General features: G+C 63.2%; 57 protein-coding genes (2 of these 57 running past the window's edge). 25 read left to right on the top strand and 32 right to left on the bottom strand.

Annotated elements, in window-relative coordinates:
• A protein-coding gene (locus GTW25_RS17415) for an SOS response-associated peptidase (protein ID WP_252913487.1) crosses the window boundary here: on the top strand, window positions 1–115 show its 3' end. It extends 635 nt beyond the left edge of the window; the window shows 115 of its 750 coding nt (coding positions 636–750); the start codon falls outside the window, past its left edge; the stop codon is at window positions 113–115.
• A gap of 2 nt (window positions 116–117) precedes the next feature.
• On the opposite strand, the gene GTW25_RS17410 is transcribed toward GTW25_RS17415, so the two are convergent.
• Entirely contained in the window at window positions 118–288 is a 171-nt protein-coding gene (locus tag GTW25_RS17410) for a transcriptional regulator (RefSeq protein WP_252913486.1), read from the bottom strand.
• 343 nt (window positions 289–631) lie between these two features.
• Between GTW25_RS17410 and cysS the strand changes: the two genes are divergently transcribed.
• The 5 genes from cysS to rarD all read left to right on the top strand — a co-directional run bounded on the left by cysS (window position 632) and on the right by rarD (window position 5,603).
• Complete coding sequence (cysS, locus tag GTW25_RS17405) at window positions 632–2,062, top strand: cysteine--tRNA ligase (protein WP_252913485.1); 1,431 nt, start codon at window positions 632–634, stop codon at window positions 2,060–2,062.
• Between the two features lie 19 nt (window positions 2,063–2,081).
• The gene (locus GTW25_RS17400) at window positions 2,082–2,465 is read left to right on the top strand and encodes a VOC family protein (protein ID WP_252913484.1); all 384 of its coding nucleotides are present in this window, start codon (window positions 2,082–2,084) and stop codon (window positions 2,463–2,465) included.
• 3 nt (window positions 2,466–2,468) lie between these two features.
• Window positions 2,469–2,957, top strand: coding sequence for a GFA family protein (locus tag GTW25_RS17395; RefSeq protein ID WP_252913483.1), 489 nt, complete (start codon window positions 2,469–2,471; stop codon window positions 2,955–2,957).
• Window positions 2,954–4,567, top strand: a complete 1,614-nt coding sequence (cimA, locus tag GTW25_RS17390) for a citramalate synthase (protein WP_252913482.1) — start codon at window positions 2,954–2,956, stop codon at window positions 4,565–4,567. Before GTW25_RS17395 ends, cimA begins: the two co-directional genes overlap by 4 nt.
• 109 nt (window positions 4,568–4,676) lie before the next feature.
• Window positions 4,677–5,603, top strand: a complete 927-nt coding sequence (rarD, locus tag GTW25_RS17385; protein WP_252913481.1) for an EamA family transporter RarD — start codon at window positions 4,677–4,679, stop codon at window positions 5,601–5,603.
• Here rarD and GTW25_RS17380 read toward each other — a convergent pair.
• Entirely contained in the window at window positions 5,587–6,198 is a 612-nt protein-coding gene (locus GTW25_RS17380; RefSeq protein ID WP_252913480.1) for an LOG family protein, read from the bottom strand. The two genes, rarD and GTW25_RS17380, sit on opposite strands and share 17 nt — an antisense overlap.
• Before the next feature lie 124 nt (window positions 6,199–6,322).
• On the opposite strand from GTW25_RS17380, the gene GTW25_RS17375 reads away from it, so the two are divergent.
• From GTW25_RS17375 to pssA, 5 genes are all read left to right on the top strand, one after another.
• On the top strand, window positions 6,323–7,981 hold the full coding sequence (locus GTW25_RS17375; RefSeq protein WP_252913479.1) for a LysM peptidoglycan-binding domain-containing protein: 1,659 nt from the start codon (window positions 6,323–6,325) through the stop codon (window positions 7,979–7,981).
• A gap of 61 nt (window positions 7,982–8,042) precedes the next feature.
• Window positions 8,043–8,393: an ArsR/SmtB family transcription factor gene (locus tag GTW25_RS17370; RefSeq protein ID WP_252913478.1), complete on the top strand. Its 351-nt coding sequence runs from the start codon at window positions 8,043–8,045 to the stop codon at window positions 8,391–8,393.
• On the top strand, window positions 8,383–10,293 hold the full coding sequence (locus GTW25_RS17365) for an ABCB family ABC transporter ATP-binding protein/permease (RefSeq protein WP_252913477.1): 1,911 nt from the start codon (window positions 8,383–8,385) through the stop codon (window positions 10,291–10,293). Before GTW25_RS17370 ends, GTW25_RS17365 begins: the two co-directional genes overlap by 11 nt.
• 64 nt (window positions 10,294–10,357) lie before the next feature.
• Entirely contained in the window at window positions 10,358–11,056 is a 699-nt protein-coding gene (locus tag GTW25_RS17360) for a phosphatidylserine decarboxylase (protein WP_252913476.1), read from the top strand.
• Window positions 11,056–11,883 carry a CDP-diacylglycerol--serine O-phosphatidyltransferase gene (gene pssA, locus GTW25_RS17355; RefSeq protein ID WP_252913475.1) on the top strand — a complete coding sequence of 276 codons (828 nt, stop codon included), beginning with the start codon at window positions 11,056–11,058 and terminating at the stop codon, window positions 11,881–11,883. Before GTW25_RS17360 ends, pssA begins: the two co-directional genes overlap by 1 nt.
• On the opposite strand, the gene GTW25_RS17350 is transcribed toward pssA, so the two are convergent.
• The 11 genes from GTW25_RS17350 to rpsF all read right to left on the bottom strand — a co-directional run bounded on the left by GTW25_RS17350 (window position 11,866) and on the right by rpsF (window position 24,385).
• Complete coding sequence (locus GTW25_RS17350; RefSeq protein ID WP_252913474.1) at window positions 11,866–14,073, bottom strand: AMP-binding protein; 2,208 nt, start codon at window positions 14,071–14,073, stop codon at window positions 11,866–11,868. The two genes, pssA and GTW25_RS17350, sit on opposite strands and share 18 nt — an antisense overlap.
• A 104-nt stretch (window positions 14,074–14,177) precedes the next feature.
• Complete coding sequence (locus tag GTW25_RS17345; protein WP_252913473.1) at window positions 14,178–14,918, bottom strand: SDR family NAD(P)-dependent oxidoreductase; 741 nt, start codon at window positions 14,916–14,918, stop codon at window positions 14,178–14,180.
• A gap of 12 nt (window positions 14,919–14,930) precedes the next feature.
• Window positions 14,931–16,403 carry an amidophosphoribosyltransferase gene (gene purF, locus GTW25_RS17340; protein ID WP_252913472.1) on the bottom strand — a complete coding sequence of 491 codons (1,473 nt, stop codon included), beginning with the start codon at window positions 16,401–16,403 and terminating at the stop codon, window positions 14,931–14,933.
• 55 nt (window positions 16,404–16,458) lie between these two features.
• Window positions 16,459–17,007: a CvpA family protein gene (locus tag GTW25_RS17335; RefSeq protein WP_252913471.1), complete on the bottom strand. Its 549-nt coding sequence runs from the start codon at window positions 17,005–17,007 to the stop codon at window positions 16,459–16,461.
• Window positions 17,008–17,046: 39 nt separating this feature from the next.
• Entirely contained in the window at window positions 17,047–18,447 is a 1,401-nt protein-coding gene (gene radA / locus GTW25_RS17330) for a DNA repair protein RadA (protein ID WP_252913470.1), read from the bottom strand.
• A gap of 168 nt (window positions 18,448–18,615) precedes the next feature.
• Complete coding sequence (alr, locus tag GTW25_RS17325; RefSeq protein ID WP_252913469.1) at window positions 18,616–19,782, bottom strand: alanine racemase; 1,167 nt, start codon at window positions 19,780–19,782, stop codon at window positions 18,616–18,618.
• Complete coding sequence (locus GTW25_RS17320; RefSeq protein ID WP_252913468.1) at window positions 19,783–21,273, bottom strand: replicative DNA helicase; 1,491 nt, start codon at window positions 21,271–21,273, stop codon at window positions 19,783–19,785.
• A 192-nt stretch (window positions 21,274–21,465) separates the two neighbouring features.
• Window positions 21,466–22,731 (bottom strand): cyclopropane fatty acid synthase, encoded by a 1,266-nt coding sequence (locus tag GTW25_RS17315; protein ID WP_252913467.1) that lies wholly within the window; start codon window positions 22,729–22,731, stop codon window positions 21,466–21,468.
• 139 nt (window positions 22,732–22,870) lie between these two features.
• The gene (gene rplI / locus GTW25_RS17310) at window positions 22,871–23,482 is read right to left on the bottom strand and encodes a 50S ribosomal protein L9 (protein WP_252913466.1); all 612 of its coding nucleotides are present in this window, start codon (window positions 23,480–23,482) and stop codon (window positions 22,871–22,873) included.
• Window positions 23,483–23,675: 193 nt separating this feature from the next.
• On the bottom strand, window positions 23,676–23,924 hold the full coding sequence (gene rpsR / locus GTW25_RS17305) for a 30S ribosomal protein S18 (protein ID WP_252913465.1): 249 nt from the start codon (window positions 23,922–23,924) through the stop codon (window positions 23,676–23,678).
• The gene (gene rpsF / locus GTW25_RS17300; protein WP_252913464.1) at window positions 23,924–24,385 is read right to left on the bottom strand and encodes a 30S ribosomal protein S6; all 462 of its coding nucleotides are present in this window, start codon (window positions 24,383–24,385) and stop codon (window positions 23,924–23,926) included. The genes rpsR and rpsF overlap by 1 nt, the downstream gene beginning before the upstream one ends.
• 523 nt (window positions 24,386–24,908) lie before the next feature.
• Here rpsF and fabD point away from each other — a divergent pair.
• The 7 genes from fabD (at window position 24,909) to gmk (ending at window position 31,325) form a co-directional block, all read left to right on the top strand.
• Window positions 24,909–25,850: an ACP S-malonyltransferase gene (fabD, locus tag GTW25_RS17295; protein WP_252913463.1), complete on the top strand. Its 942-nt coding sequence runs from the start codon at window positions 24,909–24,911 to the stop codon at window positions 25,848–25,850.
• Window positions 25,851–25,878: 28 nt separating this feature from the next.
• A complete protein-coding gene (gene fabG / locus GTW25_RS17290) occupies window positions 25,879–26,616 on the top strand; it encodes a 3-oxoacyl-[acyl-carrier-protein] reductase (RefSeq protein WP_252913462.1) in 738 nt (245 codons plus the stop codon).
• Window positions 26,617–26,860: 244 nt separating this feature from the next.
• Complete coding sequence (locus GTW25_RS17285) at window positions 26,861–27,097, top strand: acyl carrier protein (RefSeq protein WP_024586204.1); 237 nt, start codon at window positions 26,861–26,863, stop codon at window positions 27,095–27,097.
• 54 nt (window positions 27,098–27,151) lie between these two features.
• The gene (fabF, locus tag GTW25_RS17280) at window positions 27,152–28,414 is read left to right on the top strand and encodes a beta-ketoacyl-ACP synthase II (protein WP_252913461.1); all 1,263 of its coding nucleotides are present in this window, start codon (window positions 27,152–27,154) and stop codon (window positions 28,412–28,414) included.
• Window positions 28,415–28,512: 98 nt separating this feature from the next.
• Window positions 28,513–29,697: an endolytic transglycosylase MltG gene (gene mltG / locus GTW25_RS17275; RefSeq protein WP_252913460.1), complete on the top strand. Its 1,185-nt coding sequence runs from the start codon at window positions 28,513–28,515 to the stop codon at window positions 29,695–29,697.
• Window positions 29,698–29,775: 78 nt separating this feature from the next.
• Entirely contained in the window at window positions 29,776–30,666 is an 891-nt protein-coding gene (locus tag GTW25_RS17270; protein ID WP_252913459.1) for a YicC/YloC family endoribonuclease, read from the top strand.
• A 2-nt stretch (window positions 30,667–30,668) separates the two neighbouring features.
• Complete coding sequence (gmk, locus tag GTW25_RS17265) at window positions 30,669–31,325, top strand: guanylate kinase (RefSeq protein ID WP_252913458.1); 657 nt, start codon at window positions 30,669–30,671, stop codon at window positions 31,323–31,325.
• A 4-nt stretch (window positions 31,326–31,329) separates the two neighbouring features.
• Here gmk and rsmA read toward each other — a convergent pair whose 3' ends face one another.
• The 6 genes from rsmA to lptF form a co-directional block, all read right to left on the bottom strand.
• On the bottom strand, window positions 31,330–32,157 hold the full coding sequence (gene rsmA, locus GTW25_RS17260; protein WP_252913457.1) for a 16S rRNA (adenine(1518)-N(6)/adenine(1519)-N(6))-dimethyltransferase RsmA: 828 nt from the start codon (window positions 32,155–32,157) through the stop codon (window positions 31,330–31,332).
• Window positions 32,154–33,164, bottom strand: coding sequence for a 4-hydroxythreonine-4-phosphate dehydrogenase PdxA (gene pdxA / locus GTW25_RS17255; RefSeq protein WP_252913499.1), 1,011 nt, complete (start codon window positions 33,162–33,164; stop codon window positions 32,154–32,156). Before pdxA ends, rsmA begins: the two co-directional genes overlap by 4 nt.
• A 3-nt stretch (window positions 33,165–33,167) precedes the next feature.
• Window positions 33,168–34,091 carry a SurA N-terminal domain-containing protein gene (locus GTW25_RS17250; RefSeq protein WP_252913456.1) on the bottom strand — a complete coding sequence of 308 codons (924 nt, stop codon included), beginning with the start codon at window positions 34,089–34,091 and terminating at the stop codon, window positions 33,168–33,170.
• Between the two features lie 95 nt (window positions 34,092–34,186).
• Window positions 34,187–36,607, bottom strand: a complete 2,421-nt coding sequence (locus GTW25_RS17245; protein WP_252913455.1) for an LPS-assembly protein LptD — start codon at window positions 36,605–36,607, stop codon at window positions 34,187–34,189.
• Between the two features lie 20 nt (window positions 36,608–36,627).
• Window positions 36,628–37,716: an LPS export ABC transporter permease LptG gene (gene lptG / locus GTW25_RS17240; RefSeq protein WP_252913454.1), complete on the bottom strand. Its 1,089-nt coding sequence runs from the start codon at window positions 37,714–37,716 to the stop codon at window positions 36,628–36,630.
• A complete protein-coding gene (lptF, locus tag GTW25_RS17235) occupies window positions 37,713–38,897 on the bottom strand; it encodes an LPS export ABC transporter permease LptF (protein WP_252913453.1) in 1,185 nt (394 codons plus the stop codon). Before lptF ends, lptG begins: the two co-directional genes overlap by 4 nt.
• 262 nt (window positions 38,898–39,159) lie before the next feature.
• On the opposite strand from lptF, the gene GTW25_RS17230 reads away from it, so the two are divergent.
• Genes GTW25_RS17230 through GTW25_RS17220 form a run of 3 tightly spaced genes read left to right on the top strand, consistent with a single transcriptional unit; the run spans window position 39,160 to window position 41,549 of the window.
• Window positions 39,160–40,650 carry a leucyl aminopeptidase gene (locus GTW25_RS17230; protein WP_252913452.1) on the top strand — a complete coding sequence of 497 codons (1,491 nt, stop codon included), beginning with the start codon at window positions 39,160–39,162 and terminating at the stop codon, window positions 40,648–40,650.
• Window positions 40,651–40,658: 8 nt separating this feature from the next.
• A complete protein-coding gene (locus GTW25_RS17225; protein ID WP_252913451.1) occupies window positions 40,659–41,108 on the top strand; it encodes a DNA polymerase III subunit chi in 450 nt (149 codons plus the stop codon).
• 18 nt (window positions 41,109–41,126) lie between these two features.
• Window positions 41,127–41,549 carry a hypothetical protein gene (locus GTW25_RS17220; protein WP_252913450.1) on the top strand — a complete coding sequence of 141 codons (423 nt, stop codon included), beginning with the start codon at window positions 41,127–41,129 and terminating at the stop codon, window positions 41,547–41,549.
• 23 nt (window positions 41,550–41,572) lie between these two features.
• Here the strand turns inward: GTW25_RS17220 and GTW25_RS17215 are convergent, their stop codons facing one another.
• Window positions 41,573–43,450 (bottom strand): ABC-F family ATP-binding cassette domain-containing protein, encoded by a 1,878-nt coding sequence (locus tag GTW25_RS17215; protein WP_252913449.1) that lies wholly within the window; start codon window positions 43,448–43,450, stop codon window positions 41,573–41,575.
• A gap of 150 nt (window positions 43,451–43,600) precedes the next feature.
• On the opposite strand from GTW25_RS17215, the gene GTW25_RS17210 reads away from it, so the two are divergent.
• Window positions 43,601–44,011: a hypothetical protein gene (locus GTW25_RS17210; protein WP_252913448.1), complete on the top strand. Its 411-nt coding sequence runs from the start codon at window positions 43,601–43,603 to the stop codon at window positions 44,009–44,011.
• A gap of 9 nt (window positions 44,012–44,020) precedes the next feature.
• Here GTW25_RS17210 and GTW25_RS17205 read toward each other — a convergent pair whose 3' ends face one another.
• Entirely contained in the window at window positions 44,021–44,533 is a 513-nt protein-coding gene (locus GTW25_RS17205; RefSeq protein ID WP_252913447.1) for a DinB family protein, read from the bottom strand.
• A gap of 157 nt (window positions 44,534–44,690) precedes the next feature.
• Here GTW25_RS17205 and ndk point away from each other — a divergent pair, with 157 nt between their 5' ends.
• The gene (gene ndk, locus GTW25_RS17200; protein WP_252913446.1) at window positions 44,691–45,113 is read left to right on the top strand and encodes a nucleoside-diphosphate kinase; all 423 of its coding nucleotides are present in this window, start codon (window positions 44,691–44,693) and stop codon (window positions 45,111–45,113) included.
• Between the two features lie 172 nt (window positions 45,114–45,285).
• On the opposite strand, the gene GTW25_RS17195 is transcribed toward ndk, so the two are convergent.
• The 5 genes from GTW25_RS17195 to GTW25_RS17175 form a co-directional block, all read right to left on the bottom strand.
• Window positions 45,286–45,762 carry a molybdenum cofactor biosynthesis protein MoaE gene (locus GTW25_RS17195; RefSeq protein WP_252913445.1) on the bottom strand — a complete coding sequence of 159 codons (477 nt, stop codon included), beginning with the start codon at window positions 45,760–45,762 and terminating at the stop codon, window positions 45,286–45,288.
• 4 nt (window positions 45,763–45,766) lie between these two features.
• Window positions 45,767–46,018, bottom strand: a complete 252-nt coding sequence (gene moaD, locus GTW25_RS17190; RefSeq protein ID WP_252913444.1) for a molybdopterin converting factor subunit 1 — start codon at window positions 46,016–46,018, stop codon at window positions 45,767–45,769.
• A gap of 1 nt (window position 46,019) precedes the next feature.
• Window positions 46,020–46,601, bottom strand: coding sequence for a CDP-diacylglycerol--glycerol-3-phosphate 3-phosphatidyltransferase (pgsA, locus tag GTW25_RS17185; RefSeq protein WP_252913443.1), 582 nt, complete (start codon window positions 46,599–46,601; stop codon window positions 46,020–46,022).
• A 97-nt stretch (window positions 46,602–46,698) separates the two neighbouring features.
• The gene (uvrC, locus tag GTW25_RS17180) at window positions 46,699–48,687 is read right to left on the bottom strand and encodes an excinuclease ABC subunit UvrC (RefSeq protein ID WP_252913498.1); all 1,989 of its coding nucleotides are present in this window, start codon (window positions 48,685–48,687) and stop codon (window positions 46,699–46,701) included.
• A 74-nt stretch (window positions 48,688–48,761) separates the two neighbouring features.
• Entirely contained in the window at window positions 48,762–49,529 is a 768-nt protein-coding gene (locus GTW25_RS17175) for an SDR family oxidoreductase (RefSeq protein WP_252913442.1), read from the bottom strand.
• Window positions 49,530–49,906: 377 nt separating this feature from the next.
• Here GTW25_RS17175 and GTW25_RS17170 point away from each other — a divergent pair, with 377 nt between their 5' ends.
• Entirely contained in the window at window positions 49,907–50,581 is a 675-nt protein-coding gene (locus tag GTW25_RS17170) for an outer membrane protein (protein ID WP_252913441.1), read from the top strand.
• Between the two features lie 64 nt (window positions 50,582–50,645).
• On the opposite strand, the gene GTW25_RS17165 is transcribed toward GTW25_RS17170, so the two are convergent.
• From GTW25_RS17165 to GTW25_RS17150, 4 genes are all read right to left on the bottom strand, one after another.
• The gene (locus GTW25_RS17165) at window positions 50,646–51,242 is read right to left on the bottom strand and encodes a glutathione S-transferase (RefSeq protein ID WP_252913440.1); all 597 of its coding nucleotides are present in this window, start codon (window positions 51,240–51,242) and stop codon (window positions 50,646–50,648) included.
• Between the two features lie 69 nt (window positions 51,243–51,311).
• Complete coding sequence (locus tag GTW25_RS17160) at window positions 51,312–51,968, bottom strand: ribonuclease T2 family protein (protein ID WP_252913439.1); 657 nt, start codon at window positions 51,966–51,968, stop codon at window positions 51,312–51,314.
• Window positions 51,940–52,389: a hypothetical protein gene (locus GTW25_RS17155; RefSeq protein ID WP_252913438.1), complete on the bottom strand. Its 450-nt coding sequence runs from the start codon at window positions 52,387–52,389 to the stop codon at window positions 51,940–51,942. The genes GTW25_RS17160 and GTW25_RS17155 overlap by 29 nt, the downstream gene beginning before the upstream one ends.
• A 58-nt stretch (window positions 52,390–52,447) precedes the next feature.
• A complete protein-coding gene (locus tag GTW25_RS17150) occupies window positions 52,448–53,308 on the bottom strand; it encodes a 23S rRNA (adenine(2030)-N(6))-methyltransferase RlmJ (RefSeq protein ID WP_252913437.1) in 861 nt (286 codons plus the stop codon).
• 68 nt (window positions 53,309–53,376) lie between these two features.
• On the opposite strand from GTW25_RS17150, the gene GTW25_RS17145 reads away from it, so the two are divergent.
• Complete coding sequence (locus tag GTW25_RS17145; RefSeq protein ID WP_252913436.1) at window positions 53,377–55,482, top strand: molybdopterin-containing oxidoreductase family protein; 2,106 nt, start codon at window positions 53,377–53,379, stop codon at window positions 55,480–55,482.
• Here GTW25_RS17145 and GTW25_RS17140 read toward each other — a convergent pair.
• Window positions 55,474–55,758 carry a type II toxin-antitoxin system RelE/ParE family toxin gene (locus GTW25_RS17140; RefSeq protein ID WP_252913435.1) on the bottom strand — a complete coding sequence of 95 codons (285 nt, stop codon included), beginning with the start codon at window positions 55,756–55,758 and terminating at the stop codon, window positions 55,474–55,476. The two genes, GTW25_RS17145 and GTW25_RS17140, sit on opposite strands and share 9 nt — an antisense overlap.
• Window positions 55,755–56,022, bottom strand: partial view of a type II toxin-antitoxin system ParD family antitoxin gene (locus GTW25_RS17135; protein WP_252913434.1) — the 3' portion only. The gene runs 8 nt beyond the window's last position; only the last 268 of its 276 coding nucleotides appear in the window; its start codon lies off the right edge, out of view; the stop codon is at window positions 55,755–55,757. The genes GTW25_RS17140 and GTW25_RS17135 overlap by 4 nt, the downstream gene beginning before the upstream one ends.

Here is a 56,022-nt window from a genome sequence, read left to right as displayed (position 1 = left end):
TTCGGACCGCGTCAACAAGGTCGTCAATGACGATCCGGGTCTTCTCGATCCGGCGCCTGACGCGCCGGAGCCTGTCAGCGAGGAGCGAAAGGCGGACCAGCTCTCGCTCTTTTGAAATCAACCGGCGTTCTTGAGAACCTGCGGATTGCGGACATGCGAAACGACCTGCTTGCGCGGCGAGAAGATGAGCGCCGCGAGCACGGCCGCCGGGCCGATCCCACGATAATGGCTGGTCAGAGACTTGTATTCGACGCGTTGTCGTTCGGATTTGGTGGCGAGGATCGGCATTTCTTCTATCCTTAGAGGCAAGGTTGCTGCGAACCATTTCAAGGTGGTGGTCGATTGAGACAAAACCTTGTCGAGGAGGTAGGGAAATCATGACAATTCTAACCAATTTCGATGGTCATGCTTAACCAATTCTTTATGTGACTTTTCCGCCACGTCCGCCATCACCGCGCTTGACGCGCATCATCGGCGGCGCGATAAAGCGGGCATGAAAACGTGTATCGCCATTACCGGCATTTGCATTATCGGCTAGCAGCCCGCTGGTCCGGACGTTTTCGCCCTTCCGATCGTGAACGAGAAAACCTCCCGGCCAGCCGGGTGATATGGTTCTTTGGAAGGTTCGTTCATGACTGAAGCGCCGCACTTGCGCTTGACCAACACGCTGACGCGCACGAAGGAGCCGTTCCGGCCCATCGATCCGGCGAATGTGCGCGTCTATGTGTGCGGTCCAACGGTCTACGACTTCGCCCATATCGGCAATGCACGGCCCGTCATCGTCTTCGACGTGCTCTTCCGTCTGCTGCGCCATGTCTATGGCGCGGAACACGTCACCTATGTCCGCAACATCACCGACGTCGACGACAAGATCAACGCGCGTGCCCTGCGCGATTTTCCCGACCTGCCGCTGAATGCAGCGATCCGCAAGGTCACCGAGACGACGGCGAACCAGTTCCATGAGGACGTCGCGTCCCTCGGCTGCCTTGCACCGACGCACGAGCCGCGCGCGACCGAGTTCGTTTTGCCGCGCGACGACGGCAAGGCGGATATGGTGACGTTGATTCAAAGCCTGATCGATCGCGGCCATGCCTATGCGGTTGCAGGCGAAATCCTGTTCGATACAGCATCGATGGCCGATTACGGAGGTTTGTCTGGCCGCAATCTCGAAGACCAGCGCGCCGGTGCGCGGGTGGCAGTGGATGCGCATAAGAAGAACGCGGGCGATTTCGTCCTGTGGAAGGCATCGAGCGCGAGCGAACCGGGCTGGGACGCGACGTTCACTATCGATGGCGAGAGGCTGGGCATTCGCGGGCGACCGGGCTGGCACATCGAGTGCTCGGCCATGTCGGCCGCTTATCTCGGCGAAGTCTTCGACATTCATGGCGGCGGGCTCGATCTGATCTTCCCGCACCACGAGAACGAGATTGCCCAGTCGCGCTGCGCGCACGGTACCGAAATGATGGCGAATTACTGGATGCATAACGGCTTTTTGCAGGTCGAAGGCCGCAAGATGTCGAAGTCGGAGGGCAATTTCGTCACCATCAACGAATTGCTGGCGACGCAGAAATTCGGCGGCCGCAGATGGCCCGGCGCGGTGCTGCGTCTGGCCATGCTGATGACGCATTATCGCGAGCCGATCGACTTTTCCGTGCGGCGTCTGGAGGAGGCGGAAAACATCCTGCGGCGCTGGATGCGTGTTGCGGATCAAGCGCACGGCGAAGGTGAGATCGCACCGGCCGTTCTGGATGCGCTCGCCGACGACCTGGCGACAAGCGATGCAATCCATGCATTGACGCAACTGGCGGGCGTCGGCACGCCCGAATCTGCCGCCTCGCTGAAGGCGACGCTCGCATTTCTCGGGCTGGAGGCTGAAGCGGTCGAGGTCGACGAGGCCGAGGTTGCGCGCTTCGTTGCTGAACGCCTCGCCTTCATCCGCGACAAGAACTGGGGCGAGGCCGACCGCATCCGCGACGAACTCCTGGAACAGGGCGTCCAGTTGAAGGACGGCAAGGACCCGGCGACGGGCGAGCGCGTGACGACCTGGGAAGTGAAAAGGTGACGAAGCCAAGGAGGCTGTGATGATCGATCATACCGGCATACCCGTTTCGGACTGGGAAAAGTCCAAGGCTTTCTACGATGCGGTTTTCGCCGCAATTGGCGCTAAGTTGCTCTATGTCGTTCCGAAGGAGTTCACCGATGGCCGAAACGTCGGCGGCTATGGACGCGACAAGCCGGATTTCTGGCTTCATGAAAGCAAGGAAGTGGGCTTGGGCCGACACACTGCCTTCACCGCGAACAACCGCGCTGAGGTCGACGCTTTTTACGCTGCGGGTTTGAATGCGGGCGGCAAAGACAACGGTGCGCCTGGCCTTCGGCCGCAATATCATGCGGACTATTACGGCGCATTTCTCTTTGATCCGGACGGTAACAATATAGAAGCCGTTTGCCACCGGCCGGAGTAAATCATGAGCCTTCCCAACAAGCCGGTCTATACAGGCGGTTGCCAGTGCGGGGCGGTGCGTTTTCGCATCGAGGGTGCACTCAATCAGGCGTCGATCTGTCATTGCCGTATGTGTCAGAAGGCGTTCGGCAATTTCTACGCGCCGTTGGCGAATGTGACGCCGGACGATCTGTCGTGGACACGCGGGGAGCCAAAGCGTTTCCGCTCATCGAACCATGGGCTGCGCGGCTTTTGCGGCGAATGCGGCACGCCGCTGACCTACGAGGCGCCCGACGGGATCGCGCTTGCTATCGGTGCGTTCGACCGGCCGGAGGATGTTGCGCCGACGAAGCAGTGGGGCGTCGAGGAAAAGCTGCCCTATGTCGACGGGCTTCATGAGTTGCCGGGTTTTCCGACCGAATCCGATGATGAGGCGACGTTCCTGTCGGACATCGTCTCGTTCCAGCATCCCGACCACGACACCGAGACCTGGCCGCAGAAGGACAGACCATGACCCGCGAGCGCGTGTATCTATTCGATACGACCCTCAGAGACGGCCAGCAGACGCCGGGGGTCGATTTTTCGCTTGAGGACAAGATCGCCATCGCGGGAATGCTCGACGAATTCGGCATCGACTATGTCGAGGGCGGCTATCCGGGCGCGAATCCGACGGACACGGCGTTCTTCCAGAAAAAGCGCACCGGCAGATCGGCTTTCGTCGCCTTCGGCATGACGAAACGGGCAGGGGTGTCGGCCTCGAACGATCCGGGGCTTGCGGCGCTCTTGCAGGCGAAGGCGGATGCGATCTGCTTCGTCGCCAAGAGCTGGGACTACCACGTTCGCGTCGCGCTCGGCTGCACCAATGACGAGAATCTGGAATCGATCAGCGCCTCGGTCGAGGCGGCGAAAGCGGCCGGTCGCGAACCTCTGGTCGATTGCGAGCATTTCTTCGACGGGTTCAAGGCCAATCCCGATTATGCCGTGGCATGCGCCAAAGCGGCATACGATGCAGGCGCGCGCTGGGTCGTCCTGTGTGATACCAATGGCGGCACGCAGCCGGCCGAAGTGCGCGAGATCGTCGCCAAGGTGATTGCGGCGGGCATTCCCGGCGACCGGCTGGGCATCCATGCGCATGACGACACGGGGCAGGCGGTGGCGAACTCATTGGCGGCCATCGAGGCCGGTGTGCGGCAGGTGCAGGGCACGCTGAACGGAATCGGCGAGCGCTGCGGCAATGCCAATCTCGTAACGCTGATCGCGACGCTGGTTCTGAAGCCGGCCTTCGCGGATCGCTTCGAAACGGCGATCACGCCGGAACGGCTCGAAGGGTTGGCGCGGCTGTCGCGTGGCTTCGACGAACTTTTGAACCGCGCGCCGAATGCGCAGGCGCCCTATGTCGGCGCATCGGCCTTCGCGACCAAGGCCGGCATCCACGCCTCCGCCATTTTGAAGGAACCGGAAACTTACGAGCACGTACCGCCGGAAAGCGTCGGCAATGCGCGCCGCGTCATGGTGTCGGATCAGGGCGGCAAGTCGAATTTCATCGCCGAACTCAAGCGGCGCGGCATCGTGGTCGACAAGGCCGATCCGCGCCTCGATACGCTGATTTCGCTGGTGAAGGAGCGGGAGGCGCAAGGCTATGCCTATGAGGGCGCGGATGCGAGCTTCGAGCTTCTGGCGCGCCGCACGCTCGGCCGCGTGCCGGATTTCTTCAAGGTCGAGAGCTTCCGCTGCATGGTGGAGCGCCGCTTCGACGCCAATGGCGAGTTGAAGACCGTCTCGGAAGCCATCGTGAAGCTGACCGTGGACGGCGAGGAGAAGATGTCGGTCGCCGAGGGACACGGGCCCGTCAACGCGCTCGATCTCGCCTTGCGCAAGGACCTCGGCAAGTTTCAGGCGGAAATCGAGGACCTCGAACTGGTCGACTACAAGGTGCGTATCCTCAATGGCGGCACCGAGGCGATCACCCGCGTCCTGATCGAATCGCATGACGCGACCGGCGAGCGCTGGTGGACGGTGGGCGTTTCGGAAAACATCATCGATGCCTCGTTTCAGGCCCTCATGGATTCGATTGTCTACAAGTTGGTCAAGGCCGGTCCTGCCGTGGATGCACGAGCTGCGTGATTGGTCCATCAGCGAATCGCGATGGGTGCATCAATGATTTGCGATGGTGTTCGATGGGTCGCGTATGCGACAGGGCGGTCATGCACATGCTTCCAGACTGCTCGATGACATGACCGACACGCCGAACGCCCAGCAAAACGAGTCCCTTCGCGGCTTTGCTTTCGCGGGTTCCGCCTATCTTCTATGGGGCTTTTTGCCCTTTTACATGAAGGCTGTCGCGCATATGCCGGCGGCCGAAGTGGTGGCGCATCGCGCGCTCTGGTCGCTTCCGATCGCGGGATTCGTCCTTTTGTGGCTCGGCCGAACGGCCGACATCAAGATTGCGCTGACGACGCCGCGCATGCTGGGCATGGCGGTTGTGACCGCGTCGCTCATTTCGGTCAACTGGGGAATCTATATCTGGGCGATTGCGGTCGGACGTACGGTCGAGGCGGCGCTGGGATATTACATAAATCCGCTTTTCAGCGTGTTCCTCGCAGCGGTGTTTCTCGGCGAAAGGCTGGGGCGCGCGCAGATCGTCGCAATCGGTTTCGCCGTCGTCGCCGTCTCGATCCTGACATGGGAGCGCGGCGGCCTGCCCTGGGTCTCGGTCGGACTGGCGGTGACGTGGGGCTTCTACGCCATGTTCAAGCGGTCGCTGCCCATCGGCCCCAATCAGGGGTTCTTCGTCGAAGTGTTGCTTATCAGCGTGCCCGCGCTCGGTTACATCGTCTGGCTGACGGCAAGCGGAAACACGCATTTCGGCAGTCTGACCGGGCTGGACACATGGCTGCTTCTGGCCTCGGGTCTGGTCACCGCGATCCCGCTGATGCTCTATGCCAACGGCGCCAAGCTGCTGAAACTCTCGACTATCGGCATGATGCAGTACATTGCGCCGAGCATCATCTTCCTCGTGGCGGTCTTCATCTTCAGGGAGCCGTTCACGCTGACGACTTTCGTCGCCTTCCTGTTCATCTGGGCGGCGCTGGCGATCTTCACATGGTCGATGCTGACCCAGCGCAAGGCAGGCGCGATCGCCGCTACATCCGCTCGATGATCGCCTGATCGCCGTCCATATCGGTGCGCCGCTTTGCTGCCTCGATGATTGCCGGCACGATGTCGGCCGCATCGTCGACGACGAGCGGGCGCACCAGATGCTGGGAATGGATGAAGCCTTCGCCCTTCATGTGATCGATCAGCGACAGCATGGGGTTCCAGAAGCCCGCCACATTGCCGAAAACCATCGGCTTTTCGTGCCGGCCGAGCTGCGCCCATGTCATGATCTCGACGATCTCCTCGACCGTGCCGATACCGCCCGGCAAGGCGACGAAGGCATCGGAACGCTCGAACATGGCATGTTTGCGCTCATGCATGTCTTCGGTGATGATCACTTCGTCCAGATGATCGAGCCCGGTCGCGTCGCCCGCTTCCTTGCGGATCAAAAAGCGCGGGATGATGCCGGTGACACTGCCGCCGCCTTCGACGGCTCCGTTCGCGACCGCGCCCATGATGCCCTTCAGGCCGCCGCCATAGACCAGCGTGATGCCCGCCGCCGCCATGGCACGGCCGAGCGTGCGGCCGGCTTCGAGATAGACGGGGCTGTTGCCCGGCGAGGATCCGCAATAGACGCAGATGGATCGAATCGTGCTCATGCGCGCATTGGGTAGGCCCATGCCCGAACAGGTCAAGAGCCGCTACGGCCTTTTTCTTGTGGCGCTTCGAGAAACGGGATAAACCGGGCTTTGCCGGCTCGTAAGCCGGTTTGGGGAAGGCGCGATGATTGCGAACTGGTTGAAGATCCTGCTGTTTGCCGCCGGCGGAATCACGGCGGCTGCCGGAACGGCTTACTATACGGGCATCTATGATCCCTGGGCATCGCGAGACACGGGATCACCGGTCGCGTCGGCGCCCGATTCGGCTGCCCCGGCAGGCGGTGCGGCGACAGGCGACAGGCCCGTCGCCGTTCTTGAGGATGAGGATGCGGCCGGCGCGCCCGCGCCCGCACCCCAAACCGACGCTCCTTCGCAAGACGCCGAGATCGCTGCGCTCCCCGAGGCTGATGACTCTGCTGAGACGACGCAGACGGGTGAGGGCGAAGACCTTGCGATTCCATCCTTCCATATCGTGCGGGTCGAGCCGAACGGGTCCATGGTGATCGCCGGCAGCGCGGAGCCTAATTCCGAAATCGAGGTCGTCGCAGGTGCTCATGTGATCGCGCGCGCCGATGTCGGACCCAGCGGCGATTTCGCCGCCGTGCTCGACGATTCGCTCGATCCGGGCGACTATCAGATCGTTCTGCGCTCGACCGGGCCGGATGAGGGGCAGGTGACGACGTCGCTCGAAACCGCGATCGTGTCAGTGCCGGACAATTCGTCCGGTCAGGTTCTGGCGCTGGTCGAGGAGCCGGGCGCCGCATCGCGGCTGATCACCGTTCCCGAAGCGCAAGCTATGCAGGAAGACGCGAACGCAGCCGACGAGGCCGAGCGCGAGATCGCCGAGGCAGGGCAGACGCAAGCCGCCACGGATACGCCCGACGAACAGGCCGAAAGCGCGACGGAAACGGATGCTGCGACCGACGAAGCCGAGGTCGCTCGCGTCGACCCTGAACCGGCGGAAGTGGCGCCGTCGCGTCCCGCGACCCCACGCAACACGCTCGCCGTCGAGGCGATCGAGATCGAGGGGCGCTCGGTCTTCGTGGCCGGGCGGGGTACGGCGGGCACGACATTGCGCGTCTACGCGAACGACATCCTGCTCGGCGAGGCGCAGGTGTCCGAGGCCGGCCGCTTCCTGATCGAAACGCACGCCGACCTGGCGGTGGGCGATTATATCGTGCGCGCCGACGTGATCGGGCCGGGCGGCGAGGTCACGGCGCGTGCGGCGGTGCCGTTCCAGCGCGAGCCGGGCGAGACGGTTGCGGCCGTGGCGCCGCGTGAATCCGCTGCAAGCGCCGACACCGGGGCCGGGGACGAGCGGGAGGCGCGTCCGGCGGACGTCGATGCGCCGCAGACGCAGGCGCGGACGGATACGTCGCAGCCGGGTTCGGGTGCGGCGACTTCACCTGAAACCCCCGAGGCGGGAAAGCCAGCCGCGACCCCGCAGACAGACGCGGTCACGACACCGGAAACACCCCGGACGGTGCCGACCACGGACTCGGCTTCCGCTGCGATCGAAGAGACGATGTCGCCCGGTCTTCAGTCCGTCGACGGGTCCGTCATCATCCGGCGCGGCGATACGCTCTGGCGCATTTCGCGCCGCGTCTACGGCCGCGGCGTGCGGTATTCGACGATCTATCTGGCCAATCAGGATCAAATCCGCGATCCCGACATGATCTGGCCGGGCCAGATCTTTGCCGTTCCGGAAGAAACAGAAGAAGGTGAGCGGGCCGATATGAGCACCGTCTCGGATCAGCTCGCGCCGCAGACATCCACCGAATAACGAGCGACTGCGCCGACGCGACCTTGCATCTGCAACGATCATCGTTTATCGGCGATGAACGATGAATACGATTCAGGGTTCCCCCACGCCGATCGAGAAGATGCTTGCCGGCCGCCTTGGCGCGCTTGCGCATCCCGCACGGCTGCGCATCCTCCAGCATCTGTCTGGCCATCCTGCTTGTTGCTGCAAGGAAGTCGTCGAGTGCCTCGATCTGGCGCAGTCGACCGTGTCGCAGCATCTGAAAATCCTGGTCGATGCGGGGCTGGTCATCTACCGGCCGGAGCGCCCGCGCTCGGTCTATCAGGTCGATCGCGCGGCGCTCGCCGGCCTTTCGACGAGCCTTGCCGGCCTCATTGAGGCCTGCTGCGCGGGCGAACCGCAATCCTGCAAGGACAAGAATAGTGGCAACTAAGCCCAAGACCGTCTCCGCCGAATCCGGCTCCGTCCTGGCGACGCTCGTCAATTTGTGGCCCTATATGTGGCCCGACGACCGGCCCGACCTGAAGCTGCGCGTGGTTTGGGCGACTGTCTTCCTCGTGATCGCCAAACTGATTCTCATCCTCGTTCCGTATTTCTTCAAATGGGCGACGGATGCGCTGAACGGTCAGTTCGCCGCGCCCGATTACATTCCGGCGCTGCTGGTCGCGCCGGTGATGCTGGTTCTTGCCTATAATGTCGTGCGCATCGTGCAACTCGGCTTCAACCAGTTGCGCGACGCCCTGTTCGCCCGCGTCGGTCAGTATGCCGTGCGCCAGCTTGCCCACAAGACCTTCGTACATATGCATGAACTGTCGCTTCGCTTCCATCTGGAACGGCGCACGGGCGGCCTGTCGCGCATCATCGAGCGCGGCACGAAGGGCATCGACGCGATCGTGCGGTTCACGATCCTCAACACGGTCCCGACCATTCTCGAATTCGCGCTGACGGCGATCATCTTCGCGGTCGCCTATGGCTGGATCTATGTCGCGATCATCGCGGCGACGGTCGTTCTCTATACGTGGTTCACCGTGAAGGCGAGCGACTGGCGTATCGAGATCCGCCGCGAGATGAACGAGAGCGACACCGACGCCAATACCAAGGCGATCGATTCGCTTCTGAATTTCGAGACGGTCAAATATTTCGGCAACGAGAAGATGGAGGCCGAACGCTTCGACCGCTCGATGGCGCGCTACGAGGAGGCGGCCACCAAGACCTGGACCTCGCTCGGCTGGCTGAACTTCGGCCAGGGCGTCATCTTCGGCATCGGCATGGCGGCGGTCATGGCGCTGTCGGCCTGGGAGGTGTCGCAGGGAACCCATACACTCGGCGATTTCGTCTTCGTCAACGCCATGCTGATGCAGCTTTCGGTTCCGCTCAACTTCATCGGCTTCATCTATCGCGAAATCCGGCAGGGCCTGACCGACATCGAGAACATGTTCGATCTTCTCGACGTGCCGCAGGAGGTGGAGGATCGCCCCGATGCGCGGCAACTCGCGGTCGACAGGGGGACCGTGCGCTTCGACGACGTGCATTTCGCCTACGATCCGGCCCGCCCGATCCTGAAAGGCGTCAGCTTCGAGGTTCCCGCCGGTCGCACCGTCGCCATTGTCGGCCCGTCGGGTGCCGGCAAGTCGACCGTCTCGCGCCTTCTCTATCGCTTCTACGACATCGGCTCGGGCGTGATCACCATCGACGGGCAGGACGTGCGCGAAGTCACGCAGGAAAGCTTGCGCGCCGTGATCGGCATGGTCCCGCAGGACACCGTGCTCTTCAACGACACGATCGCCTACAATATCCGCTACGGGCGCATATCGGCGGGCGAGGACGAAGTGAAGCGCGCTGCCGAACTGGCGCAGATCGGGCCGTTCATCGAGCGCCTGCCCGGCGGCTACCGCTCCATGGTTGGAGAACGCGGCCTGAAACTGTCGGGCGGCGAGAAACAGCGCGTGGCGATCGCGCGAACGATCCTGAAAGCGCCGCCGATCCTGATCCTCGACGAGGCGACCTCCGCGCTCGACACGCATACGGAGCAGGAAATCCAGGCCGCGCTCGATCTCGTCTCGAAGGGGCGCACCACGATCGTCATCGCGCATCGCCTGTCGACCGTCATCGGCGCCGACGAGATCATCGTCCTCAAGGATGGCGAGATCGCCGAGCGCGGCCGTCATGGCGACCTGCTTGGCGCGGGCGGCCTTTATGCTGCGATGTGGGCACGCCAGCGTGAAGCGACGGAAGCCGAGGAAAAGCTGCGGCAGGCACGCGAAGAGGACGACCTCGGCGTCGTCGTACGCCGTCGCACGCCGGAAGTGGAGACGGAACGCGAGGAGGGGTGACGCGTTGCGACCGGGTGGGTATTGGGCTAATTGAGCCCTTTGCCAACTCCAGCCGGACGGTTTCATGAGCCTCGTCGACACGATCAGGAAGACCTTCGTCCCCATCAACCGGGAAGGTTACCCCTTCATAGCCGGCTTCGCGGTCGTCACGCTGATTCTTGCGATCTTCTCGACCACGCTTTTCTGGATCGGTCTGATCCTGACGGCATGGTGCACCTACTTCTTCCGCGATCCCGAACGCGTGACGCCGGTGGACGACAAGCTGGTCGTCAGCCCGGCTGACGGCGTCGTCTCGGCGGTCGGCCCGGCTTTGCCGCCGGCTGAACTGGGCCTCGGGGCGAGCGAGATGACGCGCGTTTCCGTATTCATGAATGTCTTCAACTGCCATGTGAACCGCGCGCCGGTGCGCGGGCGCATCTCGCGCATCGAGTATCGCGCGGGCAAGTTCGTCAACGCCGAACTCGACAAGGCGAGCGTCGAGAACGAGCGCAACGGCCTCGTGATCGAAAGCCCGAACGGACAGGTCGGCGTGGTGCAGGTGGCGGGCCTCGTGGCGCGCCGGATCGTATGCTGGGCGGATGCGGACAGCGATATCGGCATCGGCGAGCGCTTCGGCATCATCCGCTTCGGCTCGCGGCTCGACGTCTATCTGCCGCGCAACGCCGTCACCCGCGTCCATATCGGCCAGACGGCCGTTGCGGGCGAGACGATCATCGCCGAATTCGACGCCGCCAGGACACCCCCGCTCGTCAGGGTGTCGTGATGTGGCCTTTCGCGACATATGAGACGAGCGCGCGCCGCCGCAGCCCGCGTCTGCGCGAAATCCCGCTGCGACTGATCCTGCCGAACCTCGTCACGGTGCTGTCGATCTGCGCGGGCCTGTCGGGAATCCGGCTGGCCTTCGAGGACCGCTTCGAAATCGCCGTCGCACTGGTGCTGCTGGCCGCCTGCCTCGATGCGCTCGACGGCCGGCTGGCACGTATGCTGAAGGCGAGTTCGCCCTTCGGCGCACAGATGGATTCGCTGGCCGACATCATGAATTTCGGCGTCGCACCGGCACTCGTGCTCTACGCCTTCGTGCTAAATTCGGCGGGCGCGTTCGGCTGGACGGCGGCGCTGGTCTTCGCGATCGCCTGCTGCCTGCGGCTCGCCCGGTTCAACGTGATGCTCGACGATCCGGACCGCCCCGCCTGGCAGAACGACTATTTCGTCGGCGTCCCGGCCCCGGCCGGCGCGCTTCTGGTATTGATGCCGGTCTATCTGGGCCTCATCGGCGTGCCGGTGAACCAGACGTTCGGTTTCATCTCGGCCGCCTTCACCATCTTCGTGGCGCTGCTTCTGGTCAGCCAGTTGCCGGTCTATTCGGGCAAGTCGAGCGGCATGCGTGTGCGCCGCGACCTCGTCCTGCCGCTGATCCTCGCCATCGTCGGTTATGTGGCGCTTCTGTTCAGCTATACGTGGACGACGCTCGCTTTGACGGCCGCTGCCTACTTCCTGATGCTGCCGTTCAGCGTGCGCGCCTATGGCCGGCGCGCGGCGCAGGCCGAACACGAAACAGCGGTGGACGAGGCGTCAGGCAGCGCTGCTTAAATCGTTGCCTTCGCCGGCAAGGGCTGCGAGCCGGGCATAGTCGATCCGGCCATTGATCGTGGTCGGCATCGATTTGATTGCGATCACCGTGGCCGGTAGGGCACCCGACTGGAAGCCGAGACGCTTCCAGCGCCGCGACAGCGCCGAACGATCGGCATCGGGCTCCGTGGTGAAGAGAACAATCCTGTCCGTGCCATCGGGCTGCCGCTGCGCGATCGCGCCATGGACCGCCTCGGGCCAGACGGCCTCTGCGCCTTCCTCGGAAAGCGCCACCGGCACGGTGACGCCATCCACGCTTGCCAGACGCTCCGTGCGACCGACGATGTTTATGTAGCCTTCGCGATCGATAGTGACGATATCGCCCGTGTCGAACCAGCCATCCTGCAGGATCGGCGTTTCCTCGGCCAGATACCGGTTGGCGATGTTCGGACCCGACACCCACAGGAGATCGCCCTTTCCGAGCCCGTCAACGGGCTCGAGACGCATCCGCATGCCGGGCAAAAGACGACCGACGGTGCCGCCTCGTCCATGCGTGATGGAATTCACGGCGACGACAGGCGCCGTCTCCGTCATGCCGTAGCCTTCCATGATGGTCTTGCCGAAACGCTCCTGCCAAAGCGTGCGCGTTGTCCCGCGCAACCGCGCGCCCCCGGCAATGATCAGCCGCAGGCTTTCAAAATCCGAGCTTTGAGCGGATTTGCCATAGGCGGAAAGCAGCGCGTCGGTCGCAAAAAGGATCGTCGGGCGACGAGTGGCTACGACCTGCGGGATTTGGCGGGTGTGGAGCGGCGAGGGATAGGTCAGCGCCCGCACACCCTTCATCAGGGGCAGGACGAGGCCGACGGTCAGGCCGAGTGAGGTGTGCTGCGGCAGGACCGCGAGCATCATATCGCCGCGCGACAGCACCAGCCGCGCCTCGATCTGTGCCGCGTTGGCGATAAGGTTGGCATTGGTCAGAACCACGCCACGCTGGCCGCCTTCGGTGGCTTGCTTGAAAAGCACGACGGCAGGATCGTCAGCGCGCCGCGCAAGACGCCGGGCACGCCACGTCATCCAACCGAGCAGTCGATCGACACCCGTGAGGGAGGCTTCGATATCCTCGATATAAACGATGCGCGCGCCGGCCTGCGTCAACGCGTCGATCTCGCCCGCAAGCCGTGCCTTCTCGACATGTGCGCGCGAGGTGATGATCGTTCGGATCGCCCCGTTGCGGACGAGGTTCAGCGGGCCGACACCCGGACCCATCATCGCCGCGACACGGCCCGCCGACTGAAGTGCGATGAATGTCGCAAAGCTTTGCGCGCCGTTCGGCAAAAGCTGCCCGACCGTGTCGCCCGCCGTGCCGATTTCGACCAGTTTGCCGGACAGCATCCGCGCCCGGGCGAGAAGGCCGCGATAGGTCAGCCGTTCACCCGCCACATCCTCAACGATCACGCGGCCGGCACCGTAGAGAAGCGCGGCGCTGCGGACGGCATGGAAGATCGTCTTCGGGCGGCCCTGACTGAAGAAGCGCGCCTCGGCGACCCGGTCGAACAGCGCGTTCGCGGTCGTCACGCCGACCGGGCCGGCAGCTTCCACCAGTTCGTCGATCGTCCTGGGCGGCATTGCCATGATGCGCAGCTTCGGAAAGAGCTTGCGCGGGGTCTTTGCCGCCGGCTCATAGGCGCCGGGCAGATGGCTCGAGCCGCGAATGTAGATCGGCACGACCTTGGCGTCGGCCGCGAGCGCGATCTTCGCGACCGCGCGATAGAGCCGGAAGCTCTTGACGTCGGGCTCGGCGTCGAACGGGAAATAGACCGCAAGCCGGCCCTTGGCCTTGAGGCGGCGCGTCAGGCGGCGGCTGACGAAGACGTGCTGCGCCTTGAAGGCGATGGTGCGCGCCAGTTCCCGCCATGGTTCGAGCCATGCCGTGCGCGAGGACGCCTCGTCGAGAATGTGCAGCGTGTCATCCGGCAGGACCGAGAGCATCAGCGCCGGGTCGACGCCCGACTGGTGCGAGATCGCGTAGATGACCGGGCCATCCGTCTGTGCGGCGCGCAGTGACGAATCATCGACGCGGAAGGCGAGTTTCAGCGGGGCATAGAGCAGCGCCTGACGCAGCGAAATCGCCTGCCGGTTCATCAGGAACACCGCAAAAGCAAGCCAGAGAGCCGCAATGCCTGCGACGATGGACAACACAGTCAGGAGCATGCCGCACCTCCCTGCTCGGGACCAAGCGGCTCTTCCGGCCGTTGGGTAGCGGAGCGTAGCCGAATGGCGATCAGAATCAATCGGACGAAATGAAAATGGTTCCGTCAGGACGACAGGTCGACGAACCGGTCCTCGCGAATGGAAAAGGTCTTGCCGGTGACGTTGACAGAAGGCGCGGCGAGCGCGGCGATGCGCCCGGCGATTTCCGATGGGTGCGGAACGCTTTTCGGGTCTTCGCCCGGCATGGCCAGCGCGCGGTGCGCCGTGCGTGTCGGCCCTGGATCGACGAGGTTGACGCGCAGCGTGGTGTTTTGCGTCTCCAGCGCCCAGCTCTTCGTCATTGCCGCCACGGCCGCCTTGGAAGCGGCGAAGGGGCCCCAATAGGCGCGCGGTGCGGCGGCGAGGTCCGATGTCATGACGATGGCTCGACCGGCATCGGAGAACTTGAGGAGGGGATCGACGGAGCGGATGACGCGCCAGGTCGCGGTTACGTTCGTCGCGATCACCTGATCGAAGACTTTCGCCTTGACGTGGCCGAGCGGCGCGATGATGCCGAGGATGCCGGCATTGGCGACGAGGATGTCGAGCTTCTTCCAGCGCTCATGGATCGCGCCGCCAAGCCGATCGACGCCCGGCGCATCGGTCAGGTCGAGCGGGACGAGCGTTGCCTGACCGCCGGCCGCCTGGATTTCGTCGTCGAGTTCTTCCAGACCACCCACGGTCCGCGCGACCGCGATGACATGCGCGCCGGCACCCGCGAGTTCCCTGGCGACGTGGTAGCCGATGCCGCGCGACGCACCGGTGACGAGTGCCACGCGGCCGGTAAGATCGAGTTTTTCAGTCATGGGTTCCGTCGGTTATTGGCCGTTGTTCGCAAGCAGCGAGAGCGTGCGGACATTGTCGACGCCATCGAGGTCGGTCAGGCGCGTCGGATATTGCTTGGTAAAGCAGGCGTCGCAGAATTGCGGTTCGTCGCCATTGCGCGAAGCTTCGCCCACGGCCCGGTAAAGCCCGTCGATCGACAGGAAGCCGAGTGAATCGACGCGGATGAAATCCGCCATTTCCTCGACCGACATGCGGCTTGCCAGAAGCTTGGCGGTCTCCGGCGTATCGACGCCGTAGAAGCAGGACGCACGCGTCGGCGGGGAGGCGATGCGCATATGCACCTCGCGCGCGCCGGCATCGCGGACCATCTGCACGATCTTCTGGCTGGTCGTGCCGCGCACGATTGAATCGTCGACCAGCACGACGCGCTTGCCCTCAATGATGCGGCGATTGGCATTGTGCTTGAGCTTGACGCCCATGTGACGGATCGAATCGGACGGCTGGATGAAGGTGCGCCCGACATAATGGTTGCGGATGATGCCGAGTTCGAAGGGAAGGCCGGCCTCCTGTGCGAAGCCGATGGCGGATGGCGTGCCCGAATCGGGAACCGGAACCACGACATCGGCGTCGACCGGGTTCTCGCGGGCGAGTTCGGCGCCGATATTCTTTCGCACGTCGTAGACGTTGCGGCCTTCGAGCACCGAATCGGGACGCGCGAAATAGACGTATTCAAAGATGCAAAAGCGCGGCTTGACCGGCTCGAAGGGGAAGAAGCTCTCAAGTCCGCTGGAGGTGACGACCACCATTTCGCCCGGTTCCAGGTCACGCACGAAGCGCGCGCCCATGATGTCGAGCGCGCATGTTTCGGACGCGAATATGTATGCGCCGTCGAGATCGCCGAGAACGAGCGGCCGAATGCCGAGCGGATCGCGGCAGCCGATCATCTTCTTCGACGTCAGGGCGACGAGCGAGAACGCACCTTCGAGCTGGCGCACGGCCTCGATGAAGCGGGAATTGGTGTCGCGCTCCTTGGAGGTGGCGACGAGGTGCATGATCGTCTCGGTGTCCGAAGTGGACGAGAAGATCGCGCCTTCCTTCTGGAGTCGGCGCTGGACGGTCATGGCATTGGTGATGTTGCCGTTATGGGCGACCGCCAGGCCACCATCGGAGAGTTCTGCGAAGAAGGGCTGGACGTTGCGCAGGCCCGAGCCGCCCGTCGTCGCATAGCGCGTATGGCCGATCGCGCGGGAGCCGTGCAGCCGATCCATCACCGATTGCTTGGTGAACGTGTCGCCGATCAGTCCGATATGCCGCTCGACGTGGAATTGCGAGCCGTCATAGGAGACGATGCCGGCGGCTTCCTGTCCGCGATGCTGGAGCGCGTGCAGCCCGAGCGTCACGATCGCGGCGGCGTCCTGCCGGCCGAAAATGCCGAACACGCCGCATTCGTCGTGGAAGCGGTCGTCGCCGTCTCCGGCAAAAGGGGTATCGTCTGCGTCTGCCATGGCTTGCGGCCTTTCAGCACGAAATGAAGCGGCGCCTGCCGGCGCCGCGCGAAAATCAGTTGCCTGCGGGAGGCGGTGCTTCTTCACCGGAGGTTCCCTCGCCGATCCGGTCGAGCAGCGAGTTCTCGGGGTCGTCCGGAAGGACGCCCTCGAGCCAGGTTCCGATGCCTTCGAGCAGCGGGCGCGACTTCGCCTCGGCGACCCAGCCGGGCTGGTTGGCGCCCACAAGCCACGAGAAGAAAAGGAAAGCGACGGCCACGACGAGTATGCCGCGCGCCGCGCCATAGACGAAGCCGAGCGTGCGGTCCAGCGCACCAACCCGGGAATCGATGATGAAATCGGCGAGCTTCATGGTGATCACCGTGACGATGATGAGCGCGATGAAGAAGACGATTGCCGCGGCCGCGAAAAGAACAAGCTGCGCATTGTCGATATAGGATTCCAAAAAGGGAACGACGAGCGGATGGAAATAATAAGCCGCCGCGGCCGCTGCCACCCACGATGCGATGGACAGAACCTCGCGCGAAAAGCCGCGAACCATGGCGAGCATGGCCGAAACGAGAGTGAAGCCGACGAGAATTCCGTCAAGCAGCGTTATCGGCATTTGAACTCCATCGTCGTTCCGGCGTCGGATCGTCCGGCTCTATTCTTCATCGCTCTGCGGCTTGCGCCGGCCGGCGATGCGTACCACCAGATCGGCCAGTTCGGAAAGCTGCGCCGAGCGCGCGCCAGATCCTTTGCCGACATCTTCACTCGTCCGCGGCATGACGGCTTGAGCAAAGCCCAGCTTTTCGGCTTCCTTGAGGCGTTGTTGCGCATGCGCGACGGGCCTGATGGCGCCTGAAAGGCTGATTTCGCCGAAATAGACGCAATCGGCGGGCAGGGCAAGACCGGTCAGCGACGAAACGAGCGCCGCCGCCACTGCAAGGTCCGCCGCAGGTTCCGAAATGCGATAGCCACCGGCGACGTTGAGGTAGACGTCGTGCGTGGCGAAACGGACGCCGCAATGGGCTTCCAGCACTGCGAGAATCATCGAAAGGCGCGAATTGTCCCACCCCACGACCGCGCGGCGCGGGGTGCCGAGCGGCGAGGGCGCGACGAGCGCCTGGATTTCGACCAGCACCGGCCGCGTGCCCTCGATGCCTGCAAAGACGGCCGCGCCCGGCGATTTGGCCGAGCGCTCGCCGAGGAAAAGTTCGGACGGGTTCGAAACCTCGCGCAGGCCCTTGTCCGACATCTCGAACACGCCGATCTCGTCGGTCGGGCCGAAGCGGTTCTTCACGGTGCGCAGGATGCGATAATGGTGCCCGCCTTCGCCTTCGAAGTACAGGACGCCGTCGACCATGTGCTCCACGACGCGCGGACCGGCGATCTGGCCGTCCTTGGTGACGTGGCCGACGAGCACGATGGCGCAGCCGGTGGACTTGGCGTAGCGGATCATCGCCTGCGCGGAGGCGCGCACCTGCGTCACCGTTCCGGGCGCGGAATCGGCAAGGTCGGTCCACAGCGTCTGGATGGAATCGAGGATGACGAGGTCGGGCCGCTTGCCTTCCGAGATGGTCGCGAGAATATCTTCGACATTCGTTTCGGCGGCGAGTTCGACGCTGGTGTCGGCGGCGTGCAGCCGTTGCGCGCGCAGGCGAATCTGCGCGACCGCCTCCTCGCCCGAGACATAGACGATGCGGTAGCCCTTGCGGGCAAGTTCGGCCGCGGCCTGCGTCAGGAGCGTCGACTTGCCGATGCCCGGATCGCCACCGATGAGAATGGCCGAGCCGCGCACGAAACCGCCGCCGGTCGCCCGGTCGAGTTCGCCGATCCCGGTCGAAATGCGCGGCGCTTCCTCGATCTCGCCCGACAGCGTGGTGAGCGCGACGATGCGGCCCTTGCGCGAGGAGCGCAGCGAGCCGGGGCCAGCGCCGATGCCCGAATTGGAGCCTTCCTCGACCAGCGTGTTCCACTCGCCGCAAGCGTCGCACTTGCCGGCCCAGCGCGTATGGACCGTGCCGCAATTCTGGCAGATGAACTGGGTGCGGGATTTAGCCATGGGATCCTGTCGCCGTCCTGGCTGCGGCCCTTGCACGCCCCCCTCTGTCCTGCCGGGCATCTCCCCTGCGAGTGGGAAGATTGGCCTGCATCAACGCCGTGCGTGATCTCCCCCCATGGCGGGGAGATGTCCGGCAGGACAGAGGGCGGCAACGTAAAGCGCAAGCCGTCATCGATGAACCACCCGCCGGTGATAGCGCGCTCCGAGCGATGTCAGGAGTTCATAGGAAATTGTGCCGGCCGCCGACGCGGCCTCGTCGATCGCAATGTTCGGCCCGAACAGCTCGATCCAGTCGCCATGGCTGACCGCGCCGGCGCCAAGGTCCGTCACGTCGAAAAGCGTCAAATCCATCGTCACGCGGCCGAGGATCGGCGCGCGCCTGCCGGCGATGAATCCGTGCCCGCCTGACGGGAGCGCGTCGCGCAAAGGGACACCCGCGCCGGACAGCGAGCGGTGCAGCCCGTCCGCATATCCTGTCGCGGCAACGGCGATGATCGTATCCCGGTTCAGCGTCTGCGCCGCGCCGTAGCTGATGCTTTCGCCTGCTTTGGTGTGACGGACCTGAACGATCCGCGCCTCGACGGTCGCGACCGGACGCATCGGATTGGCGATGCCAGCCTGTGGCGCGCCGCCGTAAAGCGCGATTCCTGGCCGGACGATGTCGAAGGCGTAATCGGCGCCGAGAAAGATGCCGGACGAGTTGGCGAGGCTTGAATCGATGCCCGAAAAAAGCCGGTCAAAGCGCTGGAAGGATTCGAGTTGTTTCTCGTTCATCGGCGCGGACGGGTCGTCGGCGCAGGCAAGGTGGCTCATGAGAAGCTGCGGGCTGAGCGCGCGCGTCAGCTTGTTCTCGTGAAAGAAGCGCTGCACCTGCTGGCCGCTCAGACCGAGCCGGTTCATGCCGGTATCGACATGGACCGCACAGGGACGCGAGACATCATCGCCATCCCAGCCATAGGCTTCCCAGATCGAGATGTCCGCCTCGTCGTTGAGGACGGGAATAAGCCCCGCCTCGCCATAGATTTGCGCCGCATGGCCCTCGAACAAACCGGCCAGCACATAGATCGTGGCTTCAGGCAGGATCGCCCGCAACGCCACACCTTCCTGCGGCAGGGCGACGAAGAAGATGCGGCAGCCCTCGGCCCACAGCACCGGCGCGACGATGTCGAGCCCCAGCCCGTAGGCATTCGCCTTGACCACGCCCGCGACGCGGGCAGGGTGCGCCATCGATGATAACAGCCGATAATTCGCGGCAAGCGCGGCCACGTCGATCGACAGACGGCCGCCGCAGATACGTGGATCGATGCTGCCGATCTCTCTCTCAGGAAACGGCAACTATTCGAACCGCTCGGGAAGGTGGTCTTCCTCGGCCAAATCGGCGAAGCGGGTGAACTCGCCGACGAAAGACAGCGAAACCGTGCCTGTGGGGCCGTGGCGCTGCTTGGCGATGATCACTTCGGCCTTGCCACGCACGTCGTTCAGCTTCGTCTCCCATTCCTGATGTTCGAGCGTTCCGCGCTCCGGTTCCTTGTTCTTGAGGTAGTATTCATCGCGATAGACGAACAGCACCACGTCGGCATCCTGCTCGATCGAACCCGATTCGCGAAGGTCGGAAAGCTGCGGCCGCTTGTCGTCACGGCTTTCGACCTGACGCGAGAGCTGGGAAAGCGCGATGATCGGGACGTTGAGTTCCTTGGCGAGCGATTTGAGGCCGGTGGTGATCTCGGTGATTTCCTGAACGCGGTTCTGCGCCGATGCCTTGGACGAGCCCTGCATGAGCTGGACGTAGTCGATGACCAGCACGTCGAGCCCGCGCTGGCGCTTCAGACGTCGCGCGCGCGCCGAAAGCTGCGCGATGGAGATGCCGCCGGTCGCGTCGATGAAGAGCGGGATTTTCTGAAGCGTCTGCGTGCAGCCGACGAGCTTCGAAAAATCCGCCTCCGTCAGGTCGCCGCGCCTGATCTTGGACGAGGGCACCTCGGCCTGCTCGGAAATGATACGCGTGGCGAGCTGTTCGGCCGACATTTCCAGCGAGAAGAAGCCGATCACGCCGCCATTCTTGGCCTTGAAGGAGCCATCTGCCTGCTGCTCGGGCTCATAGGCATGCGCGATGTTGAAGGCAATGTTTGTCGCGAGCGAGGTCTTGCCCATACCCGGACGGCCGGCAAGGATGATCAGATCCGACGGCTGGAGACCGCCCATCTTACCGTCGAGATCGCGCAGTCCCGACGACACGCCCGACAGATGCCCGTCGCGCTGGTAGGCGGCGGCGGCCATGTCAATCGCGGTCTTCACCGCATCGGAAAAGCTTTCGAAGCCGCCATCGTAGCGGCCGGTCTCGGCCAGTTCGAACAGACGTCGCTCGGCATCCTCGATCTGCGCGGCCGGCGACATGTCGACCGGCGCGTCATAGGCAATGTTGACCATGTCCTCGCCGACGGTAATCAGCGCACGGCGCGTGGCGAGATCGTAGATTGCGCGGCCATAGTCGGCGGCATTGATGACGTTGACCGCTTCGGCCGCGAGGCGCGCAAGATATTGCGAGACGGTCATGTCGCCGACCTTCTCGTCGGCCGGCAGGAAGGTCTTGAGCGTGACCGGATTGGCCATCTTGCCCATGCGGATCAGTTCGCCCGCCACCTCGAAGATCTTGCGGTGAAGCGGTTCCTGAAAATGCTGCGACTTGAGGAAATCGGAGACGCGGTAGAACGCATCGTTGTTGACGAGAACGGCGCCCAAAAGCGCCTGCTCGGCCTCAATATTGTGCGGGGCCTCGCGGTAAAGCGGCTGCTCGACGGCTGCGAGTTTTCGGGCGGGCTCGGCCATTTCCATGTCCATCTGTCGGATGCGCCGACGGAACGAGAAACGTGAATCGCGGCAGGTGCGACGTGTCTAGCGCGATGCAGCCGACGCACCAACGCCGAATCGATCCATCAACAATACTTCACAGGGACGAACGGAAAAAGCGGGACTTGGCGCATGAGACGCTTGACTCGTGCAGGCCGGCCACAGCGCGCCTCACGCCTTCTTGTGCTTGCGCGGTGTCCGCGCCTTTCGCGGTTCCGGCTTGTCGGCAAGCTGCATCTCGACCTCATGGATATAATCGCGGGTAATCGGCAGCGTGTCGTTGCGTCTGGTGAGCTGGATCTGGAAGACCATCAGGTCCTGCCAGCGAAACGCGCCTTCGGATGCTGCAAGATAGAATTCCCACATCCGGCAGAAGCGCTCGTCGTACAGCGCCTTGGCGCGCTCGCGATTGGCGGCGAAGCGCTCGCGCCAGTGGCGCAAGGTCTCTGCATAGTGCAGCCGCAGGATTTCCACATCCGTCACCATCAGGCCGGACCGCTCGATCGCAGGCAGCACCTCCGACAGCGCTGGAATGTACCCGCCGGGAAAGATATGCTTGCGGATGAACGGCGCGGTGGCGGCAGGCGGGCCGGCGCGGCCGATCGAATGAAGCACCATGACGCCGTCGGGTTTCAACAGTTTGGCGCATGTCTCGAAGAAGGTGCGGTAGTGGTTGACGCCGACATGCTCGAACATGCCGACGGAAACGATGCGGTCGAACCGCTCCTGCAAGCTGCGATAATCGCGGATTTCGAAATGGACGTGCCGGTCGAAACCCAGCGCGTGCGCGCGTTCCGTCGCGACGCGGTGCTGTTCGTCCGAAAGCGTCACGCCGAGCACGTCGGCCTCGAAGTGCTGCGCCAGATATATGCCAAGGCCGCCCCACCCGGAGCCGATGTCGAGAATACTTAAGCCCGGCTTCAGGGCGAGCTTGGCAGCGATATGGCGCTTCTTCGCCTTCTGCGCCTCGTCCAGCGTCAGGTCGGGGCGCTCGAAATAGGCACAGGAATACTGCATGTCTTCGTCGAGAAAGAGCCGGTAGAGCTCTTCGGACAGGTCGTAATGGTGCTGGACATTCGCCCGCGACCGCGAGACGGGGTTCCACTGGTGCAGGGGCTTTGCGAGGAGCCGGCCTTTTTCCGCCGCGCGCATCAGCGGTGTGTGTGCTTCCACGAGGTCGAGATTGGCGTAGGCGAAGTGGATGAAATCGAGGAGATCCCCTTCGACAATATCGAGTTCGCCATTCATGTAGGCTTCGGGAACGGCGTTTGCCGGGTTCAGGAGGATGGAGCGTTCCGCACGCGTGGTGCGCAGCGCTATGTGAATTGGCTTTCCATCGCCGTTTCCGAACCGATGCCTGTCGCCACGCGAATCCGTCACGATCAGGTTGCCGGTTCTCACGATTCGGTTGCCAAGCTGTTTCAGCATCCAGAACATCGCAGACCCATGAGATCGACACGATCAATATAACGTAAGGTAATGCGATGATTTCTTAAAGGGGCGGGCTTGGGGCCACAAACGCAAAACGCCCGAGCCAGAGGCCCGGGCGTTGCAATGGTCGCAATCAAAAGAACGCTTATTCGCGCTCTTCGCCTTCGTCGGCCGCGACTTCTTCTTCCTCGTCGCCATACTCGGCATCCGGATCGAAGAATGCGTCGGGACGCGCGTTCTCGTTGATGTCGTCGCCATAGATGGCTTCGGCCGAATCCAGCGTCTCGCCGCGTGCCTGGCGCTCCGCCTCGTCAGCCGAGCGGGCGATGTTGAGCGTGATCGTGACTTCGACTTCCGGGTGAAGCGCGATGGCGATGTTGGTCAGGCCGATGGCCTTGATCGGCTGGTTCAGTTCGACCTGGTTGCGGCCGACCGAGAAGCCTTCCTCGGTGAGAAGCTCGGAGACGTCGCGCGTGGAGACCGAACCGTAGAGCTGGCCCGTCTCGCCGGCCGAGCGGACGACGACGAACGTCTTGCCGTCGAGCTGGTCGGCGACCTTCTGCGCTTCGCTCTTGCGCTCGAGGTTGCGGGCCTCGAGCTGGGCGCGCTGGCCTTCGAACTTCTTCTTGTTGGCTTCGTTGGCGCGCAGCGCCTTGCCCTGCGGCAGGAGGAAGTTGCGGGCGAACCCGTCCTTCACCTTGACCGTATCGCCCATCTGGCCGAGCTTGGAAATGCGTTCGAGCAGAATGACCTGCATGTCATTGTTCCTTCTTCATCTGCCGGCTTGACCGGCGTGGCAGGAACAGAAGAAGCGACGGATTGTTCGTCGCGGGCGCTGTCCTGCCGGTTGGCAGTTAGAGATGGGGAGCCATCTCAACTCGGAATTATCGTCTCGCCGCCATGCCGATCATGCCGGGAGAAAAAGGGGCGACGAACCGCCCCTCAAAGCCTTACTTCACGACGTAGGGCAGGAGGCCGAGGAAACGAGCGCGCTTGATCGCCTTGGCGAGTTCGCGCTGCTTCTTCTGGCTGACGGCCGTGATGCGGGACGGGACGATCTTGCCGCGCTCGGAAATGTAGCGCTGCAGGAGCTTGACGTCCTTGTAGTCGATCTTCGGAGCGCCCGCGCCGGAGAACGGGCAGGTCTTGCGGCGGCGGTGGAACGGCCGGCGCGTCGGGATCTGATTGATGTCGACCATTATGCGCCAGCTCCTTCTGCCTGACCTTCACGAGGACGGCGTGGACCACGATCGTCGCGATCGCCACGATCACCGCGCGGGCCACGGTCGCGATCGCCGCCGAAGCGGTCGCCGCGCGGGCCGCGATCACCGCGGTCGTCGCGCTTCTGCATCATCGCGGACGGGCCTTCCTCGTGCGCCTCGACCTTGATGGTCATGAAGCGCAGGATGTCTTCCGACAGGCCCATCTGGCGTTCCATTTCCTGGATGGCAGCGGCCGGAGCCGTGATGTCCATCAGGTTATAGTAAGCCTTGCGGTTCTTGTTGATGCGGTAGGTGAGGGACTTCAAGCCCCAGTTCTCCACCCGGCCGACCGATCCGCCATGCGCTTCGATGACGCCCTTGTACTGTTCGACAAGAGCTTCGACCTGCTGCGCGGAGAGGTCCTGGCGGGCAAGAAAAACGTGTTCGTAAAGAGTCATGTTTTCTTAGCCTTTCTTCGTTTCCCTGCACGGCGCCAGCGGCAAAAGCCTCATCAACTTCTCAAGCGCCGCAAGCGGGCTGGAAAGGCTGTGGTCGAGACGGTCGAGAGCGGAGACACGGGAGGCCGAAGGCACCTGACCTTCTGCATGGGCATTCTTTATGAAACGCGCATGGCCCTCCGTTCAGCCCCCAGCTAGGACCGGCAGAGTGGGGCGCTTATACATGATAAGGGGTGTAATGCAATGGGTGAATTGGCCTTCTGAACCGCAGCGGCGGCTTCGCGGTTACGGTATGGATTCCTGTGACGAGCACAGGAATGACGGCTGAAAGGATTGTGGAAACCGGTACTTCCGAGGTTTGCAGAAACCTCCGATCCGTTACCTCTGTGCTCGTCACAGAGGTCCATGCCTCGACCTTGCCGCTTCGCAACGGCTCCAAACCGGCGCGCTGCCCCCTCTCGCCCTTGACTTTTCCGCCCTGTCTGCGTCACACGGCAGGCGAAAAGTCGAAGGAGGCCGAGCTTTGGCAATCGCATTCACCTTTCCCGGACAGGGTAGCCAGACCGTTGGAATGGGCAAGGATCTTGCCGACGCATTCCCCGAGGCACGCGCCGTGTTTGACGAAGTCGACGATGCGCTCGGCGAAAAGCTCTCCGCGACCATGTGGGACGGGCCGGAAGACAAGCTCACCCTGACGGCCAACGCCCAGCCGGCGCTGATGGCTGTCTCTATGGCTGCGATTCGAGCAATGGAAGCGCGCAGTTTCGATATGAAGGCGAAGGTGGCTTACGTTGCCGGCCATTCGCTCGGCGAATATTCGGCGCTGTGCGCGGCCGGCATGTTCTCGATCGCCGACACTGCGCGCCTCTTGCGCATTCGCGGCAACGCCATGCAGGCAGCCGTGCCGGTTGGCGAGGGCGCGATGGCCGCGATCATCGGTCTTGAGCAGGACGTGGTGCAGGCGGTCTGCGATGAAGCATCCGCAAAAGGCGCATGCCAGATCGCCAACGACAACGGCGGCGGGCAACTCGTCATTTCCGGTGCGAAGGCGGCCGTGGAAGAAGCCGCGCGCATCGCCAGCGAGAAAGGCGCCAAGCGCGCTTTGATGCTGCCGGTTTCCGCGCCCTTCCATTCCGCGCTGATGGCCCCGGCCGCCGATGCGATGCGCGAGGCTCTGGCGACCGTGGAGAAGAATGCACCGGTCGTGCCCGTCATCGCCAACGTCACGGTGTCGCCACTGACCGACCCCGACGAGATCGCGCGCCGGCTGGTCGAGCAGGTCACCGGACAGGTGCGTTGGCGCGAGACGGTCGAATGGTTCGCCGCAAACGGCGTCAGCACCCTTTATGAAGTAGGCACCGGCAAGGTTCTGTCCGGTCTTGCCCGACGCATCGACCGCGACCTCGCATCGCAGACGATCAACACACCGCAGGATGTCGAGGCCGCCCTCGCGGCGCTCGCCTGACCGGCGGCCGAACAAGGAAAAGAACAGGATGTTCGATCTGACAGGGAAGAAGGCGCTGGTGACCGGCGCGACCGGCGGCATCGGCGAAGCGATCGCCCGCGCGCTGCATGGAGCCGGCGCGACGGTCGGTATTCACGGAACGCGTGTCGAGAAGCTCGAGGCGCTGGCCGCCGATCTCGGCGAGCGTGTAAAGGTGTTTCCGGCCGATCTGTCCGACCGTGCGGCCATCGCCGAGCTTGGAAAGAAAGCGGAAGCCGAGCTCGAAGGTGTCGACATTCTCGTCAACAATGCGGGGATCACGCGTGATGGCCTGTTCGTGCGCATGTCCGACGAGGACTGGGACGCGGTGCTGGAGGTCAATCTCGGCGCGACCTTCCGGCTGACGCGCGAACTGACGCATCCCATGATGCGCCGCCGCAAGGGCCGCATCATCAATATCAGTTCCGTCGTGGGCGTGACCGGCAATCCGGGGCAGGCCAATTACTGCGCATCGAAGGCCGGCATGATCGGCTTTTCCAAGTCGCTCGCGCAGGAGATCGCCACGCGCAACGTCACGGTCAATTGCATCGCGCCGGGCTATATCGAATCGGACATGACGAAAAAGCTCAACGAGAAAGTTCACGAAGCCTTCATCGGCACCATCCCGATGCGGCGCATCGGTGCGGCGGCCGATGTCGCGGCGGCCGTGCTCTACTTTGCGTCCGACGAGGCGGGTTACGTGACCGGCCAGACGCTTCATATCAACGGCGGGATGGCGATGATTTGAGGGGTTTCGGCGCTTTTGCGTTGGAAATCGCCTTTTCGCCTTGGACCACGCAGCCAATTCGTGTAATCGGGCTGCCGAATGACCGGTGACGAACTATTCCGTCACCGCCGGATCGTTGAAAAAGGACGCAGGCAGTCAAGGTAATGGCGGAAATGTTCCGTCGAGGGCCTGATATCTTTCAACTTGATTAGCCGCAAAGGTGCGGCTAACGAAGACCAATCAACCAACTTCGAGGTTTTTCGAAATGAGCGATACCGCAGAACGGGTCAAGAAGATCGTTGTCGAGCACCTGGGCGTCGAAGCCGACAAGGTGACGGAAGGCGCGAGCTTCATCGACGATCTGGGCGCAGACAGCCTGGACACTGTCGAACTCGTGATGGCTTTCGAGGAAGAATTCGGCGTGGAAATCCCCGACGATGCCGCCGAGACCATCCTGACTGTCGGCGACGCCGTCAAGTTCATCGAGAAGGCGACGGCCTGATCTCGTTTCGTCGCGCAGCCGCATTCTAATGATCGCACTTTGGGAGGATGGGCAATGAGACGCGTCGTCGTCACCGGCCTTGGTCTTCTGTCGCCCTTCGGCGTCGGTGCGGAGCATGGCTGGAGGGAGCTTCTTTCCGGCAAGAGCGCTGCGCGGCGCATCGACCAGTTCGAAACGGACGACCTTCCGGCCAGGATCGCGATGCCGATCCCGCGGGACAAGGCGCTGGAAGGCGCCTTCGACCCCGATGCCTTCATGGAGCCGAAAGAGCAGCGCAAGGTCGGCGATTTCATCTTGTATGGCGTCGCCGCCGCCGATATGGCGCTGGCCGATTCCGGCTGGGAGCCGAAGACCCCCGACGAACAGGCTGCCACCGGCGTCATGATCGGCTCGGGCATCGGCGGAATCGAGGGCATCGCGGAAAACGCGCTGATCCTCAAGGAGCGTGGACCGCGTCGCATCAGCCCGTTCTTCATCCCCGGCAATATCATCAACCTTGTCTCGGGACAGGTTTCGATCAAACACGGGCTGAAAGGTCCGAACCATGCGGTCGTGACCGCCTGCTCGACCGGCGCCCACGCCATCGGCGATGCGTCGCGGCTGATCGCGTTCGGCGACGCCGACGTGATGCTGGCCGGCGGTGCGGAATCGCCGATCACGCGTCTTTCCATGGCCGGGTTCGCGGCCTGCAAGGCGTTGTCCACCCAACATAACGACACGCCTGAAAAGGCGTCGCGGCCCTACGACCGCGACCGTGACGGCTTCGTCATGGGCGAGGGCGCAGGCGTTCTGGTTCTGGAAGAACTCGAACACGCCAGGGCGCGCGGCGCGAAGATCTATGCCGAGATCGTCGGCTACGGCCTGTCGGGCGACGCACACCACATCACCGCACCGTCCGAAGACGGCGACGGCGCGTTCCGCTGTATGAAGATGGCGCTGAAGCGCGCCGGCCTCGAAGCGGCCGATGTCGACTACATCAACGCCCACGGCACCTCGACCATGGCAGACACGATCGAGCTTGGCGCGGTCGAGCGGCTCGTCGGCAATGCGGCGTCGAAGATTTCGATGTCCTCGACGAAGTCGTCGATCGGTCATCTTCTGGGTGCCGCCGGGGCTGCCGAGGCGATTTTCTCGATCCTGGCGATCCGCGACAACATCGCGCCCGCCACGATCAATCTGGACAATCCCGCCGTAGAGACGGCGATCGATCTCGTGCCGCACAAGCCGCGTGAACGCGAGATAAACGTAGCCCTGTCCAACTCCTTCGGTTTCGGCGGAACCAACGCGTCGCTCGTCTTCAAGCGGTACGCCGCCTGACCGGGTGGGCGGAAACGCCTGCCGCCGCAAAGATTTCGCCATGTTTGGCGCTACCGTGCCTTTGGCGATGTGAGTGCATCCTTAAGTTTTGAGGCTCCATGACGACCGATTCCGCAGGCGGCCCACCGCCCGGCCAGCCGCCGATGCAATCGCGGCCGAAATCCGCCAGTGAGAGGCTTCGCCCGCAGGCCGGCACACCCCCGCCTCTGCGCCGTTCGCGCCGTTCGCGCAGCCAGTTCGTCATCTTCATGAATTTCGTCATGTCGTGCATCGTCTTCGCGACGCTGGCGGCAGGCGCGGTCTATTATTACGGCAAGGTGCAGTTCGAGGGCCGGGGGCCTTCGACCACGGCGCAAACCGTTCTGATCCGCCCGAATACGGGCGTCGGAGAAATCGCCTCGACATTGGAGCGCGAAGGCGTGATCACCGATGCGCGCGTCTTCCGCTACGGCCTCAGGGTCTATGACAGGGACGCCATCCTGCGTGCCGGCGAATACGAGGTGCCCGCCGGCGCCTCGATGTACGAGATCGCCGAACTCCTGAAGAGTGGCCGGTCCGTCCAGCGCGCCCTGACCATCCCAGAAGGATTCACGGTGCATCGCGCATTCGAGCGGATCGCGGCGATGGAAGGGCTGGAAGGCGACATGCCGTCCGAACTGCCGCCGGAAGGCTCGATCGCGGCCGACACGATCAACTTCACGCGTGGCATGAACCGGCAGGAACTGATCGATCGCCTGTCGGCCAACCAGCAGCGCATGATCGAGACCGCCTGGGAAGGCCGCGCGGAAGACCTGCCGATCGAGACCGTCGAGGAATTCGTCACTCTTGCGTCGATCGTGGAGCGCGAAACCGGCCAGGCCGAAGAGCGGCCGCATGTGGCCTCCGTCTTCATCAATCGTCTGCGCCAGGGCATGCGGCTCCAGTCGGACCCGACCTTCCTCTATGGAATTTTTGGGGGCGAGGGCAAGCCGTCCGACCGGCCGATCTATCGCTCCGATATCGAATCCGACACGCCCTACAACACCTACCGCATCAATGGCTTGCCGCCCGGCCCGATCGCCATTCCCGGCCGCGCCTCGCTCGAAGCGGTCGCCAATCCGATCGAGACAGACGATCTTTATTTCGTCGCCGACGGAACAGGGGGGCACGCCTTTGCGCAAACGCTTGACGAGCACAATCGCAACGTCGCGCGCTGGCGCCAGATCGAACGGGAGCGCCGCGAAGCGGGCGCAGCGGCGACCGAGGAAGATCCTGTCGCAGCCGGCGAGGTCGTCGAGGATTGATGGTCTGACGCTTGTCTCCCGAAAGCGGGAATTCGTTTCGGGACAAGGACACGCGCAAACAACGATGCGGGGGCCGCAATGACGATCCAGAGCATGACGGGCTTTGCCCGCGCATCCGGCACGATCGGCGGCGATCAAATCGCCTGGGAACTGAAATCCGTGAACGGCAAGGGGCTGGAGGCGCGCCTTCGCGTGCCGCCGGGCTTCGAAAGCCTCGAACAGCCCGCACGTCAGGCGATGCAAAAGGCTTTCCAGCGCGGCAACATTCAGGCGTCCTTATCGGTATCCCGCGTTACCGCATCCGATGCCCGCGTCTCCGTCAATGAAATCCTGTTGGTTGAAATGGCGACGCTGGCGCAAAGGCTTGAACAGGAGTTCGGCGCGGCACCCGCCCGCGCCGATGGCCTGCTCGCCCTGCGCGGCGTGATCGAAACACAGGACGCTACGCTTGATGACGATGCGCGTCGCGAACGCGACCGGGCGGTGCTGGCGGTTCTGGACGAGGCGCTGGCAAGGCTCGGCGAGGCGCGGGGCGAGGAGGGTGCGGCCCTTCGTGACCTCATGCTCGGCCATCTCGAAAAAATCGAGCAACTGACGGCACGCGCCGAAGCCGATCCGTGCCGTGAGCCGGCCGCCATCAAGGCGCGGCTGGGCGATCAGGTCCGGTTGTTGCTGGACACCGGTGCGCCGCTCGACGAAACACGGCTCAACATGGAAGCGGCGTTTCTTGCCACCAAGGCCGACATTCGCGAGGAAATCGACCGTCTGCGCACGCATATCGCGTCGGCGCGTTCGCTGCTTGCCGGCGGTGGCGCGGTGGGTCGGCGGCTCGACTTTCTTTCGCAGGAATTTAACCGGGAATCGAATACGTTGTGCTCCAAGTCGAACGCGGCGGCGATCACCGCGATCGGGCTGGAACTGAAGGCGGTGGTCGACCAGTTCCGCGAACAAGTGCAGAATCTGGAGTAGCAATGGCCAAGGAACTACCCTCGACCGCGATCCGCCGGCGTGGCCTGATGCTGGTCATCTCGTCCCCCTCGGGCGCGGGAAAATCGACCATCGCGCGCAATCTTCTGGAAAGCGATCCGGCTTTCAAACTGTCCGTCAGCGTCACGACGCGTTCGCGCCGGCCGAGCGAGATCGACGGCAACCACTATCATTTCCGCACCAAGCGGGAATTCGACATTCTGCGCGACAATGACGAATTACTGGAATGGGCCGAAGTCCACGGCAATTTCTACGCGACGCCGCGCGAACCGGCCGAAGAGGCGATGGCAGCCGGGCGCGACATGCTGTTCGATATCGACTGGCAGGGCGCGGAACAGTTGCGCGAGAAGATGCGTGGTGACATCGTTTCGATCTTCGTTCTGCCGCCGTCGATGAAGGAACTGAAATCGCGACTGACCCGGCGCGCCGAAGACAATGAAGACGTGATCGAGGCGCGGCTGAAGAATGCGCGCGTGGAGATCGAGCACTGGCGCGACTATGACTATGTCGTGGTCAATGACGATCTCGACCGGGCCTTCCACGCCGTGGAAGCGATCGTGAAGGCAGAGCGCCTGCGCCGTGACCGGCGGCCGGGCCTGTTCGATTTCGTCTCCGACCTTCTGGCGGAGCCGACGGTCTAAACATCTAGATTTCCCGGGCGATTGCCACGAATTCTTCCACGGACAGCGTCTCGGCGCGTCGTGTCGGATCGATCCCGATGCGCGCAAGCAAAGCCTCGCCGCCGATCGGCTTCAAACTCTGGCGCAGCATCTTGCGGCGCTGGCCGAAGGCGAATTCCGTGACGCGCGAGAGTTTTGCCGCCTCGACGGGCAGGGGGGTGGCGCGTGGCTCCAGATGGACGACCGCCGACGTGACCTTGGGCGGCGGCGTGAACGCCTGCGGCGGCAGATCGAACAGGATGTCGGCATGCGCGCGCCAGCCGGCCAGAACCGCAAGACGCCCATAGGCGTCGTCGCCCGGCTGCGCCACGATGCGCTGGGCGACTTCCTTCTGGAACATCAGCGTAAGCGAGCGCCAATAGGGCGGCCACGGCTCGGCGGAAAGCCAGCGCACTAGAAGCTCGGTGCCGATATTGTAGGGCAGGTTGGCGACGATGCGCACATCCGTTTCGCCCGCCGCAAGCGTTGCGAAATCCGTAGCCAGCGCATCGCCGGGAATCACCGTGAGCCGGTTCGGATAATGGGCCGAGACCTCGTCCAGCGCGGCAAGGCAGCGCTCGTCGCGCTCGATCGCGATCACCCGCCGCGCACCGTTAAGCAGCAGTGCGCGCGTCAGCCCACCCGGTCCCGGTCCGACCTCGATCACCATCGCATCGGTGAGGTTGCCGGCACCGCGCGCCACCTTGGAAGTGATGTTGAGGTCGAGGAGGAAATTCTGGCCCAGCGATTTCTTGGCGCGCAATTCGTGGCGCGAGATCACATCGCGCAGCGGCGGCAACCCGTCGATGCTCACGCGCTGCCTCCGCTCATCCGGTCGGCGAGCTTGATGGCGGCGATCAGGCTGTCCGGTCGCGCGATGCCCTTGCCGGCGATGTCGAACGCCGTGCCGTGGTCCGGCGAGGTGCGCACGAAGGGCAGGCCGAGCGTAACGTTGACGCTTTCATCGAAGGCGAGCGCCTTGGCGGGGATCAGCGCCTGATCGTGATACATGCAGATTGCAACGTCGTAGGTCTCGCGTGCGCGTGCGTGAAACATCGTGTCGGCCGGGAGCGGCCCGATTGCATCGATGCCTTCGGCTCGCAAGGCGGCAATTGCCGGCGCGATGGTCTCGATTTCCTCGCGCCCCATGGCCCCGCCTTCTCCTGCATGCGGATTGAGGCCCGAAACGGCAAGGCGCGGCTTTTCGATGCCGAAGCGTGACTTGAGATCGGCGGCGGCAATTCGGCAGGTCGTCACGATCAAATCCATCGTCAGTACGGCCGGAACTTGGGCAAGCGCGATGTGGATCGTGACGGGTATGGCCCGCAGCTCAGGTCCGGCAAGCATCATGACCGGCTGGAACGAGCCGCCGAAGCGCGTCCCGGCGAGATGGCCGAGATATTCCGTATGGCCGGGAAAGCGGAAGCCAGCGTCATAGAGCGGTTTCTTGGCGATCGGAGCGGTGACGATTGCGCGCGCCGTACCATCATGAACGAAGCCGACGGCACGGTCGATGGCCTCGACGACCCCGGTCGCGTTCGCAGCATCAGGCAGGCCGGGCGCATCAGACTGCGGGCTGCCGAGCGGGATAATCGGAAGCGCCTTGGAAAAGACGCCGGCCGCATGGGCGATGTTGGTCGCGGCAACGGGAACATCTAAGCCGATGCGCTTTGCGCGTGCCTGGAGAAGGGCAGGGTCGGCAATCGCCGCGAAGGGTGCGAGCCCTTGCGCATCATTTCCCGCCCATGCTTGCAAGATCAACTCAGGCCCGATGCCGGAAGGATCGCCGCATGTGATGACGAGAGGCTTCGGCAAGGGCAGGGGTCAGCGCTGGACGATCTGGGCGCGCCCACGCAGTTCGTCGGTATACGTCTTGCTGAGCGCATCCGAATCTTCGCTGTTGCCCAGATTCTCGGCCTCGAACACGGCTTGAGCCACGGTGTCGTCGGACACTTCCCGCGCGCTGCAAATGCCGATGAACTCCACCCCGCGTTCGGTGTCGCGGACGATGGTCGCGGCGCCGGCTCGGCTCGACTTGATCGGATCTGCCCAATCGGGCGGCAATTGCGGCTCGAGCACACGTCCCAGGTCGCGAACCGTCACGTCGATCAGCCCCTTGGCGAATTCGCGGGTCGTGTCGCAGCCCTGAAAACGCGCGCGCATGGCCTCGGCCTCGCGCCGGCGCGTCGCCAGACGCGCGCCGCGTTCGGCGGTCGGCACGACGAAGATCACCTGCTGCAGCGTATATTCGGTAGCCGACGGCTTTTCGCCACCCTGCTGCAGCATGCGCTGGACGACGTCCTGCTCGCTCATGCTCGTCTGGTCGTGGCGCGCGCGGGCCTGAAGCGCCTGGCCCCAGCCCATCTGCGACCGGATGAAGTCGAGGAAATGCTGCTTCGTCACGCCGGTCTGGGCCATCACCTGGTCCATCTGCGCGATGCTCATATTGTTGGAGCTTGCGAAACGCTGATAGGCCTGCGCCACGTCGTCGTCGCTGACGCGAATGTTCAGCCGCTGGATTTCGGCCTGCCGCAGCGTCTGGTCGATCAGTTCCTGCGCCGCCGCTTCCTGTCCGCCGCCGCGTCGCTGCAATTGAAGAAAGGCCGCCCTGCGCTGGATGTCGTAGCTTGTGACGGGGGAATTGTTGACGACGTAACGCACCTCGCTCGCCTGCGCCATCGCGGCATTGGGCAAGGCGGTGAAGCCGAGGGCGAAGGCCAGACCGGCCGTCAGCAGCAATCTCTTCATGCGTCGAAGCCTCCTTGAGCCGCACGCGCGACCATGTCTTGCGGTCGTCAAGCCCTTGCAGTGCATGTTGGGCGAAACGATGTCAACCGCGACCGTCAGAATGTGGTTGTGCCGCCTGAGGATGTCGATCTGCCGAAATCGCCCAATGTGCGCAAGGTGATGTTCACGCCGAAGTCGCGTGTCAAAACCTCGTTATCGAAGTTCGACCGGTTTTCGGCATAGGTGAAATTGACGCCGAAGCAATCGTCGTCATAGGCGAAGCCGATGCCGCGCTGGACCATGTTGCTCGTATTGAGGTCGAACGTGGCGTTGGCGAAGACGCGCCAGTATTCGTGGACCTGTGCCGAGCCGCCGACACGCACTTCGTGCCGGTCATCGGAAAACCCGTAGGCAGGCTGCGCTTCGATGAAGGCATATTGCGCCGACACGGATGCGAATGCCGAGGTGTAGCTGGCGGCGACGTCGGTCCGCTGCACCGCGAAGTCGTCCTTGTCGAACCGAGCGCCCGCCGCGACCGAGACGCCGACCGGCGTCGACAGACCGACCATGCCGACGAAGTCCGACACGTCCTCTTCCAGCCCGGAATAGGCGCCTGCATAGACGAGGTCCGGCGAAGCGAACGGATTTTGTCCGGCCAGATGATAGGACTGACCGACGATCGCGCTGGCGCCCCAGCCGCCGCCGAGATCGCCTGTGTAGCGCAGGCCGACATTGGCGCGTGTTCCGCCTTCGATCCGGTCATAGCCGGAGAACTTGTCGCGCTGGAACAGGTTGGTGGCGTCGAAGACGAGGCTTTGAGCGTCCTCGTTGGGAATGCCGAGCGTGTTGCCATAAGGCTCGTTCGGCCGGGCGAAGAGCTGTGCGGTGGGCTCGAGGATATGCGTGCTGCTCGATGTCGAAAACAGGATCGGCCAGCGCGCTTCCAGCCCGGCCGTCGCCATCGAGCGGTAATAGGCCGAACGGATGTCTGTCGATGCATTTTGCGCACCGGCCACGGCGTCTAGACCGAAGCGTGGATCGGCACCAAGCGCGCCGTCTCCGAAATGCACCCCGATCGCATCTTGCCGTGCGTGGAGCATGGGCGTGAGCACGAGACCGCCCGGCGTAATGAAGGTGCGCTTCCACTCGGCTTCGGCGGTCAGGCGGCCGGACCCGCCGTCGAGACCGCGCCCCGACGGAAACGAACCGCCGCTTCCGTCAACAGCACCGGGATCACGCCCATCGAACCGGTCGCGCCAGAGCGCCTGGCTGTTGACATCGATCGTCAGTTCGCCGCCGGCGATCGGCGTATCAGGCGTCAGGCTGTAGTCGAAGGATGGCAGAACTACCGGCTGGAGAGGAGACGATGCCAAAGGATTGCGGGTTCCATCCGGCAGAAAATCGAGCGCAGCCTCCTGCGTCTGGAAGGAGTACGCGCGCAGGTCGAAGAAATTGCGGCCGTTCAATCCCGTCAGATAGACCTGCGACGTGACGCGATACGCGTTCGCCTGCTCGATATCGTAGGTGTAGCCGAAGTTCTTGTCGGTCTGGATCATCCCGTCCCAGCCGAACTGCCAGCGCGGATTGATCGCGAAATTGCCGCGCGAGGCGATCAGGCCGCGGCCTGTCTCATGGGCATCGACGGTATCCGGCAGGAACTGACCGGGATCGCGCTGCGAGATGCCGGCGATCTTCAGATTGTATTCGCCATTGTCGAAGCGCTGGCGGAACTCGGCCTCGCCGAGAAACCCCTGGTGCGTGTAGCCGCTGGCATAGACCGTCGCGTCATAGGTCGGCGAAAGCGCGATGTAGTACGGAACGCGCACATATTGCCCGAGCCGTTCCGAACTCCCATAGGTCGGGAAGAGAAAACCGCTTTTGCGCTCGACCGTCGGATCGGCGATTTCGAAGGCTGGGAGCCATGCGAGCGGCACGCCCAGAAACTCGAACCGCGCGCTTTCGAACCGAACTGTCTTCGTTTCGCCGTTCCAGATGATCTTCTGGGCCTTGATGTTCCAGACCGGAGACTTGTCCGGGTTTTCCTCGCAGGGCTCGCAGGCCGTGTAGACGCCGCGCTCGAATTCCGTCACCGCGCCGTCGCGCCGTTCCGCGCGGTCCGCGCCGAAATAGACCCGATCGGGTGTCTCGACCCGCAGCGTGCGCACGAAGGCGTCGGCGAAATCGTCCGTGACGTCGATCTCGTCGGACTGGAAGCGCGTGCCGTCGGGATCAATGATCTCGACGCCGCCGCTGGCGATGAGGCGCGACGTGGCACGGTCGTAGGTCACGCGCTGGGCGACGAGCCGGTTGCCGTCATACTCGATTTGCACCGAGCCCACGGCAGTGATGCGGTTGCGGTCATTGTCATAGATGAGCGTGTCGGCTTCGAGCAGCATGTCGGCGCTCGGATCGCCGGCCGATGACAGGTCGATGGCCTGGGCAGCCGCCGGCAGCACGCCAAGCGGCGCCGTCGTCGTCAGCAATGCAACGACGGCGGTTGCGCCGAGCAGGCGTCTGGACAAATCGGTCTTACTCATGCCCGCGAGCACGCCCCTCACTAACCATCCTCCCTGTACAGAAGGAATGTCACTCCGAAGAAGCCGGCAACGATGACGGGAAGCCACGCAGCGACGACAGGTGGCACCAGCCCCGCGCTCCCGAACGCCTTGACCAGCACCGTGACGACATAAAGCAGAAAGCCGGCAAGCACGCCACCCAGAATCATGGTCGAGGATTGCCCCATGCGTGCAAAACGCATCGAGACTGTTGCAGCAATGAGCGTCATCGCGACGAGAAGCGCGGGCGTCGCCAGCAATGCGTGCAGATGCATCGAAAAACTGTTGGCCTGCAGGCCGAACGAGCGTGCCGCCGCGATCTTGCGGGGAAGCTCGAAGATCGGGATCGTTTCGGGGCTGGCAAGGCGTTCGAGGACGAATTCGGGCGTGAGATTGGTCGGTATCGCGTGCGTTTCGAAAGGCATAGGCGGTATGCCGCTCATCGTGCGCCGGCCGTTTTCCAGCCGCCAGGCGCCGTCATCCAGATAGGCACGCTCGGAATCGTAGCGTTCGATCGCGCCGGTGTCCGCGCCGACGACGATGAAGGTCGCGTTGACCAGTTGCAATCCCTCATCGAGGACGCCTGCGGCGCCGATGAAGGTTTCCGTATCGTCCACGCGCTGTTTGATCCACGGCGCGTCGGGGCCGGCCGTCGGCGTTCCGGTGCCGCCTCGAATGTCGGCTTCCAGAAACTGCGTGCGCTGGAAACCGTAGGAGGCGACGGGATTGAGGACGAACAGCGCCGCCAGCCCGAAAATCATCGCACCCGCGCATATGGGCAGGAGGAACTGCCATGCCGAAATGCCGGCGGCGCGCGCCACGACCAGTTCGTACTTCCTGTTGAGCGAGATCAGCGTCGCGATCCCCGAGACGAGGGCGATGAACGGCACCGATTGCTGCATGATGATCGGCGTCTGCATCCCCGCGAAGCTGATGCCCCACCACAAAGAGTAGCCCGGCAGATCACCGACGCGCCGCGATATCTCGGTGAAGTTGATGATGAAGATCAGCCCGAAGATTCCGACGAAGAACCAGAAGGTGATGATGAGGTAGCGGCGCATGAAATAGGCGCCCAGCGTGCGTCCGATCATGACCGGCTTTCCCGTCTCATGCGAAGGGGCGACGACAAGCGCGCCAGGAGTTGCGTCCAGATATCGTACAAACGCTCCGTCCATTTGATCGGGATTTCGAGGCGACGGTTCGTTGCGATGACCCAGATGCAAACGGCGCTGGCGACCGCCGGCACGGCGTACATCGCCGGTATGAAGGCTGTGCTGTCGCCCGCCGCGTTGCCGATGACGAAACCCTCCCACCGGACGAAAAGAGCGGCGACCATGGTCGTGATGAGCGGATGGATGCGCGATTCGCGAAACGATCGCGAATCGCCGGCCACGGCAAGCCCGATCAGCGCGAAGACGATCGGATAGACCCAGTCCGACAGCCGGCGATGAAGTTCGGCGGAAAACGCCTGAGGCGATGCCTGGAACACCGGATCGTTCGGGTCCGGATTGAAGAGATAGCCTAGCGTGCGGTCCTTCGGCAGGTAGTTGATCGTCGACGTTGCCGGCGCGAATTCGGCCAGGTCGAAGGCGTAGGACTGATACCGTATGACCGACACGTTGCCGGCCGGGTTGCGGCGATGGACGACGCCGTCCTGCATGACCAGGACATGTTCGCCGTTGAGTTCGATCGTCGCGCCGGTTTTCGCGTAGTAGATCAGTTCCGTCTCTTCCTCCCGCGTATCGGCCAGGAAGATGCCGCCAAAGCGCCCGTCGGGCAGGTGCTCGCTGATCTGGATGACGAGCCCGTCGTCGATGGTCTGGAAGCTGCCTTCCTGAACGACCGACGAAATCAGGTCGGCGCGTGCTTCCGACACCAGAATCCGAAGCCTTTCGCGGGCGAACGGCTCGACGCCGTTCTCGATCGCGAAGGAGGCGACCGAGGCAAGCGCTGCGATCAGCATGATCGGGCGCACGACGGTGGTCTTCGGGCTGCCTGAAGCCGTGATGACGATCAGTTCGGAATCGGTGTTCATCGAACTGAGCGTCTGCGCGACCGCGATGGCGAGTGCGAAGGGTATGACGACCGGAATCACGGCGGGCAGAACGAGCCATGCGATCTCGAAGAAAGTGGTCGCCGATTGCCCGCTGCTCGTGACCAGATTGATGCGGGCAAGAATCTGCGTTGTCCAGACGATGGCCAGAACCCATAAAAGCGTGACCGCGAAAATCGCGAATGTCCGCCGCATGATATAGGTCTCGAGCACTTTCATGCGGCTGGTTGATCCATCTATTTGGGGCAAGCTTGCGGCGATTCAGATTGCCGCAACGTCGCCTTGCTGCGTCCTGCGAGCCCGGTGAACCACACAATCGGGCATCTTGGCAAACAAATGCCGAAGACACATGGTTAACGATATGTTGACGCCATCGGCGGCTCTGGCACAGCGCAAGCCGCCTTGAAATAAACGGCCCGAAGCTCTACCGCAGAAAGAACGCCTGCCGAGGCCGAAGACAACCCGAACCGAAGGATAGCCCATGTCCCAACGCCCGACGATCAGCTTCGCCAAGCCGTCATCCCAGACCGAAGGGGTCGTGGTTCTGTTGAATGCGGAAGAGGGCGGCCTTCCCGCATCCGCATCGACATTCGATCCGCAGGGCGTTTTGCCGCGCGCGATCGAAGCTGCGTCGTTCAAGGGAAAGTCGGGAACGTCGGCCGATCTCCTCGCGCCGCACGGCACGAGTCTCGACCGGCTGGTCGTCCTCGGTGCGGGAAAGCCATCGGCCCTCGACGAAAGCGGCTGGCTGAAGCTGGGCGGAGCCGTGCAGGCCGCGGCCCGAAAGGCCAAGCGCGTGACCGTGGTGCTCGACATCGACAGCGTGGAGGCTTCCGCCGAGGATGCTGCACGCATCGCCATGGGCATTCTTTTGCGCGCCTATAATTTCGACAAATACAAGACCCGCAAGGACGACAATGGCGATGATTCGCCCAAGGAAACCGCGTTCGTCATCGCCTGCGCCGACCCTCAGGCAGCGAAGAAGGCGTTCGCCGAACTCGAAGCGATTGCCGGCGGCGTTCTTCTTGCGCGCGACCTCGTCAACGAACCGGCCAATATTCTCGGCCCGGTCGAATTCGCCGCGAAGGCCAAGGAACTGGAAAAACTCGGCGTCGAGGTCGAAATCCTCGAAGCGGCGGATATGGAAAAGCTCGGCATGGGCGCGCTTCTGGGCGTCGCGCAGGGCTCCGAACGGCCGGCCAAGCTCGTCGTCATGCAGTGGAACGGCGGCAAGGCCAAGGACAAGCCGGTCGCCTTTGTCGGCAAGGGTGTCGTTTTCGATTCGGGCGGCATCTCGATCAAGCCGGCCGCCGGCATGGAGGACATGAAGGGTGACATGGGCGGCGCGGCCGCCGTGACCGGCCTGATGCATGCGCTCGCCGCGCGCAAGGCGAAGGTCAATGTCGTCGGCATCATCGGCCTCGTCGAGAACATGCTCGACGGCAAGGCGCAGCGTCCCGGCGACATCGTGACGTCGATGTCCGGGCAGACGATCGAAGTGCTCAACACCGATGCGGAAGGCCGTCTCGTGCTTGCCGATGCGCTCTGGTATTGCAACGACCGTTTCGAGCCGCGTTTCATGATCAATCTGGCGACGTTGACGGGGGCGATCCTCATAGCGCTCGGCCAGCACCATGCCGGCCTTTTCTCCAACAATGACGAACTGGCCGAACGGCTGTTCGCGTCGGGGCAGTCGACCGGCGAGAAGGTCTGGCGCATGCCGATGGGGCCGGACTACGACAAGCTGATCGATTCCAAGAACGCCGACATGAAGAATATCGGCGGCCGCCATGCTGGCGCCATCACGGCGGCGCAGTTCCTCCAGCGCTTCGTCAAGGAGACGCCGTGGGCGCATCTCGACGTCGCCGGCACTGCCATGGCCTCGCCGGCCAACGAGATCAGCCAGTCCTGGGCATCTGGATACGGCGTGCGTCTGCTCGACCGCCTCGTCCGCGATCACTACGAAGGCTGAGGCGCGAGGTGACGGAAGTCCTCTTCTATCATCTGACCGAATCGACGCTTGGAGAGGCGCTTCCGTCCCTTTTGGAAAAATCGATAGGGCGCGGCTGGAAGGCGGTCGTCCAAAGCGCCAGCGAGGAGCGGCGCGATTCGCTCGACGTCGCCTTGTGGACCTATCGCGACGATTCGTTTCTGGCGCATGCGGTCGATGGCACGGAGCATGATCCGGAAAATCCGATCCTGCTCACCGTGACGACCGCGAACGGCAACGGCGCGCAGATTCGTTTTCTGGTCGACAACGCGGAACCGCCCGACCTGTCGACCTACGAACGTGCCGTCTTCATGTTCGACGGACATGACGACGACCAGCTCCAGCGCGCGCGGGCGAGCTGGAAGGACCTGCGGCAGAAAGGTCACACGGTAACCTATTGGCAACAGACCCCCGAGCGTCGGTGGGAACGCAAGGCCTGAGCCGCGAGTTTTAGCGGCATGAACAAGCTGTTGTCCGTTGTCACATTGAGTGTTGGTCCATTGGTGCTGTCTGCCTGCGGTTCGGAAAGCCCGATCGCGCAGACCGCCGAGGCCGCGCCTCCCGTCGTCGCGACGGAGCCGAGCGTCAATCAGATATATGGGCGTTGGGCGACGAACCCGGCCTTTTGCAGTTCCGGATTGAACAATCGAACAATCGTTATCGGCGAAAGCAAGCTCGAATCGCCCGACCGGACATGCGCGATGACCACGCCTGAGCCAAACGGCGAAGGTTGGCTCGTGACGCTCGAATGTACCGGCGCGAACGGTGGCGACAGCGCAACGGAACGCGTTCGTTTCGTGCCCGCGACCGACAAGCTGGAACTAAATTTCGTCGACCGCGCGGAGCGTAACGACGAACGGCTGACGCGCTGCCCCGGCTGACGCCGTGCGACGTTTCGAGCCGGTCAGGCGGCCATGCTCTCTTCGTATTCGCTCGACAGGGTCAGCCAGATTTCTTCGTGACGGTCGAGCGCGGCTGACTGTTCGGCACGCTCCTTGCCGAGTTTGGCCGCCTTGCCTGCGTCTCGGTCGTAGAGCGTCGGATCGGCGAGTTCGGCATCGAGCGCCTCGATGCGTTTGCGTGTGCGCTCGATCAAACCTTCGGTCGCCTTGATCTGCTTGGCCAATGGCTCAAGTGCCGCGCGGCGCTGGGCAGCTTCGCGACGCTTGTCCGCCTTCGACGCCTTGTCGCTCTCGCGCTTTTCGCGCCGTTCGGACGAACCGCCCGTCACGATCTGGCGATAATCGGCCATGTCGCCGTCGAACGGCCCGACATGACCGTCCTTGACCAGCCACAGCCGGTCCGCCGTCGCCTCGATCAGGTGCCGGTCGTGGCTGATGACCATGACGGCGCCCGAATAGTCGTTGAGCGCGTGGATCAGCGCCTCGCGACTGTCGATGTCGAGGTGGTTCGTCGGCTCGTCGAGGATCAGAAGGTTCGGTCCGTCAAACGCGGCAAGCCCCATCAAGAGGCGTGCCTTCTCGCCGCCCGACAAGTCTTTCGCCGGCGTCGCCATCTTTTCCGTGGCAAGCCCCATCTGGGCGACGCGCGCCCGCACCTTCGCTTCGGGCGCATCCGGCATCAGGCGGCGCACATGCTCGATGGCGTTTTCTTCCGGGCGCAGATCGTCAAGCTGGTGCTGTGCGAAGATCGCGACCTTGAGCCCCGGCGCGATCGTCATCGTTCCGTTTTCCAGCTTGAGCCGGCCGGACAACAGCTTGGCGAAGGTGGACTTGCCGTTGCCGTTGGCACCCAGAAGCGCGATGCGGTCGTCCTCGTCGATCCGTAGCGACATGCGGTTGAGGACGGCCTTGCCCGGCTGGTAGCCGACCGACCCGCCCGTGATCGCCACGATGGGGGAGGCGACCGTCTTTTCCGGTTCGGGAAAATTGAACGGGCGCACGATCTCGCCGGCGAAGCTTTCGATCGGCTTCAGCTTTTCGAGCGCCTTGAGCCGTGACTGGGCCTGACGCGCCTTGGACGCTTTGTAGCGAAAGCGCTCGACGAAGGCTTCCATATGCTTGCGATGCGCATCCTGCTTGACGCGCGATTTTTCCTGAAGCTCCGCCTGTTCAGCATATTGCCGCGCGAACTGGTCGTAGCCACCGCGCCAGAAGGTCAGCTTCTTGTTTTCAAGATGCACGATCGAGGAGACGGCGCGATTGAGCAGATCGCGATCATGGCTGATCAGCAGAACCGTGTGCGGATAGCGCGTCAGGTAGTTTTCCAGCCACAGCGTGCCTTCGAGATCGAGATAGTTGGTCGGCTCGTCCAGCAGAAGCAGGTCCGGTTCGGCGAACAGGACGGCAGCGAGCGCGACGCGCATGCGCCAGCCGCCCGAAAACGCCGATGCTGGGCGCTTCTGTGCGGCCTCGTCGAAACCGAGACCGGCAAGGATGGTCGCGGCGCGCGCTTCGGCCGAATGCGCGTCGATATCGGCAAGGCGCGTCTGGATTTCGGCGATGCGGTGGGCGTCGCGTGCGGTGTCGGCTTCGGCCAGCAGCGCGGCGCGTTCTGTATCTGCCTTGAGCACGATGTCGATCAGCGGCTCCTCAGTGCCGGGCGCTTCCTGCGCGACCTGCCCGATGCGGGTGTTCTTCGGCATGCTGATCTTGCCGCTTTCCGTCGGCATATCGCCGCAGATGGCCTTGAAGAGCGTCGTCTTGCCGGTGCCATTACGCCCCACAAGGCCGGCTTTGGAGCCGGCGGGCAGGGTAAGCGAAGCGTGGTCGATCAGGAGCCGACCGGCGATGCGCAGCGAGATGTCGTCGAGAATAAGCATGATGAAGGCTGTTTGAACCGTTGGCGCGCCATGCGCAAGGGCCATCGCCCAACCTGGCTAGACCACTTGCCTGAATGACGCACAATGCACGCAGGCGTATGATGCCGCGCCGGTAAAATGCCGGCCAAAACGCTTGAGGGGTCGTCAGTCATGCCGCGTGTTTCGCAACTCTACTTCAAGGCCGCGACACTGTTTCTCATCATCGGGATCGGAATGGGCCTGCAAATGTCCATTTCGGGCAGCCATGATGTGATCGGCGCGCATGCGCACGCCAATCTTCTTGGCTGGGTCACCAGTGCGCTTTTCGGTACCTACTTCGCGTTGAACAGGGAAAAGGCCGTGCATCGGCTGGCTCTGGTGCAGTTCGGCATCTACACGCTGGGCGTGGCGATCATGGTGCCGTCGTTGTATCTGCTCCTGCGTGGAAATGCGGGCGCATTGCCGTTCGTCGCCGCCTCGTCATTCATCACCTTCGCGGGCGTCCTGCTTTTCGCCTTCGTCGTATTCACCCCGGTCCGCTCCGAGCAGATGCCCGGCGCGCCGATGGAACTGTCGCGTTAGGTCCGATGATCAGGCGAAGGCGCGCCCGGCCTCGTTGCGCTGGAAGGCGATGAGGTCGAGCGAAGGCGCTTTGCCCGAAAGCCGCGTCAGTGCCGCGTGCGCCTGTCCACGATGATGCGTCTGATGGTTGAAGAAATGCGCCAGCGCCGGCGCGAGGCGCTGCGAGATCGTGCGCATGTCGCTGACGGTCAGGTAGGAGAAACGGCCGCGCAGATTTTCCGATGTCAGTCCGGCGACATAATCCGCGATCCGGTCGTCTTCGGCCCTACGCGCCTCATGCAGGCGCGGCAGGTCGCGGAAAAGAATTGTGTCGAGCGCGGCCGGCGCGTCGCCTTGGCCGGTGAAACGCTTCAGCCAGATGCGGTCGGCGACGAGGATATGGTTGAGCGTTCCCCCGAGCGAAGTGAAGGCCACCCCGGCATCCTCCCACAGCGCCGCGTCGCCGAGTTCGCCCGCGGCATCGTAGATCAGGCCATTGGCCCACGCATTATAGGCGGCCAACATGGAAAAGTGCTGTTTCATCGACGCGTCTTCGGTGGCTCGGAGGATGAGCGCCGTGCTTACACGCTTAACCGCCGGGGCGGCAACAGGTCCGCGCAATGGCCCTTCACATCGCAGTGCTTGGCCGGTATAGACGCGCCCACCACAAACTCCCCCAAATATTCTAGAAAGATGAAACATGGCGATTGAACGCACCTTTTCGATGATCAAGCCTGACGCTACGAAGCGCAATTTGACCGGCGCCATCACCAAGATGCTCGAAGATGCGGGCCTGAGCGTCGTCGCATCGCGCCGCGTCTGGATGAGCCGCCGCGAGGCCGAAGGCTTCTACGCAGTCCACAAGGACCGTCCGTTCTTCGGCGAACTCGTCGACGGCATGACGTCCGGCCCGACGGTCGTTCAGGTTCTGGAAGGCGAAAACGCGATCCTGAAGAACCGCGAGATCATGGGGGCCACCAATCCAGCCAATGCCGACGAAGGCACGATCCGCAAGACGCATGCGCTGTCGATCGGCGAGAACTCTGTCCACGGTTCCGATGCGCCGGAAACCGCCGCGCAGGAAATCAGCTACTGGTTCTCCGACACCGAAATCGTCGGCTGAATCGGTTTCGGCGCAGAAGCGTCTACTCCTCTCGTCGTCATGCTCGGGCTTGTCCCGAGCATCTGCCGGCCCGCTGATTTAGCTATGTGTGCAGATCCTCGGCACAAGGCCGAGGATGACGGCCGGAGCGACATCTGCCAGTGATTTTGGCCGCGACGCATGTCGCGGCTTTTTATTTTTCAGTATCTCTTTTCCAGCGCTCGCGCGCCGCGTCGTCCGCTTCGCGCGCATCGACCCAATCGCCGGCGCTGCCGTTTGCCAGATGCTCTTTCTTCCAGAACGGCGCGCGGGTCTTCAGGAAATCCATGAGAAAAGAGGCGGCGTCGAACGCAGCCTGCCGATGGCTCGATGCGGCGAGAACCAGAACGATGTCGTCCCCCGGCACGATCTTGCCGTGGCGATGGATGACCGTCAGCGCGTCGACCGACCAGCGCTGGACGGCCTCGTGCGCGATGCGCCCGATCTCGGCTTCGGCCATGCCGGGATAATGTTCGAGTTCGAGCGCTGCGAGCCGTCCGCTTTCGTCGCGGCAGATGCCCGAGAAGGACACGACTGCACCGACATTCGCGTCGGCATTCCTGATCGTCGCGATTTCCGCCGCCGTATCGAACGGCTCTGCTTGCACCACGATGCGGATGGCGCAGGGCATCTTGTCAGCCGCCGGTCATCGGCGGGAACAGCGCGATCTCGCGTGCCCCGGTGATCGGTTCGTCATGGCCGACATGTTCCTGATTGACCGCGACCCGGATGATTTTGGGATCACGCAGCGCTTCCGCATATCCCTCGCCGCGCGCCTGAAGGAAGGCGAGAAGATCGCCCGCCGTCGTCACTTCGGCCGGCAGCTCGATCTCTTCCTCGGCGGTGCCGATGCGTTCGCGCACCCAGGCGAAATAAATAAGCTTCATCTCAGTCCTCGAAGTGCTTCAGACCGGCGCGGAAATAATCGTATCCGGTGTAGAGCGTCAGCACGGCTGCGATCCACAGGAGCGTGATGCCCATTTCGGTCGTATAGGGCAGGATCTTGTCGCCCGCGGGGCCGGCGAGCAGGAAGCCGACGGCGACGAGTTGGATCGTCGTCTTCCATTTGGCGAGTTGCGTGACCGGCACGGAGACTTTCAACGCGGCGAGATATTCGCGCAGGCCCGAAACGAGGATTTCGCGGCACAGGATGATGATCGCGGCCCACAGCGTCCATCCGGCGATCGTGCCGTCGGCGGCCAGCAGAAGAAGGATCGAGGCGACGAGCAGCTTGTCGGCGATGGGATCGAGAACCCGGCCGATATTCGACGTCTGCTTCCAGATGCGGGCGAGATAGCCGTCGAGAAAATCGGTGATGCTCGCCACGATGAAGATCGTCAGCGCCGACCAACGGGCGAAATCGCTCGATTGGAGCCGTCCCTCCAGAAAGAAGCACAGAACGATGAGCGGTACCGCCAGAATACGCCCGTAAGTGAGGAGATTCGGGACGTTGAAGGCGCGGCTTGACATGAAACCCTGAAAAAACGGAGTTGAGAGAATGGGCCGAACGGCCGGCGGAAACTCGCGATACTCGACCGGCAAGTCAAGCTCGCCGTCAGTTTATCCTTCAACCCTTCTCATGGAAATGGTCGTAGATTGTTTTGGCGACGGCCGCCGAGATGCCCGAAACGGTCATCAGATCCTCGACGCCCGCCCGGCTCACCGCCTTGGCAGTCCCGAAATGGTGGAGGAGGGCGCGCTTGCGGCCGGGGCCGATCCCCGCGATCTCGTCGAGCGGATTGCGCACCATCTCTTTCTTGCGCCGCGCGCGGTGTGAGCCGATGGCGAAGCGGTGCGCCTCGTCGCGCATGCGCTGGACGAAATAGAGCACCGGATCGCGCATCGGCAGCGAAAACGCCTCGCGGCCGGGGATGAAGAAGCGTTCGCGTCCCGCATCCCGGTCGACGCCCTTGGCGACGCCGATGGTGGTGACGGCGTTTTCCAGTCCGAGATCGGTCAGAATCTTGCGCACGGCCGATAGCTGACCTTGTCCGCCATCGATCAGGAGAAGGTCGGGCCAGGCTGGAAAGTCCTCGGCGTCGCTTGGCTCTGCCGCGCGGTCGGGCACGCCATGTTCCTTCACGAGGCGCGAGAAACGGCGCTCCATCACCTCGCGCATCATGCCGAAATCGTCGCCGGGGGTGATGTCCGTCGAGCGGATGTTGAACTTGCGGTACTGGTTCTTCACGAAGCCTTCCGGCCCCGCGACGATCATCGCGCCGACCGCATTCGTGCCCATGATGTGCGAATTGTCGAACACCTCGATGCGGCGCGGCGTCCGCTCCAGCCCGAATGTCTCGGCCAGTCCGGCCAGCAGACGCGCCTGCGACGACGTTTCGGCAAGCCGGCGACCGAGCGTCTGCCGCGCATTTTGAAGCGCGTGATCGGTCAGGTCTTTTTTCTCGCCGCGCTGCGGCACCATCACGGTGATCTTGCGCCCTGCACGCGTCGCCAGCGCCTCGGCCAGCAATTGCTGCTCCTCGACGCCTTGGGACAGGAGGATCGTGCGCGGCACCGGCTTGTCGTCGTAGAACTGCGCGAGGAAGGCACCCAGAACTTCCGGTGCCTCGATCGACGAATCGGCTCTCGGGAAATAGGCGCGGTTGCCCCAGTTCTGGCCGGTGCGGAAGAAGAAGACCTCGATGCAGTTCTGCCCGCCTTCCTGATGGATGGCGAAAACGTCGGCCTCTTCGGTGCTTTGCGTGTTGATGCCCTGATGGCTTTGTACATGGCTGAGCGCCGACAGCCGGTCGCGATAGATCGCGGCGCGCTCGAAATCGAGCTCGGCGGACGCCGTCTGCATGGCGCCTGAAATCTCGGCGACAATCTTCGATGACTTGCCCGACAGGAACGCCTTCGCTTCGTTCACCAGTTCTTCGTAGTCTTCCTTGGAGACCTCACCGGTGCAGGGACCGGAACAGCGCTTGATCTGGTAGAGAAGGCACGGTCGCGTGCGCGTCTCGAACACCGAATCCGTGCAAGTGCGCAAGAGAAAGGCCCGCTGCAGCGAATTGATGGTCCGCCCGACTGCGCCGGCCGAAGCGAAGGGGCCGAAATAGTCGCCCTTACGCGAGCGCGCGCCGCGATGCTTGAAGATGCCGGGCGAAGGGTGATCGCGTGTCAGAAGGATGTAGGGGAACGATTTATCGTCCCGCATCAAAACGTTAAAGCGCGGCCGCAAGCGCTTGATCAGATTCGCTTCGAGCAGCAGCGCCTCGATCTCGGTGCGGGTGACGACGAATTCCATATGCGCCGTCTCGCGCACCATCCGGCCGATCCGGTTGGTATGGCCGCGTCCCTGCGCATAGTTCGTCACGCGCTTTTTCAGGCTGCGCGCCTTGCCGACATAAAGCACGTCGCCGGCGGCATTGATCATGCGATAGACGCCGGGCGCATTGGGCAGCCGCTTGACGAGTGTCTGGATGACCTCGATGCCGACCATGCCCTCGGCGTCGCCTCGGTCGCTTTCCCACGAAATGCCGAGATCGGCGCTTGCGGGCACCGGCTCCGCCTCGGTCTCGTCGCCGTCGTTCTCATCCTCGTCGCCATTGGGCATGTAGCCCGCGACATCGCCCCCCGACCGCTCGGCTCTCTTGAGCGAGGAAATGCCTTTTTCGGGTGTGGGCGGTTTCACTCGGCAACTCCCGTCACATCCGGCGTTTCCCAGGCAAGATGCTGCCCGCCATCGAGCGCGATCATCTGGCCGGTCACCGATTCCATCTGCCAAAGCCAACGGATCGTGGCGCCGAAATCGGCAAGGTCCGGTCCGCGTCTCAAGATAAGCGCGTCGATCTGATCCTGGAAATCATGCGCGTCCTGTCTTGAATTGGGCAAGGTCGGGCCGGGGCCGATGGCATTGACGCGAATATCCGGTCCGAGCGCTTGCGCAAGGGTCCGGGTCGCTGCCCAGAGAGCCGATTTCGACAGCGTGTAGGAGAAGAAGCGAGGCGTGAGCGCCCAGACCCGCTGATCGATCAGATTGACGACAAGTCCTTTATCGCCTTTCGGCAATTGCGCCGCGAAGGAGCGGACAAGCATGGCGGGCGCTTCGACATGCACCGCGAAATGGCGATCCCATACATCCCAGTCGAAATCGCTCGCCGCATCGTCTTCGAAGACCGAGGCATTGTTGACGAGCAGCCGGACCGGGCCGAGATGCTTTTGAGCCTGCGCCAATATGCCGGCCAGGGCGTTTCTATCGGCGAGGTCCGCTTGCACGACCGCCGCGCGCCCGCCTTGCCGGATCAGATCGGACGCAAGGTCGTCCGCATCGGTGCGTGAGCCGTTGCAATGAATCGCAACGGCGAAGCCGTGTGCGGCGAGATCCGTCACGATTGCCTTGCCGATGCGCCGGGCACCACCGGTGACAAGCGCCACCCTTGTATCGATATGCTTCATTCAACCAGGATCGCTTGGGAAAAGACCATCCGGATATAGGCCTTTAAGGGCCTGATCAGAAGGGCGAGGGTTACTTTTCCAAAACCCTATAAAACGTCCTGGCAGGCGATCGGGTTGCAAAAATTTACGATCCGTGAAAATCTATGGTAAACAGTAGCTTAAAAGACCGGTCGGAGCGAGTGTGGCATGATTGCAACGTCACATTCCAGCCATTTTTCAGCCGGGTAATCACCCTTTTTCAGTTTGGGTTCAGCCGCATTTCGGCACGATGTTCGCCTCGGTCGGCGCTGGGAACGATTTGCCTCCCGTAAGTGTTTCAGCGTCAGTCTTGAAGTCGGGAACCGTGTTCTGGTTCTCGCCGCTAAGGAGTAACAAGAATGAAGAATTTCTATCGTCCCGCCGCTCTCGCTCTCGGCGTTGCCATGATCTCGGCTCCGGCTTTCGCAGCCGACGTTGTCTATCAGGAGCCGCCGGCACCGGCTGCTCCGATGGAAATCGCTCCGGTCAACACCTGGACCGGTCCTTATGCCGGTATCAGCGCCGGTTACGGCTTCGAAGGTCAGACCGATCTTCCGGGCGTCGGCATCGACACCGACGGCTGGATGGGCGGCGCCTTCGGCGGTTACCAGGTCCAGAACGGCTCGCTCGTTTATGGTGCGGAAGCCGACATCAACTACTCGAACCTCGACGGTTCGGTTGAAGGCATCGACGGCACCGTAACGTCGCGCACGACTGTCGACGGCTCGATCCGCGGCCGTCTCGGCGTCACGGTCACCGAAGACATCCTGCTCTACGGTACGGCTGGTCTTGCAGCCGAGCGTCAGCGCATTGGTGTGGAAGCTCCGGGCTACTCCGAGCGCGACACCAACGTTGCTCTCGGCTACACGGTCGGCGCCGGTGTCGACGCTCGCCTGACCGACCAGGTCTTCGCGCGCGCCGAGTACCGCTACACGGACTACGGCAGCGAGACCTACGAACTGCCGGGTCTGCCGGCGTTCGATGCAGACTCCAACAACCACCGCGTTACGGTTGGTCTTGGTGTGAAGTTCTAATCCACTCGTGGATTGAACGGAAAAGGCCGGCGATTTCGCCGGCCTTTTTCTTTTCTTGAATGCTTTATTTCGGAAGTGCCTCGACGAGTTCGGGAAAGCGTTCGTCGAAACGCTTGGCCCAGCGCGTCAGCTTTGAGCGCCCACGCTCCCACTGTCCGTCGAAGCGCAGCGCCAGATAGCCGAGCGTCGCGCGCAGCGCGATGTGCCCGCCCGTCGTCTTCTTCGTCAGTTTCGGCGGGTTTTCGTTCAACTCGTCGAGCGCGCGCGTCACCTTCGACCATTGGCGTTCGAGCCAGGGAAGGTGGATTTTTTCCTCCGGCCGGAACCGGCGCTCATAGACATGGGCCAGAAGACAGTCGCAGATGCCGTCCGTGATCGCTTCGAGACGCTCGGCCTCGAGCCGCTTGGCTGCGTTGCGCGGATAAAGAATATTGCCCGTCTCCCGCCCGATATGCTGCATGATCACGCGGCTGTCGAAAATTCCCTGACCGTCATCCGTGATGAGACAGGGAATCTTGCCGAGCGGATTGGCTTTGATGAGATCGTCGGGATCGGCATTCGTGTCGACGGTTTCGGCGCTGACCGCATAGCCGGTATGGATGGCCGCCATCCGAACTTTTGCGCTGTAGGGGGAAGCGGGCGAATAGAGCAGTCTCGGCATTTAAGTCCTCCGGTGGATCAGTTGGCGACAAGCTATGCGAGCAATGGCGAAGCGGCAATCGCCATGCGGTCACATGCGCGGAATTCGAAGGTCGGACTGGCGGCACGACCGTTGCGCGACTTCGGGACAGGACCGAAACGCCAGCTCCGTCGTCATGCACAGCCGAACCTCCCGCAAAAGCCCGTCGGAACATGTCACGGCGAGGCCGTCTTCCGGCAGTCCGGGATTTGCGTCGAGAAACACGCTGCGGATTGAGGCGGCCGGCAGCCGGTCCTGCGACAGTCGGGGAAGGGCGACGGCGTCGAGCGCCGCGCGCGTCGCATCGAAATAAGCGTCGATGTCGAGACCGGTACAGGTGCCGTGCTTGCGCCATTGGTGGCGGATCAGCCCGTCAGACGGGATCACATCGTCGATGTCGTCGACCTGTCGTCGCGATGGGCGGGGCGCGTCATCGTCGCAATATTCCGGCCAGCCGGTCTCGAATTGCGGCCAAAGCCCGTGAACGACGAAACCCAGATCCTGATCGCATTGCTGGCGGTCAGCCCGCGTGCCTTCCGCCGCGCAATAGCTCGGCGACCATGAGAGCGAGAGCACGTAGAAATCGAACGGCTTGTCGTCCTGTCCGGATTCATCGCCGCAAGCGGCAAGAGCCAGCGTTGCTGCGACGAGAGCGGCGGGCCCGAAACGCAACTGCCGGTCAGCGCAGGACGCGGCAGTTCCCGCCATAGACCTTCCAGCGGTCGAAACCGAGCACGCAGAACTCGACATTGCTGCCGATACCCGCAAAGCCCATTGGATGCTCGATCAGATACCACACGTCACGCGTATAGCCATCGGTCAGATAGACGCTTGCCTGGCAGTAGCGGCGCTCGATCGGCCAGTCGGGCTGCGAGGGCTGGAACCGGTTCTCGCGGATGTTCAGGAACTCGGATATGCCGACCTGCGGCAGGTTCGGGACGTGGCGCACCTGATAGCCGAATTTCGAGCTGATCGAGCCGAGCACGCGCGAATTGCCGCAAACGCCGGGGTCGGCGGCGTAGACGCCGCGCACCATATCGGCGGCCGCGGCCTGATGCGTCAGCGCGCCGACGAGAACGGCCGCTGCCGTGAAGAAGGCCGCACCGGTGCGGCGAAGCATATTGGCCATTTGGGGTCCCCCGGTGGCAATGTTTGAGTCGGTAATGTCTGTCACCGCCGCAATCCGGTCAAGATGGCACATGCTCGCCGGCAAGCCATTCGAGATCGAACGAAGCATCCGGCGCTTCGCCCAGAAGGCCGCAAAGCTCGGGCAATATCACGCCAAGCTCATTTTCGAGCGGGTAGGGCGGATTGACCGCGATCATCCCCGTCCCGTCGAAGCTTTCCGTTACGCCGGCCGCGCGGATCGAAAAGGCGATGTCCAGCACCTTGGGAATTCCGGCCTTGCGCAGCGTCTCGCGAAAGCCGGCGACCGCGCGCCGGTTCTTGATCGGATACCAAAGCAGATAGGTGCCGCCCGGCCAGCGCTTATGCGCCTTGATGAGCCCATCCGCGATGCGCTCGAATTCGCCCTCTTTCTCGAAAGGCGGATCGACGATGACGAGCCCGCGCTTTTCCTTCGGAGGCAAATGAGCGCCGAGCGCCAGCCAGCCGTCGAGTTCGATGATACGGGCCTGATAGTCGCCGGCGAACCGCTCTTTCAGCCTTCTGGCGTCGGCGGGATGCATTTCGATGGCCGTCAGCCGGTCCTGCGGGCGAAGCAGATGCCGCGCGATTGCCGGTGAGCCCGGATAGGATTTCAGGCCGCCATTCAGGTTGGCCGCGCGCACCGCACCCAGATAGGGCGCCAGAAGCGCGGCGACCTCGGCGGGAAAAGCGGCGTCCAGTAATTTGCCGATGCCGCCGTGCCATTCGCCGGTCTTTTGCGCTTCCGGTGACGAAAGATCGTAGACGCCGATGCCGGCATGCGTGTCGATCACGCGGAACGCGCCGGGTTTGCGCTTCAGATATTCGATCGTGCGCGCAAGCACGACATGCTTGACGACGTCGGCGAAGTTGCCGGCGTGATAGATGTGACGATAGTTCAAATTTCTGGCCCGGTCGATTTCATCGATGCGGTCTACACGCTGGCCGCGTTTTGAGCTAGCGTCCGGCCATGAACCAGCACGCCAATATCCGCACCGGCCATTCGGCCTGCCCGCATGATTGCCCGTCCACCTGCGCCCTTGATGTCGAGGTGATCGATGGCCGTATCGGCCGTGTCCACGGTGCGAAGGACAACAGCTACACCGATGGCGTCATCTGCGCCAAGGTCGCGCGTTATGCCGAGCGCATCCATCATCCCGACCGTCTTTTGAAGCCACTCGTACGCACCGGGGCCAAGGGCGAAGGCAAGTGGAAAGAGGCGAGCTGGGATGCCGCGCTCGACCTGATCGCCGAGAAATTCGAGGCGGCCGAGGCAAAGGACGGCTCCGAAGCGGTCTGGCCTTACTATTACGCTGGCACGATGGGGCTGGTGCAGCGCGACGGCATCCACCGCCTGCGCCACGCGAAGAAATATTCCGGCTTCTTCGACACGATCTGCACCAATCTTGCCTGGACGGGCTGGGTGATGGGCGCGGGCGCGCTGCGTGGTCCCGACCCGCGCGAGATGGCCAAGTCGGACTGCGTGGTGATCTGGGGCACGAACGCGGTGGTCACGCAGGTCAATGTGATGACCCACGCGATCAAGGCGCGCAAGGAACGCGGCGCGAAGATCGTCGTCATCGACGTCTATGACAACGCCACGATGAAACAGGCCGATCTGGCGCTGATTTTGAAGCCGGGAACCGATGGCGCACTCGCCTGCGCGGTCATGCACGTTCTGTTCCGCGACGGTCTCGCCGACCGCGCCTATCTGGAAAAATACACCGACGACCCGAAAGGACTGGAAGCGCATCTGGTATCGAAGACGCCGGAATGGGCGGCGGCGATCACTGGCCTTTCCGTGGATGAGATCGAGACCTTCGCGCGCCTCGTCGGCGAGACGAAGCGCACCTTCTTCCGCCTCGGCTATGGCTTCACCCGTTCGCGCAACGGCGCGGTGAACATGCACGCGGCCCTGTCCGTCGCCTCGGTCACAGGCGCGTGGCAGTATGAGGGCGGCGGCGCATTTCATTCGAACTCGGACATCTTCAAGCTCGACAAGACCGATCTGGAAGGCCGGCGCTTCCTCGACCCGAAGATCCGTCATCTCGACCAGTCGCGCATCGGCGCGATCCTGACCAACGATGCGTCGGCGCTGAATGGTGGCCCGCCGGTTACGGCAATGCTGATCCAGAACACGAACCCCGCCAATGTCGCGCCGGAGCAGCGTCTGGTGCGGCAGGGCCTCCTGCGCGACGATCTCTTCACCGCCGTCCACGAGCATTTCATGACCGATACGGCCATGCTCGCCGACGTGGTGATCCCGGCGACCATGTTTCTGGAGCATGACGACATCTATCGCGGCGGAGGCCAGCAGCACATAATCCTCGGGCCGAAGGTGATCGACGCGCCGGAAGGCCCGAAGACCAACCATTTTGTCATCGAGGAACTGGCAAAGCGCCTCGGCGTCGCCGATCTGCCGGGCTTCGGCCTGACCGAGCGCGAGCATATCGACAAGATGCTCGAAAAGCGCGGTCTCGGCACGTTCGAAAGCTTCGCCGAAGAACGCTGGGCGGATATGCAGCCCGATTTCGAGACCGCCCATTTCCTGAATGGTTTTGGCCACAAGGATGGCAAGTTCCGCTTCAGGCCGGACTGGACGGGGACGGTCGCACCCGCCAAGCCGCCGAAATCGATCGGCCTGATGGGACGCTACGCGGACCTGCCGGAGTTTCCCGATCACGTCGAACTCATCGAAGGCGCCGATCCGCAGCACCCTTTCCGGCTTGCGACGTCGCCGGCACGCTCGTTCCTCAATTCCTCGTTCACCGAGATGCCGACATCGAGAAAGCGCGAAGGACGGCCGGAACTTCTCCTCCACCCCGACGACGCTGCCGAGCTTGGTCTGGGGACCGGCGACCGGGTCGAAATCGGCAACGGACGGGGCGAAATCGTACTCCACGCCAAGCTGTTCGACGGCCTCAAGCGCGGCGTCGTCATCGCCGAAGGCATCTGGCCGAACGGCGCACATGAGCGCGGCGAGGGGATCAACGTCCTCGTCGGCGCCGACGCCGCCGCACCCTATGGCGGCGCCGCGTTCCACGATACGAAGGTGTGGGTCAGGCCTTTAAAATAACGCCGATGCGTCGCGGGCCCCATGAACCACGCGAACGATCTCTACGGCGTCTGCTCTTACGCGGTAGAGAACCACATAATTGCCAATAGGCAAGAGACGCGCATCCGGCGCAATATCCGGGCGTGCCGCGCCCGAAAAGGGATGGCTCTTCAACTGCTCGATCCGGTTACCAATCGCATCGAGCAGACGATCAGCCGCCGGTATGTTGTCCGCCGCTATGTAAATCCAGATGTCGATGAGGTCCGTTTCGGCGGCCGGTGTACGGACAATCCTCATTTGGGATTGTCGTCGTGCAGCCTGGCTTGTGCCGTTCGTTTGATCTCTTCAATATCGAGTGCCCGCGAAGCACCGCTTTCGATTCCCTCTTGCCACGCCTTTTGCAGACGTTCGACTTCCAGTCGGCGCAAAGGCTCGCGCTGCTTCCATTCGCGCAATGCCTCCCGGACGACTTCGCTGGCGGAGCCGTACCGGCCGGTGTCAACCGCATCACGCACGCTGGTGGCAAGTTCGGACGACAGAGAAATGCTTACCTTCTCGACT

Source organism: Aliihoeflea aestuarii (assembly GCF_024105665.1).
GTDB classification, from domain to species: Bacteria; Pseudomonadota; Alphaproteobacteria; order Rhizobiales; family Rhizobiaceae; genus Aliihoeflea; species Aliihoeflea aestuarii.
The sequence above is the reverse complement of the archived record's forward strand: the minus strand, read 5'-3'. Positions and strand labels throughout refer to the sequence as shown.

Coding starts and splice junctions, on each gene's coding strand:
- GTW25_RS17410 (WP_252913486.1), bottom strand. CDS start 288: ATGCCGATCCTCGCCACCAAATCCGAACGACAACGCGTCGAATACAAG.
- cysS (WP_252913485.1), top strand. CDS start 632: ATGACTGAAGCGCCGCACTTGCGCTTGACCAACACGCTGACGCGCACG.
- GTW25_RS17400 (WP_252913484.1), top strand. CDS start 2,082: ATGATCGATCATACCGGCATACCCGTTTCGGACTGGGAAAAGTCCAAG.
- GTW25_RS17395 (WP_252913483.1), top strand. CDS start 2,469: ATGAGCCTTCCCAACAAGCCGGTCTATACAGGCGGTTGCCAGTGCGGG.
- cimA (WP_252913482.1), top strand. CDS start 2,954: ATGACCCGCGAGCGCGTGTATCTATTCGATACGACCCTCAGAGACGGC.
- rarD (WP_252913481.1), top strand. CDS start 4,677: ATGACCGACACGCCGAACGCCCAGCAAAACGAGTCCCTTCGCGGCTTT.
- GTW25_RS17380 (WP_252913480.1), bottom strand. CDS start 6,198: ATGAGCACGATTCGATCCATCTGCGTCTATTGCGGATCCTCGCCGGGC.
- GTW25_RS17375 (WP_252913479.1), top strand. CDS start 6,323: ATGATTGCGAACTGGTTGAAGATCCTGCTGTTTGCCGCCGGCGGAATC.
- GTW25_RS17370 (WP_252913478.1), top strand. CDS start 8,043: ATGAATACGATTCAGGGTTCCCCCACGCCGATCGAGAAGATGCTTGCC.
- GTW25_RS17360 (WP_252913476.1), top strand. CDS start 10,358: ATGAGCCTCGTCGACACGATCAGGAAGACCTTCGTCCCCATCAACCGG.
- pssA (WP_252913475.1), top strand. CDS start 11,056: ATGTGGCCTTTCGCGACATATGAGACGAGCGCGCGCCGCCGCAGCCCG.
- GTW25_RS17350 (WP_252913474.1), bottom strand. CDS start 14,073: ATGCTCCTGACTGTGTTGTCCATCGTCGCAGGCATTGCGGCTCTCTGG.
- GTW25_RS17345 (WP_252913473.1), bottom strand. CDS start 14,918: ATGACTGAAAAACTCGATCTTACCGGCCGCGTGGCACTCGTCACCGGT.
- purF (WP_252913472.1), bottom strand. CDS start 16,403: ATGGCAGACGCAGACGATACCCCTTTTGCCGGAGACGGCGACGACCGC.
- GTW25_RS17335 (WP_252913471.1), bottom strand. CDS start 17,007: ATGCCGATAACGCTGCTTGACGGAATTCTCGTCGGCTTCACTCTCGTT.
- radA (WP_252913470.1), bottom strand. CDS start 18,447: ATGGCTAAATCCCGCACCCAGTTCATCTGCCAGAATTGCGGCACGGTC.
- GTW25_RS17320 (WP_252913468.1), bottom strand. CDS start 21,273: ATGGCCGAGCCCGCCCGAAAACTCGCAGCCGTCGAGCAGCCGCTTTAC.
- GTW25_RS17315 (WP_252913467.1), bottom strand. CDS start 22,731: ATGTTCTGGATGCTGAAACAGCTTGGCAACCGAATCGTGAGAACCGGC.
- rplI (WP_252913466.1), bottom strand. CDS start 23,482: ATGCAGGTCATTCTGCTCGAACGCATTTCCAAGCTCGGCCAGATGGGC.
- rpsR (WP_252913465.1), bottom strand. CDS start 23,924: ATGGTCGACATCAATCAGATCCCGACGCGCCGGCCGTTCCACCGCCGC.
- rpsF (WP_252913464.1), bottom strand. CDS start 24,385: ATGACTCTTTACGAACACGTTTTTCTTGCCCGCCAGGACCTCTCCGCG.
- fabG (WP_252913462.1), top strand. CDS start 25,879: ATGTTCGATCTGACAGGGAAGAAGGCGCTGGTGACCGGCGCGACCGGC.
- GTW25_RS17285 (WP_024586204.1), top strand. CDS start 26,861: ATGAGCGATACCGCAGAACGGGTCAAGAAGATCGTTGTCGAGCACCTG.
- fabF (WP_252913461.1), top strand. CDS start 27,152: ATGAGACGCGTCGTCGTCACCGGCCTTGGTCTTCTGTCGCCCTTCGGC.
- mltG (WP_252913460.1), top strand. CDS start 28,513: ATGACGACCGATTCCGCAGGCGGCCCACCGCCCGGCCAGCCGCCGATG.
- GTW25_RS17270 (WP_252913459.1), top strand. CDS start 29,776: ATGACGATCCAGAGCATGACGGGCTTTGCCCGCGCATCCGGCACGATC.
- gmk (WP_252913458.1), top strand. CDS start 30,669: ATGGCCAAGGAACTACCCTCGACCGCGATCCGCCGGCGTGGCCTGATG.
- GTW25_RS17250 (WP_252913456.1), bottom strand. CDS start 34,091: ATGAAGAGATTGCTGCTGACGGCCGGTCTGGCCTTCGCCCTCGGCTTC.
- GTW25_RS17245 (WP_252913455.1), bottom strand. CDS start 36,607: ATGAGTAAGACCGATTTGTCCAGACGCCTGCTCGGCGCAACCGCCGTC.
- lptG (WP_252913454.1), bottom strand. CDS start 37,716: ATGATCGGACGCACGCTGGGCGCCTATTTCATGCGCCGCTACCTCATC.
- lptF (WP_252913453.1), bottom strand. CDS start 38,897: ATGAAAGTGCTCGAGACCTATATCATGCGGCGGACATTCGCGATTTTC.
- GTW25_RS17230 (WP_252913452.1), top strand. CDS start 39,160: ATGTCCCAACGCCCGACGATCAGCTTCGCCAAGCCGTCATCCCAGACC.
- GTW25_RS17220 (WP_252913450.1), top strand. CDS start 41,127: ATGAACAAGCTGTTGTCCGTTGTCACATTGAGTGTTGGTCCATTGGTG.
- GTW25_RS17215 (WP_252913449.1), bottom strand. CDS start 43,450: ATGCTTATTCTCGACGACATCTCGCTGCGCATCGCCGGTCGGCTCCTG.
- GTW25_RS17210 (WP_252913448.1), top strand. CDS start 43,601: ATGCCGCGTGTTTCGCAACTCTACTTCAAGGCCGCGACACTGTTTCTC.
- GTW25_RS17205 (WP_252913447.1), bottom strand. CDS start 44,533: ATGAAACAGCACTTTTCCATGTTGGCCGCCTATAATGCGTGGGCCAAT.
- ndk (WP_252913446.1), top strand. CDS start 44,691: ATGGCGATTGAACGCACCTTTTCGATGATCAAGCCTGACGCTACGAAG.
- GTW25_RS17195 (WP_252913445.1), bottom strand. CDS start 45,762: ATGCCCTGCGCCATCCGCATCGTGGTGCAAGCAGAGCCGTTCGATACG.
- moaD (WP_252913444.1), bottom strand. CDS start 46,018: ATGAAGCTTATTTATTTCGCCTGGGTGCGCGAACGCATCGGCACCGCC.
- pgsA (WP_252913443.1), bottom strand. CDS start 46,601: ATGTCAAGCCGCGCCTTCAACGTCCCGAATCTCCTCACTTACGGGCGT.
- uvrC (WP_252913498.1), bottom strand. CDS start 48,687: ATGCCCAATGGCGACGAGGATGAGAACGACGGCGACGAGACCGAGGCG.
- GTW25_RS17175 (WP_252913442.1), bottom strand. CDS start 49,529: ATGAAGCATATCGATACAAGGGTGGCGCTTGTCACCGGTGGTGCCCGG.
- GTW25_RS17170 (WP_252913441.1), top strand. CDS start 49,907: ATGAAGAATTTCTATCGTCCCGCCGCTCTCGCTCTCGGCGTTGCCATG.
- GTW25_RS17165 (WP_252913440.1), bottom strand. CDS start 51,242: ATGCCGAGACTGCTCTATTCGCCCGCTTCCCCCTACAGCGCAAAAGTT.
- GTW25_RS17160 (WP_252913439.1), bottom strand. CDS start 51,968: ATGGCGGGAACTGCCGCGTCCTGCGCTGACCGGCAGTTGCGTTTCGGG.
- GTW25_RS17155 (WP_252913438.1), bottom strand. CDS start 52,389: ATGGCCAATATGCTTCGCCGCACCGGTGCGGCCTTCTTCACGGCAGCG.
- GTW25_RS17145 (WP_252913436.1), top strand. CDS start 53,377: ATGAACCAGCACGCCAATATCCGCACCGGCCATTCGGCCTGCCCGCAT.
- GTW25_RS17140 (WP_252913435.1), bottom strand. CDS start 55,758: ATGAGGATTGTCCGTACACCGGCCGCCGAAACGGACCTCATCGACATC.